Source organism: Aeromonas sp. R5-4, from assembly GCF_040908215.1.
GTDB classification, from domain to species: domain Bacteria; phylum Pseudomonadota; class Gammaproteobacteria; order Enterobacterales; family Aeromonadaceae; genus Aeromonas; species Aeromonas veronii.
This window is the reverse complement of sequence record NZ_JBFODG010000034.1, coordinates 229,456-287,126: the sequence shown is the minus strand read 5'-3', so window position 1 is coordinate 287,126 and position 57,671 is coordinate 229,456. Positions and strand designations below refer to the sequence as shown.

53 protein-coding genes and 1 pseudogene (2 of these 54 only partly in view) are annotated in these 57,671 nt (G+C 57.7%); 14 read left to right on the top strand and 40 right to left on the bottom strand.

Annotated features, from left to right (window positions below):
* From der to trmJ, 19 genes are all read right to left on the bottom strand, one after another.
* Positions 1–669, bottom strand: the beginning of a protein-coding gene (gene der, locus AB5Y83_RS19845; RefSeq protein ID WP_005333794.1) for a ribosome biogenesis GTPase Der. It extends 828 nt beyond the left edge of the window; 669 of the gene's 1,497 nt are visible here — the first part of the coding sequence; its start codon is at positions 667–669; its stop codon lies off the left edge, out of view.
* A gap of 74 nt (positions 670–743) precedes the next feature.
* The gene (gene bamB, locus AB5Y83_RS19840; protein ID WP_005333796.1) at positions 744–1,928 is read right to left on the bottom strand and encodes an outer membrane protein assembly factor BamB; all 1,185 of its coding nucleotides are present in this window, start codon (positions 1,926–1,928) and stop codon (positions 744–746) included.
* Positions 1,921–2,571 carry a YfgM family protein gene (locus AB5Y83_RS19835; protein ID WP_368175818.1) on the bottom strand — a complete coding sequence of 217 codons (651 nt, stop codon included), beginning with the start codon at positions 2,569–2,571 and terminating at the stop codon, positions 1,921–1,923. The genes bamB and AB5Y83_RS19835 overlap by 8 nt, the downstream gene beginning before the upstream one ends.
* Positions 2,572–2,574: 3 nt before the next feature.
* Entirely contained in the window at positions 2,575–3,852 is a 1,278-nt protein-coding gene (gene hisS / locus AB5Y83_RS19830; RefSeq protein ID WP_005344864.1) for a histidine--tRNA ligase, read from the bottom strand.
* 138 nt (positions 3,853–3,990) lie between these two features.
* Positions 3,991–5,106 carry a flavodoxin-dependent (E)-4-hydroxy-3-methylbut-2-enyl-diphosphate synthase gene (gene ispG, locus AB5Y83_RS19825; RefSeq protein ID WP_005333801.1) on the bottom strand — a complete coding sequence of 372 codons (1,116 nt, stop codon included), beginning with the start codon at positions 5,104–5,106 and terminating at the stop codon, positions 3,991–3,993.
* Positions 5,107–5,116: 10 nt separating this feature from the next.
* Positions 5,117–6,085 carry a cytoskeleton protein RodZ gene (rodZ, locus tag AB5Y83_RS19820; RefSeq protein WP_157160988.1) on the bottom strand — a complete coding sequence of 323 codons (969 nt, stop codon included), beginning with the start codon at positions 6,083–6,085 and terminating at the stop codon, positions 5,117–5,119.
* Complete coding sequence (gene tapF, locus AB5Y83_RS19815) at positions 6,075–6,866, bottom strand: PilW family type IVa pilus biogenesis/stability lipoprotein TapF (protein ID WP_085943024.1); 792 nt, start codon at positions 6,864–6,866, stop codon at positions 6,075–6,077. The genes rodZ and tapF overlap by 11 nt, the downstream gene beginning before the upstream one ends.
* A gap of 11 nt (positions 6,867–6,877) precedes the next feature.
* Positions 6,878–7,981: a bifunctional tRNA (adenosine(37)-C2)-methyltransferase TrmG/ribosomal RNA large subunit methyltransferase RlmN gene (locus AB5Y83_RS19810; protein WP_005344856.1), complete on the bottom strand. Its 1,104-nt coding sequence runs from the start codon at positions 7,979–7,981 to the stop codon at positions 6,878–6,880.
* 167 nt (positions 7,982–8,148) lie between these two features.
* Positions 8,149–8,577 carry a nucleoside-diphosphate kinase gene (gene ndk / locus AB5Y83_RS19805; RefSeq protein WP_005333805.1) on the bottom strand — a complete coding sequence of 143 codons (429 nt, stop codon included), beginning with the start codon at positions 8,575–8,577 and terminating at the stop codon, positions 8,149–8,151.
* Positions 8,578–8,844: 267 nt separating this feature from the next.
* The gene (gene pepB, locus AB5Y83_RS19800) at positions 8,845–10,128 is read right to left on the bottom strand and encodes an aminopeptidase PepB (RefSeq protein WP_005359802.1); all 1,284 of its coding nucleotides are present in this window, start codon (positions 10,126–10,128) and stop codon (positions 8,845–8,847) included.
* A complete protein-coding gene (pepB, locus tag AB5Y83_RS19795) occupies positions 10,125–11,429 on the bottom strand; it encodes an aminopeptidase PepB (RefSeq protein WP_368175817.1) in 1,305 nt (434 codons plus the stop codon). The genes pepB (AB5Y83_RS19800) and pepB (AB5Y83_RS19795) overlap by 4 nt, the downstream gene beginning before the upstream one ends.
* 173 nt (positions 11,430–11,602) lie before the next feature.
* Positions 11,603–11,941, bottom strand: a complete 339-nt coding sequence (gene fdx / locus AB5Y83_RS19790; RefSeq protein ID WP_005333808.1) for an ISC system 2Fe-2S type ferredoxin — start codon at positions 11,939–11,941, stop codon at positions 11,603–11,605.
* Position 11,942: 1 nt separating this feature from the next.
* Entirely contained in the window at positions 11,943–13,790 is a 1,848-nt protein-coding gene (hscA, locus tag AB5Y83_RS19785; RefSeq protein WP_368175816.1) for a Fe-S protein assembly chaperone HscA, read from the bottom strand.
* Between the two features lie 28 nt (positions 13,791–13,818).
* Positions 13,819–14,337, bottom strand: a complete 519-nt coding sequence (gene hscB / locus AB5Y83_RS19780; protein WP_368175815.1) for a co-chaperone HscB — start codon at positions 14,335–14,337, stop codon at positions 13,819–13,821.
* Positions 14,338–14,455: 118 nt separating this feature from the next.
* On the bottom strand, positions 14,456–14,779 hold the full coding sequence (iscA, locus tag AB5Y83_RS19775) for an iron-sulfur cluster assembly protein IscA (RefSeq protein ID WP_005333812.1): 324 nt from the start codon (positions 14,777–14,779) through the stop codon (positions 14,456–14,458).
* Between the two features lie 15 nt (positions 14,780–14,794).
* Positions 14,795–15,178, bottom strand: a complete 384-nt coding sequence (gene iscU, locus AB5Y83_RS19770; protein ID WP_005333813.1) for a Fe-S cluster assembly scaffold IscU — start codon at positions 15,176–15,178, stop codon at positions 14,795–14,797.
* A 41-nt stretch (positions 15,179–15,219) separates the two neighbouring features.
* A complete protein-coding gene (locus tag AB5Y83_RS19765; protein ID WP_013723838.1) occupies positions 15,220–16,434 on the bottom strand; it encodes an IscS subfamily cysteine desulfurase in 1,215 nt (404 codons plus the stop codon).
* A gap of 53 nt (positions 16,435–16,487) precedes the next feature.
* Positions 16,488–16,991 (bottom strand): Fe-S cluster assembly transcriptional regulator IscR, encoded by a 504-nt coding sequence (iscR, locus tag AB5Y83_RS19760; RefSeq protein WP_100653984.1) that lies wholly within the window; start codon positions 16,989–16,991, stop codon positions 16,488–16,490.
* A 92-nt stretch (positions 16,992–17,083) separates the two neighbouring features.
* Positions 17,084–17,806 carry a tRNA (cytosine(32)/uridine(32)-2'-O)-methyltransferase TrmJ gene (trmJ, locus tag AB5Y83_RS19755; RefSeq protein ID WP_204379645.1) on the bottom strand — a complete coding sequence of 241 codons (723 nt, stop codon included), beginning with the start codon at positions 17,804–17,806 and terminating at the stop codon, positions 17,084–17,086.
* 187 nt (positions 17,807–17,993) lie between these two features.
* On the opposite strand from trmJ, the gene AB5Y83_RS19750 reads away from it, so the two are divergent.
* Positions 17,994–18,410: a hypothetical protein gene (locus AB5Y83_RS19750; protein WP_108612261.1), complete on the top strand. Its 417-nt coding sequence runs from the start codon at positions 17,994–17,996 to the stop codon at positions 18,408–18,410.
* Here AB5Y83_RS19750 and AB5Y83_RS19745 read toward each other — a convergent pair.
* On the bottom strand, positions 18,363–18,896 hold the full coding sequence (locus tag AB5Y83_RS19745) for an SCP2 domain-containing protein (protein ID WP_368175814.1): 534 nt from the start codon (positions 18,894–18,896) through the stop codon (positions 18,363–18,365). The genes AB5Y83_RS19750 and AB5Y83_RS19745 overlap by 48 nt on opposite strands.
* Before the next feature lie 189 nt (positions 18,897–19,085).
* On the opposite strand from AB5Y83_RS19745, the gene AB5Y83_RS19740 reads away from it, so the two are divergent.
* Entirely contained in the window at positions 19,086–20,081 is a 996-nt protein-coding gene (locus AB5Y83_RS19740) for a peptidase U32 family protein (protein WP_368175813.1), read from the top strand.
* Positions 20,082–20,092: 11 nt separating this feature from the next.
* Complete coding sequence (locus AB5Y83_RS19735) at positions 20,093–20,965, top strand: U32 family peptidase (RefSeq protein WP_058059534.1); 873 nt, start codon at positions 20,093–20,095, stop codon at positions 20,963–20,965.
* A gap of 65 nt (positions 20,966–21,030) precedes the next feature.
* Here AB5Y83_RS19735 and nlpI read toward each other — a convergent pair whose 3' ends face one another.
* The 7 genes from nlpI to queA all read right to left on the bottom strand — a co-directional run bounded on the left by nlpI (position 21,031) and on the right by queA (position 27,997).
* Positions 21,031–21,975, bottom strand: coding sequence for a lipoprotein NlpI (gene nlpI / locus AB5Y83_RS19730; protein WP_005351017.1), 945 nt, complete (start codon positions 21,973–21,975; stop codon positions 21,031–21,033).
* A 90-nt stretch (positions 21,976–22,065) separates the two neighbouring features.
* A complete protein-coding gene (locus AB5Y83_RS19725) occupies positions 22,066–22,434 on the bottom strand; it encodes a rhodanese-like domain-containing protein (RefSeq protein ID WP_005351016.1) in 369 nt (122 codons plus the stop codon).
* A gap of 84 nt (positions 22,435–22,518) precedes the next feature.
* Positions 22,519–23,466: a protein translocase subunit SecF gene (gene secF, locus AB5Y83_RS19720; protein WP_005337322.1), complete on the bottom strand. Its 948-nt coding sequence runs from the start codon at positions 23,464–23,466 to the stop codon at positions 22,519–22,521.
* 10 nt (positions 23,467–23,476) lie between these two features.
* On the bottom strand, positions 23,477–25,330 hold the full coding sequence (gene secD / locus AB5Y83_RS19715) for a protein translocase subunit SecD (RefSeq protein ID WP_005337324.1): 1,854 nt from the start codon (positions 25,328–25,330) through the stop codon (positions 23,477–23,479).
* An 18-nt stretch (positions 25,331–25,348) separates the two neighbouring features.
* Positions 25,349–25,684, bottom strand: a complete 336-nt coding sequence (gene yajC, locus AB5Y83_RS19710; RefSeq protein WP_005337327.1) for a preprotein translocase subunit YajC — start codon at positions 25,682–25,684, stop codon at positions 25,349–25,351.
* A 49-nt stretch (positions 25,685–25,733) separates the two neighbouring features.
* Positions 25,734–26,870 (bottom strand): tRNA guanosine(34) transglycosylase Tgt, encoded by a 1,137-nt coding sequence (gene tgt / locus AB5Y83_RS19705; protein ID WP_159143915.1) that lies wholly within the window; start codon positions 26,868–26,870, stop codon positions 25,734–25,736.
* Positions 26,871–26,944: 74 nt separating this feature from the next.
* Positions 26,945–27,997 (bottom strand): tRNA preQ1(34) S-adenosylmethionine ribosyltransferase-isomerase QueA, encoded by a 1,053-nt coding sequence (gene queA, locus AB5Y83_RS19700; RefSeq protein ID WP_005344678.1) that lies wholly within the window; start codon positions 27,995–27,997, stop codon positions 26,945–26,947.
* 212 nt (positions 27,998–28,209) lie between these two features.
* Here queA and AB5Y83_RS19695 point away from each other — a divergent pair, with 212 nt between their 5' ends.
* The 3 genes from AB5Y83_RS19695 (at position 28,210) to ahpF (ending at position 31,618) form a co-directional block, all read left to right on the top strand.
* Positions 28,210–28,656: a CBS domain-containing protein gene (locus tag AB5Y83_RS19695; protein WP_013723842.1), complete on the top strand. Its 447-nt coding sequence runs from the start codon at positions 28,210–28,212 to the stop codon at positions 28,654–28,656.
* A gap of 690 nt (positions 28,657–29,346) precedes the next feature.
* The gene (ahpC, locus tag AB5Y83_RS19690) at positions 29,347–29,913 is read left to right on the top strand and encodes an alkyl hydroperoxide reductase subunit C (RefSeq protein WP_005337335.1); all 567 of its coding nucleotides are present in this window, start codon (positions 29,347–29,349) and stop codon (positions 29,911–29,913) included.
* A 124-nt stretch (positions 29,914–30,037) separates the two neighbouring features.
* Positions 30,038–31,618 (top strand): alkyl hydroperoxide reductase subunit F, encoded by a 1,581-nt coding sequence (gene ahpF, locus AB5Y83_RS19685; protein ID WP_076495810.1) that lies wholly within the window; start codon positions 30,038–30,040, stop codon positions 31,616–31,618.
* 136 nt (positions 31,619–31,754) lie between these two features.
* Here ahpF and AB5Y83_RS19680 read toward each other — a convergent pair whose 3' ends face one another.
* The 3 genes from AB5Y83_RS19680 to AB5Y83_RS19670 all read right to left on the bottom strand — a co-directional run bounded on the left by AB5Y83_RS19680 (position 31,755) and on the right by AB5Y83_RS19670 (position 33,533).
* Positions 31,755–32,471 carry an SIMPL domain-containing protein gene (locus AB5Y83_RS19680; protein ID WP_368175812.1) on the bottom strand — a complete coding sequence of 239 codons (717 nt, stop codon included), beginning with the start codon at positions 32,469–32,471 and terminating at the stop codon, positions 31,755–31,757.
* Positions 32,472–32,527: 56 nt separating this feature from the next.
* Complete coding sequence (locus AB5Y83_RS19675) at positions 32,528–33,088, bottom strand: hypothetical protein (protein WP_005337339.1); 561 nt, start codon at positions 33,086–33,088, stop codon at positions 32,528–32,530.
* A gap of 247 nt (positions 33,089–33,335) precedes the next feature.
* Positions 33,336–33,533, bottom strand: a complete 198-nt coding sequence (locus AB5Y83_RS19670; RefSeq protein WP_021229696.1) for a type I secretion C-terminal target domain-containing protein — start codon at positions 33,531–33,533, stop codon at positions 33,336–33,338.
* 198 nt (positions 33,534–33,731) lie between these two features.
* Between AB5Y83_RS19670 and AB5Y83_RS19665 the strand changes: the two genes are divergently transcribed.
* A protein-coding gene (locus AB5Y83_RS19665) for an IS3 family transposase (RefSeq protein ID WP_368175811.1) occupies positions 33,732–34,894 on the top strand; the annotation gives its coding sequence in 2 pieces (ribosomal slippage) (positions 33,732–33,987 and positions 33,987–34,894; 1,164 coding nt in all).
* Positions 34,895–34,901: 7 nt separating this feature from the next.
* Positions 34,902–35,297, top strand: a pseudogene (locus AB5Y83_RS19660) (IS4 family transposase); the annotation flags it as partial.
* Positions 35,298–35,329: 32 nt separating this feature from the next.
* Here the strand turns inward: AB5Y83_RS19660 and AB5Y83_RS19655 are convergent.
* The 6 genes from AB5Y83_RS19655 to AB5Y83_RS19630 form a co-directional block, all read right to left on the bottom strand.
* Positions 35,330–37,255, bottom strand: a complete 1,926-nt coding sequence (locus AB5Y83_RS19655; RefSeq protein WP_368175810.1) for an EAL domain-containing protein — start codon at positions 37,253–37,255, stop codon at positions 35,330–35,332.
* A gap of 3 nt (positions 37,256–37,258) precedes the next feature.
* Positions 37,259–38,011 carry a transglutaminase-like cysteine peptidase gene (locus AB5Y83_RS19650; protein ID WP_005350994.1) on the bottom strand — a complete coding sequence of 251 codons (753 nt, stop codon included), beginning with the start codon at positions 38,009–38,011 and terminating at the stop codon, positions 37,259–37,261.
* Positions 38,012–38,146: 135 nt separating this feature from the next.
* Positions 38,147–39,463 carry a TolC family outer membrane protein gene (locus AB5Y83_RS19645; protein ID WP_019445098.1) on the bottom strand — a complete coding sequence of 439 codons (1,317 nt, stop codon included), beginning with the start codon at positions 39,461–39,463 and terminating at the stop codon, positions 38,147–38,149.
* A 37-nt stretch (positions 39,464–39,500) separates the two neighbouring features.
* Positions 39,501–40,934, bottom strand: a complete 1,434-nt coding sequence (locus AB5Y83_RS19640) for an HlyD family type I secretion periplasmic adaptor subunit (protein ID WP_236380965.1) — start codon at positions 40,932–40,934, stop codon at positions 39,501–39,503.
* Positions 40,927–43,071 (bottom strand): type I secretion system permease/ATPase, encoded by a 2,145-nt coding sequence (locus tag AB5Y83_RS19635; protein ID WP_216948819.1) that lies wholly within the window; start codon positions 43,069–43,071, stop codon positions 40,927–40,929. The genes AB5Y83_RS19640 and AB5Y83_RS19635 overlap by 8 nt, the downstream gene beginning before the upstream one ends.
* 377 nt (positions 43,072–43,448) lie before the next feature.
* Positions 43,449–44,378, bottom strand: a complete 930-nt coding sequence (locus tag AB5Y83_RS19630; protein WP_042083735.1) for a TIGR01212 family radical SAM protein — start codon at positions 44,376–44,378, stop codon at positions 43,449–43,451.
* A 611-nt stretch (positions 44,379–44,989) separates the two neighbouring features.
* Here AB5Y83_RS19630 and gltB point away from each other — a divergent pair.
* Together gltB and AB5Y83_RS19620 are read left to right on the top strand one after the other, a co-directional pair.
* Positions 44,990–49,447, top strand: coding sequence for a glutamate synthase large subunit (gene gltB / locus AB5Y83_RS19625; RefSeq protein WP_144712619.1), 4,458 nt, complete (start codon positions 44,990–44,992; stop codon positions 49,445–49,447).
* A gap of 12 nt (positions 49,448–49,459) precedes the next feature.
* Positions 49,460–50,875 carry an FAD-dependent oxidoreductase gene (locus AB5Y83_RS19620; RefSeq protein ID WP_368175809.1) on the top strand — a complete coding sequence of 472 codons (1,416 nt, stop codon included), beginning with the start codon at positions 49,460–49,462 and terminating at the stop codon, positions 50,873–50,875.
* A 79-nt stretch (positions 50,876–50,954) separates the two neighbouring features.
* Here the strand turns inward: AB5Y83_RS19620 and AB5Y83_RS19615 are convergent, their stop codons facing one another.
* The gene (locus AB5Y83_RS19615; protein ID WP_368175808.1) at positions 50,955–51,533 is read right to left on the bottom strand and encodes an O-methyltransferase; all 579 of its coding nucleotides are present in this window, start codon (positions 51,531–51,533) and stop codon (positions 50,955–50,957) included.
* Between the two features lie 287 nt (positions 51,534–51,820).
* On the opposite strand from AB5Y83_RS19615, the gene AB5Y83_RS19610 reads away from it, so the two are divergent.
* Both AB5Y83_RS19610 and AB5Y83_RS19605 read left to right on the top strand, forming a co-directional pair.
* Positions 51,821–53,116, top strand: coding sequence for a DEAD/DEAH box helicase (locus AB5Y83_RS19610; RefSeq protein WP_005337380.1), 1,296 nt, complete (start codon positions 51,821–51,823; stop codon positions 53,114–53,116).
* Between the two features lie 98 nt (positions 53,117–53,214).
* Positions 53,215–53,865: a DUF2913 family protein gene (locus AB5Y83_RS19605; protein ID WP_368175807.1), complete on the top strand. Its 651-nt coding sequence runs from the start codon at positions 53,215–53,217 to the stop codon at positions 53,863–53,865.
* Positions 53,866–53,964: 99 nt separating this feature from the next.
* Here AB5Y83_RS19605 and AB5Y83_RS19600 read toward each other — a convergent pair whose 3' ends face one another.
* The 3 genes from AB5Y83_RS19600 to AB5Y83_RS19590 all read right to left on the bottom strand — a co-directional run bounded on the left by AB5Y83_RS19600 (position 53,965) and on the right by AB5Y83_RS19590 (position 56,825).
* A complete protein-coding gene (locus AB5Y83_RS19600) occupies positions 53,965–54,204 on the bottom strand; it encodes a FeoC-like transcriptional regulator (RefSeq protein ID WP_005350974.1) in 240 nt (79 codons plus the stop codon).
* Positions 54,201–56,471: a Fe(2+) transporter permease subunit FeoB gene (gene feoB / locus AB5Y83_RS19595; protein ID WP_368175806.1), complete on the bottom strand. Its 2,271-nt coding sequence runs from the start codon at positions 56,469–56,471 to the stop codon at positions 54,201–54,203. The genes AB5Y83_RS19600 and feoB overlap by 4 nt, the downstream gene beginning before the upstream one ends.
* A gap of 126 nt (positions 56,472–56,597) precedes the next feature.
* Entirely contained in the window at positions 56,598–56,825 is a 228-nt protein-coding gene (locus AB5Y83_RS19590) for a FeoA family protein (protein ID WP_005337384.1), read from the bottom strand.
* 119 nt (positions 56,826–56,944) lie between these two features.
* Here AB5Y83_RS19590 and AB5Y83_RS19585 point away from each other — a divergent pair, with 119 nt between their 5' ends.
* Together AB5Y83_RS19585 and AB5Y83_RS19580 are read left to right on the top strand one after the other, a co-directional pair.
* Positions 56,945–57,274: a translation initiation factor gene (locus tag AB5Y83_RS19585; RefSeq protein WP_139442615.1), complete on the top strand. Its 330-nt coding sequence runs from the start codon at positions 56,945–56,947 to the stop codon at positions 57,272–57,274.
* 259 nt (positions 57,275–57,533) lie between these two features.
* Positions 57,534–57,671: the start of a TMEM165/GDT1 family protein gene (locus AB5Y83_RS19580; RefSeq protein WP_005337386.1), read on the top strand. It continues 420 nt past the right edge of the window; 138 of the gene's 558 nt are visible here — the first part of the coding sequence; the start codon lies at positions 57,534–57,536; its stop codon lies beyond the right edge, outside the window.

Here is a 57,671-nt window from a genome sequence, read left to right as displayed (position 1 = left end):
GACGTTGGGACGACCAACGATGGCGAACTTGATGGGCAGGTCGGCAAACGGGGTCTCCTTGGTGTCCTCTTTGGTATCGAGTTCACCGGCAGCCACCATGCGCAGCAGGGCTTCTTCGTCGAAGTCCTCCTCTTCTTCATCCTGCGCATCTTCATCGGTAGCGGAGTCGACCAGGGTCTCCAGATGGGGAGCCAGGGCCAGTTCCAGCAGGCTCAGCACACCACGACCGTGGGCGGCCGCGATCTGGTAGACCTCACCCAGCGCCAGACCGTAGAACTCGGAGACCGCGGAATCACCGTCGATACCGTCGGTCTTGTTGGCCACCAGAAATACCTTCTTGTGGGCCTTGCGCAGGTGCTCGGCAATGGCTTGATCCGCCGCGGTCAGACCGGCACGGGCATCCACCATGAACAGCACGACGTCCGCTTCTTCGATGGCCAGCAGGGATTGCTCGGCCATCTTCAGCTCGATCCCCTCTTCGGTGCCATCGATACCGCCGGTATCGACCACGATAAATTCCAGCTCGCCCAACTTCGCCTGACCGTATTTACGGTCCCGGGTCAGACCGGGAAAATCGGCAACCAGGGCATCCCGAGTACGGGTCAAGCGGTTAAACAGGGTGGATTTCCCCACGTTGGGGCGGCCCACCAGGGCTACTACAGGAGTCATAAAAGCCTCATTCTCAAGACGACAAAGGCTCCGGGTCCGAAGACCAGGAGCCGGATATTCACATTATCGGACGATCAAGGACGCTTGAGGGCGTACAACTTGCCGTCACGGCTCTGCACATACAGGGTCTCGCCATCCACCAGCGGGGCGGCATAGAGACCACTGCTATCGAGCTGCTGCATCGCCTTGATGGTACCGTCGGTACGATCAAGCCAATACAGGTATCCTTCCACATCACCCACCACCACATAGTCACCGAAGATGACAGGTGCAGTGACGGTACGATTTTCCAGCTGGGTGTTGGACCACAGCTCCAGACCGTTGCGACGGTCGATGGCAAACAGGTGGCTGCGACTGTCGGTCAGCACGATGGCATTTCCGGTCATCGCCAGATCGCGATAGCCGGAATACTTGCGCTTCCACACTTCATCGCCGGTCATCAGTTTGCGCGCCATCAACTGACCGTTGTAGGCGATGGCATAGAGCTCATCACCGGCGATCAGCGGGCTGGCATCGACGTCAACCATGCGGTCCAGCTCGGTAGCACCGCGCGGATCAGCCACCTTGGACTGGCGCACAGGCTGGCCATTGCTCAGCAGGGCGATGCCCACCTTGCCATCGGCACGACCGTAAATCACGGCGCCGTTGGTGATCACCGGTGCACCGGCACTGCGCAGGGTCAGCGGCGGCTGCTCTTCGGAGAGCGACCACTGCATCTTGCCTTCATCAGTGTCGAGGGCGATCAGGCGACCGGAGGTGGTCAACACCACCACGCGGCCATCTTCCACCGCAGGGCTTGCCACCACTTCGCCGGGCACATTGGTCTGCCAGAGCACTTCACCGTTCTCTTCGTTCAGGGCGTAGACCACCCCGTTCTCGGAGCCGAGGAACAGCTTGCCGTAACGGGAGACCAGACCACCGGAGAGGCGGGCGCTGCGCTTGTCGGCGTTGACCGGCAGGTCGGCCAGATCGACAGTCCAGAGGCGATCGCCACTGGCACGGTCAAAGGCGCTGACATCGCCGTCACGGGCCGCCGCATAGATACGATCCTCTTCCACCACCGGCTTGAGCTGGGAGTAGAAGTCACCGATACCATCACCCACAGTAGATGACCATGCGGTGTCGGCAGTGAAGGCAGATTCAACCTTGGGCAGCGGCGCCATCGGGTTGAGATCCTCTTCGGAACTGAACAGGGAGCAACCCTGCAGAGCGAAGGAGACCGCAGCCCCCAGCGCCACCATCTTGAATAGATTACGCATCCGGTGCCTCACCAATCGCAACGGCCGGCAGGGCCAGATCGTCCATTTTCAGCTTGAGCTCGGCGCTACCCTGCAGGCCGCCGGCATCCGCCGCCGCCTGATAGGCATCACGAGCCTCTTCGGTCTTGCCCTGCTTTTGCAGCACATCACCACGGGCTTCGGCTACCTGCGCCTTGAAGGCCTCATTCTGGATGGTCGCCAGCTTGGCCAGCGCTTCATCTGCCTTGCCCTGATCATTCAGCACACGGGCCAGACGCAGCGCCGCGATGGGACGAATGCTCTCGTCCCCCGTGGTCGCCACCAGCTCCAGCTGCTCGGCAGCCAGATCCAGCTTGCCCGCCTTGACGGCAGCGGCAGCCAGTTGCAACGCGGCCAGTTCACCGTAGGAGTCACCCTTGTTGGCGGTGACAAACTGCTGTGCCTGCTCGAAACCGGCGGCATCGCCCTTGGCCAGCTGCTCAATCACCTGGTTGTAAGAGTGGGAGGAGGCCTCCATGGTCTCTTGCTGGTGCTGGTTGTAATAGCGCCAGCCGAACAGACCGACCAAACCGATCACGGTCCCGGCAATCACCGAGGTTCCGTTCTCTTTCCACCACTCCTTGATAACCTCAACCTGTTGTTCTTCGGTGGTATAGACTTCCACAGCTTACTCTCCTTTGGCTGCCAGCAGGGCAATGGCGGCGTCAACCTTGACGGTCTGTTGCTCGGCCTGACCACGCAGATATTTGATAGTGATCTCCCCGTTTTGCACCTCGGTCTCACCAAGGATCAGGGCGATTGCCGCGCCGCTCTTGTCGGCACGTTTGAGTTGTTTCTTGAAGTTGCCACCACCGCAGTGGCTCATCAGGCGCAGGTCCGGCAGGGCATCGCGCAGACGCTCGGCCAGCTGGAAGCCAGCCTGTTCGGTCCCCTCGCCCACCATCGCCAGATAGACATCCACCGCCGGGCGGATATCGGCGTTGAGCTCGAGAGTTTCCAGCATCAGCACCAGACGCTCCATGCCCATGGCAAAGCCCACGGCCGGGGTCGGTTGACCGCCCAGCTGCTCTACCAGACCATCGTAGCGGCCACCGGCACAGACGGTGCCCTGGGCACCCAGACTGCTGGTGACCCACTCGAACACGGTCAGGTTGTAGTAGTCAAGACCACGCACCAGACGCTCGTTCACTTCGTATTTGATACCGGCAGACTCGAGCAGGCGCTTGAGCCCCTCGAAGTGGGCCAGGCTCTCTTCGCCCAGATGGTCGAACAGACGCGGGGCACCCGCCAGAATGGCCTGCACCTTTTCATCCTTGGAGTCGAGCACCCGCAGCGGGTTGCTGTACATGCGGCGCTGGCTCTCTTCGTCCAGCTGATCCTTGTACTGCTCCAGATAGGCCACCAGCGCATCGCGGTAAGCGGCACGCTCGGCGCTCTGACCCAAGGTGTTGAGCTGCAGGGTGACATGCTCGCTGATGCCAAACAGACGCCACAGACGGTGGGTCAGCATGATCAGCTCAGCGTCAATGTCCGGCCCGTTGATGCCAAACAGCTCGACACCGAACTGGTGGAACTGGCGATAACGGCCCTTCTGGGGACGCTCGTGACGGAACATGGGGCCCATGTACCACATCCGGCGTTCCTGGTTGTAGAGCAGACCGTGTTCGATACCGGCACGGACGCAGCTGGCGGTCCCTTCCGGACGCAGGCTCAGGCTGTCGCCGTTGCGATCTTCAAAGGTGTACATCTCTTTTTCGACCACGTCGGTCACTTCACCGATGGCGCGCTTGAACAGATGAGTCTGCTCGACAATCGGCATGCGCACTTCGCTGTAGCCATAGCTGGCAACGACCTGGCGCAGGATCTGTTCAACCTTCTGCCATACCGGGCTCTGCTCCGGCAGGCAATCATTCATACCGCGAATAGCTTGGATCTGTTTTGCCACGTTGATACTCGAGAAAAAGAGGTAAAATTTGGCCGCATTATAGGGATTTTCCCCCCCAAGGTAAAATCAGGGAATCCGGATGCGGGATTTAAAATCAGTCACCTGGAAAAAGGGCCACCCAATGTGGCCCTGTTTCGCTCACTCCTTGTCCATCGGGATCCGGTTGGCGGGATCCAGCATGGCGGCGCGGGCGCGAATGCGGCGCTCCAGAGTTGGAATGAGATCCTTGTTGTCGAGCCGATCGACCCGCTGGCCCCCCTCATAGAAGGCACTCTTGTTAGCAGCCCCCGCCAGACCAAGGTCGGAGACCAGCGCTTCGCCCGGACCATTCACCACACAGCCAATGATGGAAACATCCATCGGTGTGATGATGTCTTCGAGCCGCTCTTCCAGTGCGTTGACGGTGGCGATCACATCGAACTCCTGCCGTGAGCAGGATGGGCAAGCGATAAAGTTGATGCCACGGGAGCGAATGCGCAGAGATTTGAGGATATCGAAACCGACCTTCACCTCCTCCACCGGATCCGCCGCCAGCGAGATACGCAGGGTATCGCCGATGCCGTCGGTAAGCAGCATGCCCAGACCAATGGCAGACTTCACCGCGCCGGCACGGAAACCGCCCGCTTCGGTGATGCCAAGGTGCAGCGGCTGCTCGATCTGCTTGGCCAGCAGGCGATAGGCACCTACAGCCAGGAACACATCGGAGGCCTTGACGCTCACCTTGAAATCCTGGAAATCGAGACGATCGAGATAGTCCACGTGACGCATGGCGGACTCTACCAGCGCCTCTGGGGTCGGCTCGCCGTACTTCTCCTGGATATCTTTCTCCAGCGACCCGCCATTGACCCCGATACGGATCGGGATATTGAGGTCGCGCGCGCAATCGACCACAGATCGCACCCGCTGCTCGTTGCCGATGTTGCCCGGGTTGATACGCAGGCAGTCGGCACCGTACTCGGCCACTTTCAGGGCGATGCGATAGTCGAAGTGGATATCGGCAACGATGGGGATGCGGGTTTGCTGTTTGATGAGCCGGAAAGCTTCCGCCGCTTCCATGGTGGGCACGGAGACACGGACGATATCGGCACCGACCCGCTCGATCCGCTGGATCTGCTCGATGGTGGCGGCGACATCTGTGGTCTTGGTATTGGTCATGGTCTGCACGGTAATGGGGGCATCGCCCCCAACCGGTACATTACCAACCATGATCTGTCTGGATTTACGACGAATGATGGGTGATTCGTGAGAAGACATGGGAAACAGATTACTCCTGCGGCAGTGAGAAGCGGGCTGTACGACCGTTGTTGTAACGGCTCATATCAAACGACTGACCCTTGTAGTCAAGCTTGACGGCCATGGGCGCGCCAATGATGAACTTCAGGGGCTCGGCGCCTTCCAGCACCAGCTCGTCGTTGGCCTTCTTCAGACCACTGAACAGGGTCTTGCCGTTGGCATCCTTCACATCCAGCCAGCAATCGGCGGTGAAGCTCATCTTCAGTTGCGGCGCAGTCGCCGGATCAACGACAGCCTCTTCGGATTCGGTGCCATTGGCGCCGGATACCGCTGCATCGGTCGCAGTGCCGACAGCCGCACTGACATCGGTCGGGGCAACAGCCGCAGAAGCTGGCGCCAGGGTAGCAGTCGCATCGGAGACCACTGCAGGGGCAGCCACGTCCGTGGCGGCCGGTGCGATGGCAGCGCCTTCCACCGGAGCGGTGTTGATCGTATCGGGCGGCGTGATAGCAGGTTCAGCCGGAGTCGAACCGGTTGCACTCATCTCGGTGGCTGCCAGCGCTTCATCACCGGCGGAGCGACGGGAAGTACTCTGCCACCACCAGGCGACCGAGAGCGCAATCAACACCAGGATCACCAGCCAGGTCACCACCTTGAGCCGACTGTCGTTGGCTTGCTGGCGGGAGCGACGGGAGAAGCTCTGCATGTCGATATTGTCGGGAGGAGTCAGACCCAGCTTGTCGTAAGCAGCCAGAATGGTCTCGTCGGGGATCCCGACCAGCTTGGCATAGGTACGCAGATAGCCCCGAATAAAGGTATGGGAGGTGTGCTTGTCGTAGGTATCCGATTCGATAGCGGCGATCAGGGTCAGACGAAGGTGAATGCGGGACGCAACCTGTTCTCGTGTCCAGCCAAGCTGTTCACGGGCGTTGCGCAGCAATTGGCCTGGGCCTACTGCCTGGGAGTCGTCTTGGAAATCGTGTTGCTGTTCAATAGTCATTGGCTAAATAACGCTTGGCTTGTTGCGAAGTGGGATATTGCCTTACCAGCTCAGTCCCGAATTGGTGAAGTAATGCCGGCTTGTCCATCGCCTGTGCCAGCCGAAGTCTCAACCAGAGACTCTCCTCGTTCTCGTCTGACACATCGGCAAAACGGGCGAGGTAGGACTGCACATCAGGCAGCTTGCCATCTTTCATGGAAAGCTCGGCCAAGTCCAGCAATAACCCTGGATTGCGGGGATTATACCCCAAGGCCAGGCGATAGTACTCGCCTGCTTTATCATTTCTGCGATTTTGCAGCGCACAAAGTGCCGCATTTTCATAGGTATCGGCAATTTTTACGTAGCCTGGCTGAATAACAGCCTGGTTGAACGCCTGATCTGCCTCGGCATACCTGCCGCGATCACAGAGGAAGGCACCATAGTTGTTCATTGCGTCAGCATTGGACGGATCCATGGCAAGGGCGTTCTTGTAATGGGTCTCGGCTGCCTTGAAATCTCCTACCTTCTGGTAAAAGTAGGCAAAACCGATCTGGATCTGGGGGTTGGAGGGGTCATACTGGAGGGCGCGGTCAAGATTGAACTTGGCCTGCTCGGCATTGCCCTGACGCAGGTACTGGATACCCAGGTCAAGGCGGGTTTGGGCAGCCGCCTTGAGGTCAGGACCCACTTCACGCTGGGTCGAGTTCTGGCCAGCGTAAGTGGTCTCGGTCACACAGCCTGGCAGCGCGCAGAGCGCTGCCACTACGATCAATGTACGTGTATCCATTCCCTGTCTATACAATGGCTTAGCATTTAAACCATTTTGACGGAAATCCCATCCTGTTGCATCCGATTTTTGATAGTTCGCTTGGTACGGTCAATCACGTCACCCACCAGCTGACCACAGGCAGCATCGATGTCATCACCACGAGTCTTGCGGACAATAACGGTGAAACCGTACTCCATCAGCACCTTGGAGAAGCGATCGATACGGCTGTTGCTCGGCTTGCCGTAAGGGTTGCCCGGGAAGGGGTTGAACGGGATCAGGTTGATCTTGCTCGGCGTGTCCTTGAGCACCTTGGCCAGCTCGTGCGCATGCTGCATATCGTCATTGATATGATCGAGCAGCACATATTCGACGGTTACCCGACCACCGTTGGCATTGGATTTGGCCAGATAACGACGGACACCGGCGAGGAACTCCTCGATGTTGTACTTGTCGTTGATCGGCATGATCTCTGAACGCAACTTGTCGTTCGGGGCGTGCAGGGAGATAGCCAGCGCCACGTCGATCTGGTCACCCAGCTTGTCCAGCGCAGGTACCACGCCAGAGGTGGAGATGGTCACCCGGCGCTTGGAGATGCCAAAGCCGTAGTCATCCATCATCAGACGCATGGCGGGCACCACATTGGCGAGGTTGAGCAGCGGCTCGCCCATCCCCATCATCACCACGTTGGTGATGGGACGCTTGCCGCCAACCACGCGGGCCGCACGCCACACCTGACCGATGATCTCGGAGACTTTCAGGTTGCGGTTGAAGCCTTGTTGGGCGGTAGAGCAGAACTTGCACTCCAGCGCACAGCCAACTTGAGAGGAGACGCAGAGGGTCGCGCGGTCATCTTCCGGGATGTAGACGGTCTCTACCTCCTGATCGCCCACCTGCAGGGCCCACTTGATGGTGCCATCGGCAGAGCGCTGCTCGCGGCTGATCTCGGGCGCCTTGATCTCGGCAATCGCCTTGAGGCGCTCTTTGAGCACCTTGTTGACGTTGGTCATCTGATCGAAATCATCACACCCAAAGTGATAGATCCACTTCATGACCTGATCTGCCCGGAATGGCTTCTCGCCCAGTTCGACGAAAAAGGCACGCATGGCATCCCGATCAAGATCCAGCAGGTTGATTTTTGTTTCGCTCATCAATGGCCTCAGTTCAAACACTTCATCAATTATTGGCTGACGACGTCAGGGGGCGGCATTGTACAAATAATGGGTCTGGCTTTCCACCTGGAGAATAGAGGGATATTGCGTAAACGGCGAAAACAACAAAGGGAGCCGAGGCTCCCTTGGGTCATCATCCACAAAAATCAGCCGCGCGGGCAGATCTCGTTGTCAGAGAAGAAGTAGGCAATTTCGCGGGCAGCGGATGCAGGTGCATCGGAGCCATGCACTGCGTTGCGATCGATGCTCTCGGCATAACAGGCACGCAAGGTACCAGCCAGCGCCTCTTTCGGGTTGGTAGCGCCCATGATCTCGCGATTGCGACGGATGGCGTCTTCCCCTTCCAGCACCTGCACCATGACAGGGCCAGAGGTCATGAAGCTGACCAGATTGTCATAAAAAGGCTTGCCCTGATGCTCGGCATAGAAACCGGCAGCCTGTTCACTGCTCATGTGAAGCATTTTGGATGCCACCACTTTCAAGCCTGCACTTTCGAAACGGCTATAGATGGCACCGATCAGGTTCTTGCTGACAGCATCCGGTTTGACGATAGAGAAGGTACGTTCGATGGCCATTGATATCTTTCCTTAACTACAGAGTTTTATTGTTAGAATCCATGTTCGCTGGCGATTATACGTAAACAAAAACCGGAAAAACACACAAACAAGCAACTTTTTATTAAACATCACTCCCTTGCAATCAACATCCACACTCATCTTGACCGAGCAGAGCCGGAAAATATGTGCGCTTGCGCACGATAGTTACCTTAAGCCGCCAAAACCCCATCTTTTGTTCACAATTCGAACAGCATGAAAAAGGCACCCGAAGGTGCCTTGTCTCGCCTATTTGGCTTCCGCCAGCAAGGCCCGCGCAATGGTGCGCATCCCCAGAGTATTGGCTCCCGGCGCCCAGAGAGCATCGCCGTTGTCACTGAAGCAGGCTGCCAGATCGATATGCAACCAGCCCATCCCTTCGTTGGCAACGAAACGGGAGAGGAAACCCGCCGCGTTGGAGGCGCCACCCGGCCCGCCCCCCTTCACCGGACGGCTGTTGGCCGTGTCGGCGTAATGGGAGGGGCACTGCTGGCGGTGCCAGGGCTCCAGCGGCAGCGGCCAGGCAGGCTCATGCTCGGCATCGGCATAGGTCATGGCCCGGCTTACCAGCCCTTTATCGAGGCCGAACAGAGCATTGTAGCGCCCACCCAGCGCCATCACAGCAGCACCGGTCAGGGTCGCGGCATCGATGATCAGCGGTGCGCCGGACTCGCTCGCCAGTTGCAGGCCGTCGGCCAGCACCAGCCGCCCCTCGGCATCGGTATTCACAATCTCGACCGTGGTGCCGTTCTTGTAGGTGAGGATGTCGCCCAGCTTGTAGGCGTGGCCGGAGACCAGGTTCTCGGCGCAGCAGAGGATCAGCTTCACCCGCTTGTCGAGCCCGCGCAGCATGGCCAGCGCCAGCGCACCGGTGACAATCGCCGCGCCCCCCATGTCGCACTTCATGGTGAGCATCCCCTCGGAGCTCTTCATGGAGTAGCCGCCGGAGTCAAAGGTGATCCCCTTGCCCACCAGCGCTGCCGCCACCGGCGCCTTGGGGTCACGCCCCGGGTTGAAGTCGAGCTCCAGCAATACCGGTTCGCGCGCACTGCCGCGGCCCACCTGATAGAGGCCGACCCAGCCCGCCTGTTGCAGCGCTTCGCCTTTCAAAATGCGATGACTCACCTTGTCCGGCGCCAGCTCGGTAATAAAGGAGGCCGCTTCCACCGCCAGCTCCAGCGGGCCCAACTGCTCCGGGGTGGCATTGGTCATCTCGCGCACCCAGCGGCCGCAGAGCCAACGCGCTTCCAGCTCCTCTCTGTCCTCTTCCGAGGACATGGCCCACTGCAGTTGCACCTCCGCCTTGGGGGTTTGCAGCCCTTGGGCAAAGGCCCACTGCTGTTCACGCTCCCAGTGACCAGCCAGGGTCACTTTCTGGATCCCCTGCTGGCAGAGGCGACGGGCCGCTTGCTGGATATCGAGCAGCGGATTGGCCGTTACCAGATGGATCACCATGCCGTCGGCGCGGTGAGAGAGCAGCGCCCCCTCCCCCCACTCGGCCGGTGCAAATTCACGACTTAACCAGACATTCATGCGGTCACCTCCTGCAGCCAGCGGGCGATGGTGCGCAGACCGTGCCCCTTGGCGCCGGTCGCCCAGAGATCGTTGCCCGATTTCTGATAAGAGGCCGCCAGATCCAGGTGCACCCAACCCTTACCCTCATCACGCACGAAGCGGGAAAGGAACGCAGCAGCCGTGGTGGCACCGGCCGTGCCTTCTGCCGAGGCGACGTTGCCCAGATCGGCAAAGGCCGAGGTGAGCTGGCTGGCATGCCAGGGTTCCAGCGGCAGCGCCCACGCCTGCTCGTTTTCCACCTTGGCGGCGGCCAGCGCACGCAGCTGTTCGGTCTCATCGAGGGCAAACACCGCATTGTAGTCGCGCCCCAGCGCCATCTTGGCGGCGCCGGTCAGGGTGGCTGCGTCAAGGATATAAGCCGCACCGCTGTCGGAGGCCGCCATCAGGCCATCGGCCAGCACCAGACGACCTTCCGCATCGGTGTTCTGGATCTCGACCGAAACCCCATTCTTGTAAGTGAGGATGTCGCCCAGCTTGAAGGCGTGGCCGGAGACCAGGTTCTCGGCGCAGCAGAGAATGAGCTTCACCCGCTGGTTCAGACCGCGGCTGATAGCCAGCGCCAGCGCACCGGTCACCATGGCCGCGCCGCCCATGTCGGACTTCATCGGCAGCATGTTGTCAGAGGACTTCATGGAGTAGCCACCGGAATCGAAAGTGATCCCCTTGCCCACCAGCGCCGCCACCACGGGTGCATTGCGATCACCGGTCGGGTTGTAGTCAAGCTCCAGCAGCACAGGCTCGCGCTCGCTGCCACGGCCAACCGACCAGATCCCGATATGGCCGGACTCGCGCAGCGCTTCACCGGCGGTGATGCGGGCAGTAACCTGATCCCCGGCGATACCACGAATGAGCAACAGGGCCGATTCCGCCAGACTCATGGGGTAGATCTCTTCCGGACAGCCATTGGTGATGTCACGTACCCAGCGAGCCGCCTTGAGCAGCGCATCCAGTTCACGGGTTTCCGCGTCGCTCTGCTGGCCGAAATCCAGTTCACGCGCTCCCTTGGCGGCGTAGAACCCCTGGGCGAACGCGTAGCGACGCTCCAGATCCCAGCCTTCACCGACCAGCGTCACCCGCTTGATCCCGCTCGATTCGAGGCGACGGGCGGCGCGCTGAACGGTGCGCAGAACATCCTTCTCCTGACCGGCGGCACCAAGATGGATCAGTGCCTCGTCGCCATTGAAACTGAGCTGGGCGCCCTCGCCCCAATAGGCGGCCGCAGCCTGGGTGGATAACGCTACCTTCATCATGTCAGCCATCGTGTTTGCTTCCTTTTTACTGGCACTATGTATAAGCACTCTTTATGGGAAAGAGCTTATTGGCAAAGAGAGAATAACGAATACAAAAAAGGCCGTACCCCCGAGGGTCACGGCCTTCCACCATATCACTGAAGCACCACAGGATGCTGCACGTGCAATTCACTCATGTGTAATTAATGGCGTTCAGAGGCAAGGTTCAGGGTGTACTTGGGCAATTCCACCACCAGATCCTCGTCCGCCAGTTTTGCCTGGCAGCTGAGGCGCGATTCCGGCTCCAGCCCCCACGCCTTGTCCAGCATGTCGTCTTCCAGCTCGTCACTTGGCTCGAGCGAGTCAAAGCCCTCGCGCACCACGCAGTGGCAGGTAGTGCAGGCACAGGATTTCTCGCAGGCATGCTCGATTTCGATACCGTTGCGCAGCGCCACATCCAGAATGGTCTCGCCGCTTTGCCCCTCGAGGGCGGCGCCATCCGGACAGAGTACGGGATGAGGAAGAATGATCAGTTTTGGCATATTACACCTTGTTGACGTTTTGTCCGGTCAGCACCTTGCGGATGGAGGCGTCCATCCGGCGGGCTGCAAACTCGCCACTGACAGCATCGGCTGCCTCAATGGCTTCTTTGATTTGATGGGTTGCGCCGCTGTTGCGCATGGTCAGCAGATGGGCGATGGCGGCATCAATCTCGGCACGCTCGGCAGCATTGAGCAGGGCATCGCCATCGGCGGCCAGCGCCGCATTGAGACTCTCGACCACCCGGTCAGCTTCAACCTGCTGCTCGGCCAGCATGCGGGCATCCATATCCTGCTGGGCGTTCTCGATGGAGGCACTCAGCATGTTGAGGATATCCTGCTCCGCAAGCCCGTAAGAGGGCTTGACCTGGATCTCGGCCTGCACGCCGGAGGATTTCTCCATGGCGCTGACCGAGAGCAGACCATCCGCATCCACCTGGAAGGTGACGCGAATATGGGCGGCGCCGGCTGCCATCGGCGGAATACCGGTCAGGGTAAAGCGGGCCAGGGAGCGGCAATCGGCCACCAACTCGCGTTCACCCTGTACCACGTGAATGGCCATGGCGGTCTGACCATCCTTGAAGGTGGTGAACTCCTGGGCGCGAGCCACCGGAATGGTGGTGTTGCGCGGGATCACCTTCTCGGCGAGGCCGCCCATGGTCTCCAGACCCAGCGACAAGGGGATAACGTCCAGCAGCAGCATCTCGGCATCGGGCTTGTTGCCCACCAGAATATCGGCTTGGATGGCGGCGCCAATGGCGACCACCTTGTCCGGATCGATGCTGGTCAGCGGCGTACGCTGGAAGAACTCGCCCACCAGTTCACGCACCAGCGGCACCCGGGTGGAGCCACCGACCATCACCACTTCCAGCACTTCCACCTGCTCGAGACCGGCATCGCGCAGGGCGCGGCGACAAGCCAGCAAGGTCCGTTTCACCAGCGGGGTGATGAGTTCATCAAACTGGCTACGGCTCACTGAACCCTGCCAGCCAGCAAAGGTGCACGCCACCTGCTCGGCATCGGTCAGGCCGTGTTTGACGGCAGCGGCCACATCCAGCAGCTCGCGCTGCAGATGGGCATCCAGCTCGCCGGAGAGGCCCGCTTGCTCCTTGATCCAGTCCGCCAGCAGGTGATCAAAATCATCACCGCCGAGGGCGGAATCACCGCCGGTCGCCATCACTTCAAACACACCGCGATTCAGACGCAGAATGGAGATATCGAAGGTACCGCCCCCCAGATCGTAAACCGCGATGACCCCTTCCTGACCGGAGTCGAGGCCATAGGCAATCGCGGCCGCGGTCGGCTCGTTGAGCAGGCGCAGCACGTGCAGACCGGCCAGACGGGCCGCATCCTTGGTGCCCTGACGCTGGGCATCATCGAAATAGGCAGGCACGGTAATGACCACGCCGTCCAGATCGCCCCCCAGCGAGGCGGCGCCACGCTCGGCCAGCTTTTTGAGTATTTCGGCCGAGACCTGCACCGGATTGACCAGCCCCTGACGGGTTTGCAGTTGCGGCATGCCATTGTCGGCGGCAACAAACTGGTAAGGCTGCTGGCGGGTATCGATATCGGCCAGCGCCTTGCCCATCATCCGTTTGACCGAGACGATGGTGTTGTGAGGATCGAGAGCCGCTTCACGCTTGGCATCAATCCCCACTCGAATGGCGTCGCTTTGATAGTGCACCACCGACGGGAGCAGGTCGCGCCCTTGCCCATCGCAAAGGGTATCGGCGTGACCGCTGCGAACCGCAGCGACGAGAGAGTTGGTGGTGCCGAGATCGATGCCGACGGCACGTTTGTGCTGATGAGGAACAGCGCTCTGGCCGGGTTCGGCGATTTGCAGTAATGCCATGGGTAATGAAACTTCCAGCGTTAAAGGATCAAGACTCGAGAAGCGAGTCTTCGAATCGTTCCAGCTCTTCGAGGAGCTTGTCGACAAACTTGAGTTTGCGAACGCAATCAGCGGCAACGAGATCTCTGCCGGCGGCAAGAGACTCGGTCAGCTGCTGCATCAACATCTGGTGATCATGCCTGATCTCGCTGCGAAAATCCTTGATGGCGCACTCAGGGTCGGCGTCATCTTTCAGATCGGCCAGACGCTCGCGCCACTCCAGCTGCTGCATCAGAAACGCGGTATCTTGCAGAGTCTGCTGTTCACCACGGATATCAGTGCCACGCAGGGAGAGCAGATATTCGGCACGGCGCAGCGGCGCCTTGAGGGTGGTGAATGCTTCGTTGATCTGGGCGGCACGTTGCACCGCAGCCAGCTGCTCCCGTTCGGGGGCGGTGGCAAAACGATCAGGATGGAATTGGGTTTGCAGCTGGCGGTAGGTATCAGCCAACTGACGGGTATCGAGCTCGAAGCCTTCAACCAGCCCAAACAGCTCGAAATGATTCATGCAAACCTCTTGGAAACGTTCGCCACAACCTCACTCGCCCCTGGCAAATGAGATGTGGTTGAACGGGTCATGGGCGACCCGTTCAACCACAGACGAAGGATCATTGACGTCAAACATCTCAGACACTGAAGCTTTCGCCGCAACCACACTCGCCTTTGGCGTTGGGATTGTTGAACTGGAAGCCCTCGTTGAGGCCCTCCTTGACGAAATCCAGCTCGGTGCCATCCAGATGGATCAGACTCTTGGCATCGACAATAATCTTGACGCCCTGCTGCTCGAACACCTGATCCTCATCGGTCAGTTCATCAACGAACTCAAGCACGTAGGCCAGACCGGAGCAGCCGGTGGTTTTGACGCCGAGGCGCAGGCCAATGCCCTTGCCCCGGTTAGCCAGAAAAGAGGAAACCCGTGCCGCGGCGGCATCTGTCATGGTAATAGCCATACTGCTCTCCGGCGCTTAGAGACCTTTCTTCTGCTTGTAATCGGCGATGGCGGCCTTGATGGCGTCCTCAGCCAGAATGGAGCAGTGGATCTTCACCGGTGGCAGAGCCAACTCTTCAGCGATATCGGTGTTCTTGATGCCAGCCGCTTCGTCCAGGGTCTTGCCCTTGACCCATTCGGTCACCAGGGAGCTGGAGGCGATGGCGGAACCGCAGCCGTAGGTCTTGAACTTGGCATCTTCGATGATGCCTTCGTCGCTGATCTTCAATTGCAGCTTCATCACGTCGCCACAAGCGGGCGCACCGACCATGCCGGTTGCAACGCTGGGATCATTCTTGTCGAAACCACCGACGTTGCGAGGATTCTCGTAGTGGTCGATTACTTTTTCACTGTAAGCCATATATCACTCCTGCTAATTCTGTTGCTCACTGACCAGATAGATCAGTGATGAGCCCATTCGACCGTGTTCAGATCGACGCCGTCTTTGTACATCTCCCACAGAGGGGACATCTCGCGCAGACGACCGATGGAGTCACGAATAAGCTTGACCGCGTAGTCAATCTCTTCCTCGGTGGTGAAGCGACCCATGCTGAAACGGATGGAGCTGTGTGCTAGCTCGTCGTTCAGACCCAGTGCGCGCAGCACATAGGAGGGCTCCAGGCTGGCGGAGGTACAGGCCGAACCGGAAGAGACCGCCAAATCTTTCAGCGCCATGATGAGGGATTCCCCTTCAACATAGGCAAAGCTGACGTTGAGGTTACCCGGAACACGTTGCTCCAGATCGCCATTGATGTAGACGGCTTCAATATCCTTGATGCCATTCCACAGACGCTGGCGCAGAGCCAAGATGCGCTCGCCTTCACTCACCATCTCTTCTTTGGCGATGCGGAAAGCTTCGCCCATCCCGACGATCTGGTGGGTAGGCAGAGTACCGGAACGCATGCCGCGCTCGTGGCCGCCACCGTGCATCTGGGCTTCCAGACGAACGCGGGGTTTGCGACGAACAAACAGTGCACCAATCCCTTTCGGACCATACACCTTGTGCGCAGAGACGGAGAGCAGATCCACTTTCAGTGCTTCCACATCTACCGGGATCTTGCCCACACTCTGAACGGCATCCACGTGCAGCAGGATCTTGCGGGAACGGCACAACTCGCCGATGGCGGCAATGTTCTGAACCACGCCGATTTCGTTGTTCACATGCATGATACTGACCAGGATGGTGTCATCACGCATGGCATTCTCGATCATCTCGATAGTGAACAGGCCGTTGGGCATCGGCTCAAGATAGGTCACCTCGAACCCTTCACGCTCCAGCTGGCGACAGGTATCGAGCACAGCCTTGTGTTCGGTCTTGGAGGTGATGATGTGCTTGCCCTTGCTGGCATAGAAGTGGGCAACACCCTTGATGGCCAGGTTATTGGATTCGGTCGCACCGGAAGTGAAGACGATCTCGCGGGGATCGGCACCGATCAGATCTGCCACTTGATTACGGGCCAGATCCACCGCCTCCTCGGCTTGCCAGCCAAAGCGGTGAGAACGGGAAGCCGGATTGCCGAACAGGCCATCCATGGTGAGACACTGCATCATTTTTTCTGCGACACGCGGGTCCACCGGACAGGTTGCCGAATAATCAAGGTAAATAGGCAGTTTCATGTTTTTCTCCGTCACAGTCCGGGTCATACAGAGTCCCGCTGTGGAAAGCACGTTTATAGTTGGACTTTCAAGCTCACATCGCCGTGTTCTGCCCGTTCAACCAGGGACAACACGGTCTTCATTTGTTCATCTTGCTTGCCGGCAATCCGGCGCACATCGGCCTGGCGTACCAGCTCGGCCAGGGTGATATCCCCGAGGAAGCTGGAGATCCGCTCACTCAGATCACGCCACAGGGAGTGAGTCAGGCACTGGGTACCGCCGTGGCAGCCGCCCTTGCCGAGGCACTTGGTAGCATCGACCGACTCATCGACCGCGGTGATCACCTGACCAACCGAAATCTCGCCTGGGGCCAAACCGAGGCGATAACCACCGCCCGGGCCACGCACACTGCTCACCAGACCATGTTTGCGCAGGCGGGCAAAGAGCTGCTCGAGATAGGACAACGAGATGCCCTGGCGCTCGGAAATATCGGCAAGGGGGACGGGCCCCTGCTCTGCATGCAGCGCCACGTCGAGCATGGCGGTTACAGCGTAACGTCCTTTTGAAGTCAGTCTCATGTGCCTTACCGTCTTGCGAAGCAATTTAATGGGGCACATGGTCACATACCCGACCAAATCAGTCAAGTATATGGTTGAGTAAATCAGTCGGATTAATCCGGTACGCGCGCTTTCTGCACCGAGGTCAGAATACCGCGCAGAATGTTGAGCTCAGCTGCCTCCGGCCGAGCCCGATTGAACAGGCGACGCAGCTTGCTCATCACATGACCCGGATGGTCATCGGCAATAAAACCGGTCTTCATCAGGGTTTGTTCCAGGTGCTGATAGAACCCTTCCAGCTGGGCGGCACTCGGATAGGCCATCTCATCTTCAGGCTCGGCGGCCTGCCCCAGCAGCCAGCGCATCCGCACTTCGTAACAGAGGGTCTGCACCGCCATGGCCAGATTGAGGGAGCTGTAATCAGGATTGGCCGGAATGGCCACGTGGTAGTGGCACTTTTGCAACTCGTCATTGGTGAGACCGGTGCGTTCACGGCCAAACACCAGCGCGACCGGGTGCTGCATCCCCTCAACCACCGACTTTTCGCCGGCTTCACGGGGATCGAGCATGGGCCAGCTCAGGGTTCGAGAGCGGGCGCTGGTGCCAATCACCAAACCACAATCGGCGATCGCGTCATCCAGAGTCGGGACGATACGGGCATTGGCAAGCACATCGCTGGCACCAGCCGCCAGGGCGAAGGCATTGTCATCCGGCAAGGCTTGCGGATCAACCAATACCAGCTGGGTCAACCCCATGGTCTTCATGGCGCGTGCCGCAGACCCCATGTTGCCGGTATGAGAGGTGTTTACCAAAACGATACGAATCTGATCCAACATGCCCAGTCAATCTTCAGTCAAAAATGGCGCGCAATTGTAACATAAGAGAACACGATGTTGGCACCGTAAAAGCCGAGCCATTTCAGAACAAAGCCACCCGTTTGTATAACAAACCAGCATGAGGGAAGTGAGAGGGGGGGACTAAACTTGATGGATATCCGATAAACGGCACAGGAGACACAACGCCATGCTTCCTCCCTTTATCTATGAGAGATTGCCCAGCCTCTACCTGCTGGCAGCCATTGCCATGATTACGTTGAGTGAACAGCCCCTGCTCTGGTTTGCAGGCGCCTTGCTGTTTATCGCCGGAGCGGTGACCTGGATGATGCGCTCCAGCTACCGGCGTACCGATCTGATTATCTTTCCGAGCAAACGCTGGCTGCAGCCGGAGTGGCTGTATGAAGCGCAGCCCTTCATCTGGCTGGCTGCGGGGCTGGCCATGTCACAGCTGCCAGCCCCTGCGGCACTCATCGCCTTGGTGCCCTGTCTGTGGGCCTGTCGTTGCCTCTGGGCACGGCACCATTATCGTCGCCATGCCCATGGGGTGATTGTCCACTTAAGACGGGATCCCGCCCGGCGCCGTCTGCACCGGAGCCTGCGCTGACTCGGTGCAGGCGCGTTCGATAAACGTCGCCAGATCCATCAGGGGATACTTCATCAGGCTCGGCAAGCCATCGAGATCCAGACTGTCCATCAGGTTTTTCACCTCAAGACCCAGTTCGGTATCCCCTTCTATCTTCAGCTTACGCTGGAAAAAGAGCGAATCCGGATCCTCTTTGCGACCAGCGATGAGGATCAGGTCGTTGGCGGTACCGCTGAAGCAGACATCGGCCTTGTCACACTCGCGAGCTACCACCAGCTGGCCATTCTGCTCACTGATAAACCAGCACAACTCCAGATCAGAGACTTCGACTTTCAGCCACTTGTCTGCCAAAAACTCGAAATCGCCATCTTCGATAGCCTCTTTGAATACCCGGGCCAGCAAACTCTCCATCAGCTGCTTTTGCAGATTGAAGGGAACCAGCTTGAGGGGATGGCGCAAGAAGCGCGGAGCCTGTTCGACCAGGCGGCGTTGCAGTTGTTGAAACACGATAGACTCCCTTTTTTGCGCATTCAAACACAGGGAGAGTGGCAAGATCCTGTTGGAAATCAAACTTGTGCAGGGTTACCTCAAGAAGGGTAAAGCCACACAAAGCTGCCTCAGGTCAAAAAGCGGGAGTGCATGGCTGCATACAATCAGGGCTCGTTTGCCCTTCATATGCACTCTCGGAGCGTACCAATGGAATTACTCTGTCCGGCAGGCAGTTTGCCGGCACTGAAAACCGCCGTGGATAACGGGGCCGATGCCGTTTATATCGGTTTCAAGGATGACACCAATGCCCGCCACTTTGCCGGTCTCAACTTTACCGACAGCAAACTGGAGAAGGCGGTGGATTATGTGCATCAACATGGTCGCAAGCTGCATATTGCCATCAATACCTTTGCCCATCCTGGGGCCGATGCGCGTTGGAAACAGGCGGTTGATCGCGGGGTGGCCCTCGGCGCCGATGCGTTAATCATCGCCGATCTCGCCGTGCTGGAATATGCCAGCCGCCACTACCCCGAGATGGAACTCCATGTCTCGGTGCAGGCCAGCGTCACCAATGCCGCCGCCATTCGCTTCTATCAGCAGCAATTCAATGTCACACGGGTGGTGCTGCCCCGGGTGCTCTCCATGCATCAGGTCAAGCAACTGGCCCGCGAGACCGATGTTGGCCTAGAGGTGTTCGCCTTTGGCAGCCTCTGCATTATGGCCGAGGGGCGCTGCTATCTCTCCTCCTACATGACTGGCGAGAGTCCCAACACCGTCGGCGCCTGCTCACCGGCCAAGTTCGTCCGTTGGGAAGAGACCCCGAATGGTCTCGAGTCGCGGCTCAACGAGGTGCTGATCGACCGCTATGGCCCGGGCGAAAATGCCGGTTATCCGACCCTCTGCAAGGGGCGTTTCGACGTGGATGGCCAGACCTACCACGCGCTGGAAGAGCCCACCAGTCTCAATACCCTGGGTCTGCTGCCCGAGCTCTTCAAGACCGGGATCCAGTCGGTCAAGATTGAAGGGCGCCAGCGCAGCCCCGCTTATGTGGAGCAAGTGACCCGGGTCTGGCGTGCAGCCATCGATGCCTATCAGGCCAATCCCGAGGCCTATCAGGTCAAAGCTGAGTGGGATGCCCAGCTCGCCCGCGTCTCCGAAGGTAGCCAGACTACCCTCGGCGCCTACCATCGTCAGTGGCAATAAGGAGTCCACCCATGCAATTTTCTCTCGGGCCTCTGCTCTTCTACTGGCCCAAAGCCGATACCGAAGCCTTTTACCATGCCGCCGCCGACAGTCAGGCCGACATCATCTATCTGGGAGAGACCGTTTGCAGCAAACGGCGCGAACTCAAAGTCGATGACTGGATTACGCTGGCCCGTCAGGTGGCCAGCTCCGGCAAGCAGGTGGTGCTCTCGACCCTCGCCCTTATCTCCGCCCCCTCCGAACTCAAGGAGGTGAAGCGGCTGGTCGACAATGGTGATCTGATGGTCGAAGCCAACGATCTCGGTACGGTGCAACTCGCCTGGGAGGCTGGGATCCCCTTCGTCTGTGGCCCCGCCATCAACGCCTATAACGCCGATGTGCTGCGCATGTTGCTCAAACAGGGGATGAAACGCTGGGTCATGCCGGTGGAGCTCTCCCGTGACTGGCTGATCCAGCTCAATCAGGATCTGGGCACCCTGCGCGACCAATTTGAGGTCGAGGTGTTTGCCTACGGCCATCTGCCGCTCGCATACTCGGCGCGCTGCTTCACCGCCCGATCCCTCGACAAGCCCAAGGACAACTGCGAGCTCGCCTGCATCAACTACCCCACCGGACGACTGGCCAACAGCCGCGAGGGGCAACGGGTGTTCAATCTCAACGGGATCCAGACCCAGTCCGGTTACTGCTACAACCTGGGTAACGAGCTGGCTGGTATGGAAGGTCTGGTAGATGTGGTCAGGCTTTCGCCGCAAGGGATGGAGACGCTGGAGATGCTGGCCCGCTTCAAAGCCAACCGGCAGGGCCAGGCTCCCCTCCCCTTGCAGCAAGGAAGCGACTGCAACGGCTACTGGCGCCAGATCCCCGGTATGAGCCTGGTGGAGTAAACCCGCCATTCGCCCAACAAAAAGGCCTCATCGCGAGGCCTTTTTTACCACTATCTGGCAGTGGATCAGGAGGGCTGATCCCCCTTGTTACGAGCGCTCTGGGCACCTGGCGGCAAGGGTTTGCGCGCCATCAACTCCAGCTCCAGCAGCGCATAGCGGTGCTCGATAAAGTCATAGACGTTGTTGGATAAGGCCAGCTTGAAGTAGCTGATGGCTTCCTTGCGGTTGCCTTTGCCCAACTCGAACTTGCCCAGATAGAAGTAGGTTTCACACAGGCGCTCGGCAAGCTCCCGGTTATCCTTCACCCCTTTCACCACGTTGCCCATCAGCTGGGAAGCGTTGATCTCGCCGGTATAAAGGCGAACCAGATCCCAGTTCCAGGCATCGTCATCGTACTTGTTGAGACGCTCGCGCATCCGGCTCATGGCGGCCGACGGGTCGAGTTTCTGCTCGGCCAGATAGAGCCAGATCACCCGATAGGGGTCTTCCGGCTGCGCCTCATAGAAACGCTTCATATCGGCCGCGGCCAGCTCGGGACGGTTACCGTAATAGAGGGCGATGCCACGGTTGAGATAGGCATAGTCATAGTCCGGCGCCAGTTCGAGGGCGGAATCGAACGCATCATAGGCTTCGTCGTAATTCTGCTGCTGTACCAGATAGACGCCGATGAAGTTGTAGGCTTCGGCGAAATCTGGTTTCTCCCGCAGGGCACGGTTGAAATCGAGCCGCGCGAGGGAACGCAGACCAACCCGATCAAACACCACGGCACGCTCATAGAACAACTCTGCCCGTTGCTCGGTGGTCAGTTCCATTTCACTGAGCATCTGCCCGAGTCGGGCAAGCGCCAGCTCACTCTGGTAGGAGACCTGCAGGGGGGTCGCCAACACCAGTGAAGCAGGCTGCGGCTTGGGAACCTTGGGGGTGTTAACCTGACTGCTACTGCTGCAACCCCACATGGGAAGCAACAACAGGATACCGAGGAGGTATCCAATCCCTTTCCTGACGTTCAATGAACACTCCGACGCTTACGCTTGACCCCGCATATGGTAAAGGTCAACTGCCGCTTTGTCATGTAGCTGTGCCCCTCTACCTCAAATAAATCAGGATTCGACAGGGTATCCGGCATCGCACCAACCGCGAAAGCCGCCGTCGACGCTGATCACCTTGCGATAACCCATCTGTTGCAGGTTGTCCGCAGCCAGAATGGAGCGAAAACCACCACCACAATAGAGGTAGAGCTCGGTCTCGAGATCCGGGAACTGGGTCTCGATATCCCGCTCAATCACGCCACGACCCAGATATCGGGCACCGGGCAGATGGCCCCTGGCCCACTCGCTCTCTTCCCGCACGTCAATCAGGTGAAACGTGCGCCCTTCGTCCTGCCAGCGCTTGATCTGGTGAACATCGGTTTCGGTGATGCGGGAGCGGATCCCGTCAACCAGCGCCAAAAAACGGGGATTGTGATGCATGACAAACTCCTGTTGTTTAAATCATGTGCGTCAGCAAACGACACGCAGAGATAAGAAAAGAGCGCCATGAGGCGCTCTTCACTGTTACGGCAGGATTTCCTGTTGGTCCGCACCCTCTTTCTCTACCTGGGTGGGCAGCATGTGCTCGCGCTTGACGCCGAGGAACATGGCAAACGCACTCGCCACATAGATGGAGGAGTAGGTACCGAACGCCACACCGATCACCATGGCCACGGCAAAACCGTGGATCAGCGCACCGCCCTTGAGCAGCAGCGCCAGCACCACGATAAAGGTAAGGCCGGAGGTGATGATGGTACGACTCAGGGTCTCGGTCATGGAGAGATCCAGAATGTACTCGGTATCCCCTTTACGCACCTTGCGGAAGTTCTCCCGCAAGCGGTCGAACACCACGATGGTATCGTTCAGGGAGTAACCCACCAGGGTCATCAGTGCCGCCAGTACGGTCAGGTCGAACTCGTACTGGAAGTAGGCAAAGACACCCAGCGTGATCACCACGTCGTGCACCAGGGAGAGAATGCCCCCCAGCGCCAGACGCCATTCGAAACGCACTGCCACGTAGGCCAAAATACAGAGGATGGAGGCCAGCATGGCCAGCGCACCGTCTGTCGCCAGTTCATCACCCACGGAAGGGCCGACGAACTCGACGCGTTTGAGCACTGCGCCCTCGTCGAGCTGCTTGGCCGCCGCCAGCACTTCGTTACCCTGTTGTTCTACCTTGACCCCCTCTTTCGGGGTCAGGCGGAACAGCACGTCACGGCTGGAGCCAAAGTGTTGCAGGGTTGCCCCTTCAATCTTCTGCTCTTCCAGAGCGTCGTGGATCTTGTCCAGGCTCACCGACTGCTGGAACCCCACCTCGATGGTGGTACCACCGGTAAAGTCCAGACCCCAGTTCAGCCCCCGATCAAACAGGAAGAACAGGGCTACCACCATCAGCACGGAAGAGAAAACCACACCCGGCTTGGCATAGCGCATAAACGGGATCGGTTTTTCAAAATGTAGAATCTGAAACATCTCTCTATCCTCAGATGGGCAGCTTGTCGATACGCCGTCCACCCCAAGCCAGGTTGATAATGGCACGGGAAACTGTGATGGCAGTAAACATGGAGGCGGTCAGACCAATGCCCAGCGTCAGGGCAAAGCCCTTGATGGCGCCAGTACCGATACCGAACAGGATCACGCAGGTGATCAGCGAGGTCACGTTGGAGTCGGCGATGGTGGAGAATGCCCGATCAAAGCCCAGATGGATGGCTTGCTGAACACCACGACCGTTGCGGATCTCTTCACGAATACGCTCGTAGATCAGCACGTTGGCATCCACCGCCATACCCAGCGTCAAGACGATACCGGCGATACCCGGCAATGTCATGGTGGCACCAGGGATCATCGACATGATGCCGACAATCAACACCAGGTTCATACAGAGCGCCAGGTTGGCAACCCAGCCGAACGCGCGGTAGTAGATCCCCATGAACAGCACGATCACCAGCATGGCCCAGCCGATGGCTTCCATACCGCTGTCGATGTTCTGTTGACCCAGGCTCGGGCCAATGGTGCGCTCTTCCACGATCTGGATCGGGGCGATCAGGGCACCGGCACGCAGCAGCAGCGCCAGGTTGTGGGCTTCGTTGGCATTGTCGATACCTGTGATACGGAACTGGCTGCCAAGACGCGACTGGATGGTGGCGACGTTGATCACCTCCTCCTGCTTGCGGAACTTGCGCTTGCCATCCGGGCCCGGTTGACCGACCGGCTTGTACTCGATGAAGACGGTCGCCATCCCTTTACCGACGTTGTCCTTGGTAAAGTTGGCCATCTTGTTGCCACCCTGGCCATCCAGCTTGATGTTGACCTGGGGACGGCTGTACTCGTCGAAACCGGACTGGGCACCCACAATGTGGTCACCGGTCAGGATCACCCGCTTTTGCAGCACCACGGGACGACCGTTGCGATCGTTGTAGACCTTGGAGCTGGGCGGGACACGACCATCGGCCGCAGCCTGGATGTCGGCAGTCTCATCGACCATGTGGAATTCCAGGGTCGCGGTTGCCCCCAGGATCTCCTTGGCGCGGGCGGTATCCTGAATACCGGGCAGTTCAACGACAATGCGCTCGGCGCCTTGCTGTTGTACCAGCGGCTCGGCCACGCCCAGTTCGTTGACCCGGTTACGGATGATGGTGATGTTCTGCTCGAGGGCGTACTTCTTCACTTCCTTGATCTTGGCTTCGCTCAGACCAGCCAGCAGGATGAACTCATCCCCTTTCTGCTCGGTAGTGAAGGTCAAATCAGGGTTCTGACGACGCAGATGAGAAACGGCGCGTTCCTGATCGGCTTCGTCACGGAAGATCACCTGCACCTGATCACCGACCCGGCGCACGCCGGAGTAACGGATCTTCTGGGTGCGCAGCTCAGAGCGGAAATCCTGCACCATCTGCTCTTGCTGCTTGGTCAGTGCTTCGGCCATGTCCACTTCCATCAGGAAGTGCACACCACCGCGCAGATCAAGACCCAGCTTCAGAGGCGCCGCACCGATGGCTTCGAGCCAGGCGGGAGTGGAAGGTGCCAGGTTGAGTGCGGTAATGAAGTTGTCGCCCAGCTTGTTGGCAACGATATCGCGCGCCTTCAGCTGGTCTTCGGTGTTCTTGAAACGGATCAGGATAAAACCGTGCTCGAATGCAGCATGTTTGACCGGGATCTTGGCCGCTTCAAGGGTCTCTTTCACCAGATCAAGAGTATCTAGCTTGACTTCGGCACCACGGCTGGCAGAAACCTGCAAAGCCGGATCTTCGCCGTAAAGATTGGGGGCTGCATATAGAAAACCGATGGCGATCACCAGGATCACCATCAGGTATTTCCACAGCGGATAGCGATTCAACACGCTGTGCTCCTTGGGAGATTAAAGGGACTGGATAGAACCCTTGGGCAGAACGGCAGAGACGAAGTCCTTTTTGATGGTGACTTGAGTCTGGTCGTTCAGGGCGATCACCAGGTAATCGCTGTCTGCAGCCACTTTGGCAATTTTGCCAACCAGGCCACCGGAAGTGAGCACTTCATCACCCTTGGACAAGGAGCTCATCAGATTGCGGTGATCCTTGGCACGCTTGGCCTGGGGACGATAGATCATGAAGTAGAAGATCAGGCCGAATACGGCCAGCATGATGATCATTTCCATACCACCACCCTGTGCACCCGGTGCTGCGCCTTCTGCATACGCCTTGGAGATAATGCTCATTTAACAACCTCTTATTGATGTAGATTTAAAAAAACAAAATTATATGTTGTTATTTAACGTTATTTTCAGCTAACGGAGGCACAGGCTTCCCTTGCCGACGGTAAAACTCTGTTACAAAGTCGTCTAATTTACCCTGCTCGATCGCGTCCCGCAAACCCTGCATCACACGCTGGTAGTAACGCAGGTTATGAATCGTATTCAGACGGGCACCGAGGATCTCGTTGCACTTGTCCAGATGGTGCAGGTAGCTGCGGCTGTAGTTCTTGCAGGTGTAGCAATCGCACTCGGCATCCAGGGTGCTGGTGTCGTTGCGGTGCTGGGCATTGCGGATCTTCACTACGCCATCGGTGGTGAACAGGTGGCCGTTGCGGGCGTTGCGGGTCGGCATGACGCAGTCGAACATGTCGATACCACGGCGCACCCCTTCCACCAGATCTTCCGGCTTGCCGACACCCATCAGGTAGCGCGGCTTGTCAGCCGGAATTTTCGGGCATACGTGCTCGAGGATGCGGTGCATGTCCTCTTTGGGTTCGCCCACGGCCAGACCACCGACCGCATAACCGTCGAAACCGATCTCCAGCAGCCCCTTGAGGGAGACATCACGCAGATCTTCGTAGACCGAGCCCTGGATGATGCCGAACAGGGCGTTCTTGTTGCCCAGCGCATCAAACTTGTCGCGGGAGCGCTTGCCCCAGCGCAGGGACATCTCCATCGACTTGCGCGCTTCTTCATAAGTAGCCGGGTACGGGGTGCACTCGTCGAAGATCATCACGATGTCGGAGCCCAGATCGAACTGGATCTCCATGGACTTCTCGGGGTCGAGGAAGATCTTCTCGCCATTGATGGGGTGACGGAAGTGGACGCCCGCTTCGGTGATCTTGCGAATATGGCCCAGGCTGAACACCTGGAAACCACCGGAGTCGGTCAGGATCGGGCCCTGCCAGTTCATGAAGTCATGCAGATCGCCGTGAGCACGCATCACTTCCTGACCCGGGCGCAGCCAGAGGTGGAAGGTGTTACCCAGCAGGATCTGGGCGCCGGTTTCACGCACTTCTTCCGGGGTCATCCCCTTGACGGTGCCGTAAGTCCCGACCGGCATAAAGGCCGGCGTTTGTACCACACCACGTTCGAAGACCAGTTGACCGCGACGGGCACGGCCGTCGGTGGTTTTCAGTTCAAATTTCATTGCTACCTCGGCTGCGTCAGATAAACAGTCTGACAATAGGAGGGCCACTCACGGCCCGGTAAATAAGCTGAAGCTTATGCTTCAACCTGGCGACGGGTGACGAACATGGCGTCCCCGTAGCTGAAGAAACGGTACTGCCCGGCCACGGCTGCCTGATAGGCCGCCATCACGTTGTCATAACCGGCAAAGGCGCTGACCAGCATGATCAGGGTCGACTCCGGCAGATGGAAGTTGGTGACCATGGCATCGACAATCTGGAACTGGTAGCCAGGGAAGATGAAAATATCGGTGTCACTAAAGAAGGGCGCCAGCGGTTTGCCCTGCGCCAGGGTGACCTTGGCCGCGCTCTCCAGCGAACGCACCGATGTGGTCCCCACCGCAATCACCCGACCACCACGGGCCCGGGTGGCCGCGATGGCATCTACCACCTCTTGCGGCACTTCCGCATACTCGGAGTGCATATGGTGATCTTCAATCTTCTCAACCCGCACCGGCTGGAAGGTCCCCGCCCCTACATGCAGGGTGACGAAGGCCGTTTCAACCCCTTTGGCCCGAATTTTCTCAAGCAGCGGCTCATCAAAGTGCAGACCAGCGGTCGGCGCCGCGACGGCGCCCGGCTTTTGATTGTAAACGGTCTGGTAGCGCTCCTTGTCGGCATCCTCGTCGGGACGGTCGATATAGGGGGGCAGCGGCATGTGGCCGATGGCCTCCAAAATCTCCAGCACCGGACGCGGGTCGAGGAAGTGGATCTCGAACAGGGCGTCGTGGCGGGCGCGCATCTCGGCTTCAACACCACCATCCATGATCATCCGGGTGCCGGGCTTGGGCGCCTTGGAGGCACGGACATGGGCCAGCACGCTGTGCTCGTCCAGAATGCGCTCGACCAGTACCTCCAGCTTGCCGCCGCTGGCCTTCTGGCCAAACATGCGCGCCGGAATGACACGGGTGTTATTGAATACCAGCAGGTCACCCGGATTGAGCTGATCCAGCACATCCACAAATTGACCGTGGCGCAGGGCGCCAGTCTGACCATCGAGCTGCAACAGGCGGCTGGCGGTACGCTCTGCCATCGGATAGCGGGCAATCAGCTCGTCTGGCAGATCAAAATGAAAATCGGATACTTGCATCTTTCACCTCGGGGGGAATCGGCGGCTAGTCTAGTTATCCCCATCTTCCAAGGCAACCCAAAAGACCAAAAACCCAAGAGAGACAAGGGGTAGCGAGCAATATTGAGACACACATCCGGTTAATGATTCTTTAATGTTCTGTATTGACCCTGATCATGTTTTGCCAGTTGGGGCTGGGCTAGGGTGAAAGCAGATACACAAGGAGGCCCACCATGATGACCCTATCCGAAATCATGACCGAACACCCCTTCACTCTGGGTCCGTCAAACAGTGTCAAACAGGCGATGGACCTGATGCAGCAGGAGCGGATCCGCCACATTCCCATCGTCGATGAGCAGCATCACCTGCTGGGGTTGGTAACCCTCACCGATATCCTGGCCACCCGGGAATCCAAGCTGCTGCTCATCAGCCCGGAGCGGGAAGCAGAATTTACCGACAGCGTGCAACTCGACGAGATCATGACACGGCAAGTGGCGAGCGTAGATCCTCACGCCGGCATCAAGGAGGCGGCACTTTACCTACAGCGGCACAGATATGGCTGCCTGCCGGTACTCAAAGGACGCAAGCTGATCGGCATTGTCACCGAGTCGGACTTTATTGCCGTGGCCATCAACCTGCTGGAATTGATGGAAGAGCAGGAACCACCTACCGACTTTTGATAGATCAACTTGTAATTAAATTACAATAAAAGCGTTTTCAGCCGTCAAAATAAGCTGAAATGATGAAACACTTTCATTTTGATTGAAAAATTACACCAAATGCTTGCCTTGTGATCTGCGTCACACTATCATCCCTCTCATGCAATAGTTGCCGAGGGGGAGACGAGGGATTGTGCACCCATTATCTTCCTCTCATATGTCTGCAAGTTTGCACACCCCGTAGTTAGTCTTTGCTGTAAAGCATTTGTTTATATAGCCATTCCTTGTTTGATGACCCGGCCCTGTCGTTGCGATAGCGCCGGGATTTTTTTATCTGCGCCTTTCTGCCTCCCCTTGCCAGCACATCCCCATCGCTGCAAGCAGCTGCCTCAACCTCCTGCGCCACCTGTTTGCACCACCGTTTATCTCATCGCGTCATCGTGGCTCTGCACACCCCTTCTTATGCCTTGAAAAGGCGATGTAGCGCACAGATATTGAACCACGACAAGGAGTTATCTCAGTAGGCCAGAGATATTCATGTTAGGTACAGCCATAGTGAGCTATCTAATAAGTAGATTTAAGCGATTCAAAATTGCGGCTTTTATCGATTAACGGAAGCCCCTATGATGAATCCATCGAAAGTTAAGCGCCTCGTCTGGCAAGACTCTTCAACACCAGACCGGCATATGTACATCACCAAGGAGCAATTACATGTCTACCTACATCAACACTGAAATCAAGCCGTTCAATGCTACCGCCTACCACAATGGCAAATTCGTTCAGGTGTCTGACGCTGACCTGAAAGGCAAGTGGTCCGTGGTCTTCTTCTACCCGGCTGACTTCACCTTCGTTTGCCCGACCGAGCTGGGCGACCTGGCTGACAACTACGCTGAATTCCAGAAGCTGGGCGTTGAGATCTACTCTGTCTCTACCGATACCCACTTCACTCACAAAGCATGGCACGACACTTCTGACACCATTCAGAAGATCCAGTACCCGATGATTGGTGACCCGACTGGTACCATCACCCGCAACTTCGGCGTGATGATCGAAGAAGCTGGTCTGGCTGACCGCGGTACCTTCGTAATTGACCCGCAGGGCATCATCCAGATCGTCGAGATCAACGCTGGCGGCATCGGCCGTGACGCACTGGAACTGCTGCGCAAAGTCAAAGCAGCCCAGTACGTTGCTTCCCACCCGGGTGAAGTGTGCCCGGCTAAATGGAAAGAAGGCGAAGCCACTCTGGCCCCGTCCCTGGACCTGGTAGGCAAGATCTAAGCCTCCCGCTTCCAAGACCGGCCCGCATAAGGGCCGGTTTTGTTTCCGGCCCCAAGCAAAGGCGCCGGTCTGCTTTCCGGCTTACATCTCACGCCGACCCGCAATCACAAGAAGGAATTCGAAGATGTTGGATACCAACCTCAAACAACAGCTGAACACCTATCTGCAGTACATCGTCAATCCCATCGAGATCAGCGTGTCCGGCAACGACAGCGACAAATCTGCAGAGCTGCTGGCACTGGCCAGCGAGATCGCCGAGATGTCCCCCAAGATCACCCAGACCTCTGGCACTGCCGCTCGCAAGCCTTCCATGAGTGTCGCGCCGCAGGGGCAAGCCCCGCGCGTTCACTTTGCCGGCATCCCCATGGGTCATGAATTTACCTCTCTGGTGCTCGCCCTGCTGCAAAGCGGCGGCCACCCCTCCAAGGCCGATGCGGCCGTGCAGGAGCAGATCCGCAATCTCAAGGGTGAGTTCCACTTCGAGACCTATATCTCCCTCTCCTGCCACAACTGCCCGGACGTAGTACAGGCCCTCAACCTGATGGCGACCCTGAACCCCGGCATCACTCACACCATGATCGACGGCGCCCTGTTCCAGGAAGAGGTTGCCGAGCGTCAAATCATGGCGGTGCCGAATGTCTACCTGAACGGCCAACCGTTCAGCCAGGGCCGTATTTCGCTCGAAGAGATCGTCGCCAAACTCGACACCGGTGCCGCCGAGCGCAAGGCTGCCGAGCTGAATGAGAAAGATCCCTACGATGTGCTGGTCGTGGGCGGTGGCCCGGCTGGCGCCGCAGCGGCCATCTATGCCGCTCGTAAAGGCATTCGCACCGCCATCGTTGCCGAACGTTTCGGTGGTCAGGTGATGGACACCGTCGGCATCGAGAACTTTATCTCCGTGCCCTACACCGAAGGCCCCAAGCTGGCCGCCAGCCTGGAGCAGCACGTCAAAGAGTACGGCGTGGAAGTGATCACCGAGCAGCGTGCCGCCGCCATCAGTAAAGATGGATATGTGAACGTGGATCTCGCCTCTGGCGCCACCTTGAAGAGCCGCGCCGTGATCCTGGCGACCGGTGCCCGCTGGCGCGACCTGAACGTGCCGGGCGAGCTCGAGTACCGCACCAAGGGCGTGGCCTACTGCCCGCACTGCGATGGTCCCTTCTTCAAGGGCAAGCGAGTAGCTGTGATCGGTGGCGGTAACTCCGGCATCGAGGCAGCGATCGACTTGGCTGGCATCGTCGAGCATGTGACTGTGGTGGAGTTCGCCGACACCCTGCGTGCCGATGAAGTGCTGCAGAAGAAGGCTCGCTCCATGGGCAATATCGACATCATCATGAGCGCTCGCACCACCGAAGTGATCGGTGATGGCAGCAAGGTGGTCGGTATGGACTACGAAGATCGCACCACCGGTGAGATAAAACATCTGGCGGTGGCGGGGATCTTCGTCCAGATCGGCCTGGTACCGAACACCGAGTTTCTGAAAGGGAGCGAGATTGCCCTGACCCGCTTTGGCGAGATCGAAATCGATACCAAAGGGGCGACCTCCCTGCCCGGCGTCTACGCCGCTGGCGATGCCACCACGGTACCGTTCAAGCAGATCATCATCTCCATGGGTGCTGGCGCCACCGCCGCACTGGGTGCGTTTGATTACCTCATCCGCAACCCGGCTCCTGAAGCGACCAAGGCTGATGCTGTGACTGCCTGATAAACCCAGCGCAACAAAAAGCCGACGCTCGATTAAGTAAACACGAGCGTCGGCTTTTTTATATCTGCATCGATGCGCAATAAAAACCCCGCAGCAAATAGCGGGGTTGTTCATGACTGGACTTAAACGACGGGCATCACTCCAGCAAGAAAACAGCCTCGATATTATCACTTACCGTGATCTGCTGTTGTTGATAGCTGTTGTCCGCCATATCCGCCGCAGGTGCAGCCATCGCCATGGCCTGCACCACTTTCAGGTTGCGGCTGTAGGCGGTAATGGGCGAAGCATTGCGGTACTCCACACTGTAGACCTTGCCAAGCTTCATCCCGAACGCCTTGGCCAGAAATTCAGCCTTGGTTTTGGCATCCTCAACGGCATTCAGACGGGCCTGCTCCTTGATGACCTGCGGCGATTTCAACCCGTACTCAATCTGGGATACGGACTCCAGCCCGGCTTTGAGTGCGGTATCCATCAGGGGGCTCAACTTGTCGAGCTGATAGAGCTTCACCGCCAATTGCCGCTGAGCACGATACCCCAACAATACCGGCTTCTTGTTTTCGCCATACTGATATTCCGGCGAGACCATCAGGTTGCCAGCCTCAACATCGCTGCGCTTGATCCCCAACCCTTCCAGTTGGCTGAAAAAGGCTGCGACCTTGGTATCGACCTGCTGCTTGGCCTTGAGGCCCTGCTTATCCAGTGCACTCACCTCCACATTGAGGGTGAGCATATCGGGTTCGGTCTTCTGCTCGGCATAACCGCTCACCACCAGATGGGGCGCTTGCGGCACTTCAATCGCCAGCAGCGGAGCACTGACAACCAGAGCAGAAAGAGTAAGAAGGGGACGCCACATAGAAAAAAACCTCAATCGGAAAGATTGAGGCCATTATGCCCGTGCAGCTAAGGGATTCATATATCGTGCAAGGGGGGGAGCTGATCCAGTATCTGATTGGTCAGATCGAGACTAATGGTGACCATGCTGCCGGGATCCTGGCTCTGGTTTGCCATATCCAGCGCAGGAGCCGCGCCACAGACCAACACCTCATCATCGAAATGGAACGAGTCCCACGACAGAACATGTCCTTGCACCGCCTGTCCGATATTGGTGCCACCACTATCCTCCTCCATCGCAGACCAAGGGATGGTATCAGATGGTCCTAGCAAATCTTGCAACAACGGAGAGTGAAAACTGGCCAGCGGATACTCCTGCTGCCCCTGATGATGGCCAACCAGAATCATGTTATGGGCAGACTCGGTATCCATGACCGGCACATAAGTGATAGAGGCCGTAGCGAAATCAACATAGAGCGAGCCCGCTACATCACCGGCCTCATTCTCAATCTCCATCCCATCCAGCCGATCCCCCGCGATCGAGGCCTGATAGCCAAACTGGCCTGCGCAGGTAATGTTCCCCTGCCCATCCCAGCTATAACGGATGCCATCAATGTCGACCCAGTTGAATGACTGCATGATTACCCCTCTCCTCTACTACCGCTATCTTATCCATCCCCTTAGGGAAAAAACAGGGGCCAGGCAAGCCCGGCCCCGAGACAAGGTTATAGACCCACCTTGAGGTTGCCAACATCCTGCAGTTGCTTAACGATGTTGTTGCAATCGGTGGTAGGACCATTAACCTCCAAATCGAGACTACCTTAGAAAGTTCTGTCTCTCCACCTGCCTCAGCGGAATCGATAGTCAACATCTTGGTAGTCATAAGCTACAAGTAATTCTCCAACACCACCGCCAAATCTTCGTTTTCATCCCATGCTGGTACGCCAACCAGCAAATCAGACAGATCAAGTACATCTCCACCGCTTGCAGGTGTCCCCAAGGTGAAATCCGTGACAGTGTAGGTACTGCCATCCGTATTGCCAGCTATCCACTTCCAGGCATTGCAGCCAGCGCCACCGGTCATAGTGTCGCTCCCCAGAATAAGGATGCTCTCACCAAGACGACCAATCAGGGTATCACTCCCTTTTTGCCCAAAGATGATGTCATTACCACTATCTCCCTCAAGGGTATCATTGCCACCGCTACGTTGCCATTATAGTGGTCTAATCATCCCGGACATCATTTTAGGTGGTACAGTCGCCACCATGACCTGAGGTGTTCAATGACAAGATTACGTCGCTCATTTACTGCCGAATTCAAACTCGAAGCCGCATCCCTGGTGCTCGACCAGGGATATTCAGTCCCCGAAGCCAGCCGTTCACTGGACGTTGGTGAAACCGTACTTCGTCGCTGGGTTCAGCAGCTTCAATCCGAACACAGTGGCACAACCCCAATCAGCAAAGCGCTAACTCCTGAGCAGCAGAAAATCCAGGAGCTGGAAGCCCGTATCAATCGACTCGAACGTGAAAAGGACATTCTAAAAAAGGCTACTGCTCTCTTGATGGCGGACGACTTCACACGTACGCGCTGATAGACCGATTAAGGGAGCAAGCCCCCATCACTCTGGTCTGCTGCGCCTTCGATGTGCCCACTTCCTGTTTTTACGATTATCTGGCCCGCAGGCGGGCGATTAACCGTGAGCGCATGCAGCAGCGCTCTGAGTTGCGCCGGTTGTTCAAAGCGAGCCGGAACTCAGCGGGCAGCCGCGCCTTGATGTCGATGATGCGAGAGTTGGGGTATCAGATTGGCCGATTCAAAGTACGTAACCTGATGAAGGAAGCCGGGCTGGTATCCAAACAGCCGGGCGCACACCGCTATAAGGTGGCACGGTCTGAACGACCGGACATTCCCAATCTGCTGGCCCGCGAATTTGATGTCCAGCAACCCAATCAGGTGTGGTGTGGCGATATCACCTACGTCTGGGCCGGTGGTCGTTGGCATTACCTGGCCGTGGTGCTCGACCTGCATACCCGACGGGTCGTGGGCTGGGTGATGTCAGATAAACCAGATGCCGAGCTGGCCATCAAAGCACTGGAGATGGCCTATCAGCCGCGGGGTTGCCCATTCGGTGCGCTATTTCACTCCGACCAGGGCAGCCAATATGGCAGTCGGGCATTTCGGCAACGACTGTGGCGCTATCGCATGACCCAGAGAATGAGTCGGCGTGGCAACTGCTGGGATAACGCCCCGATGGAACGGTTGTTCAGAAGCCTGAAGTCAGAGTGGCTCCCGGCAACGGGATATATGAGCTTGCGAGAGGCGAAGCGGGATATCAGTTACTACCTGATGGATTACTACAACTGGCGGCGTCCACATCAATACAATCACGGGATGCCGCCAGCAAAAGCCGAAGATCGGCCTAACCAAGTGTCCGGATTTAGTTGACCACTACAAGTTGGGCTATCGGGAGATGAAGCACAGCCTGCAACAACACCGGCGGACCCTGCGCAGCAAGAAGGCGGCGGGGATACGGCAAGAGCTGTGGGGCGTGCTGCTGGCGTATAACCTGCTGCGCAGCCAGATGGTAAAGATGGCGGCGAGTCTGAAGGGATACACGGCGAGCCAGCTGAGTTTTCACATGGCATAGGTGTACCTCATCCATGAACTGAACTGAATGCCGTACCTGTCACCGGGGAGTATCCCGAAGTGGGTGGCGGAGCTGGATAAGCAGGCGGGGCAGTTTGTATTACCGGAGCGAAGGGAGCGGAGTTACCCCCGCAGTGTGAAGGCAAGACCACAAAAGTATGCGGTGCAAAAAGCCAATAAAAACAATGCCAGTCAGACTTAACTGACTGGCATTACCTATCGGGGCCATTTAATTCAAGACAATGGGAAGGCAGGATGAACAAATCCCTGGTAACCATCGATATGCAACTTGGAAAGCAGTTCCACTTGATGTTGATCCTCGACACGGGTCGCAATGGTGGTCACACCGGCATTGTGTGCGGCGCGACACACTGCAGCCAGGAATGAGGTGTCAGCCCCCGGCTCCATGACCTGACTGGTATAACCGTGATCAACCTTGACATAAGCCGGCGACAACTCCTCCAGATAGCCCAGAGACTGGAAGTGACGACCATAGTGGTCAACCCCCCACTGGAAACCATGAGCTTGCAAGGTGCCAACCAACGCAGCCACGTTGTCTTTATGTTTCATGATGGCAGCTTCAGGTATTTCAAATAACAACCGCTCTTTGAGCTCTGCATGCTCGGTCAGATAGCGCGTCAGCCAGGTTAAAAATTCATCCGAGCAGAGCGAGCCAGCAGTGATGTTGATCGCCAGTACCAGATCAGACTGTTTTTGCAGTAATGGAACGCAAGCATCAAGCACCGCTTGGTCAAACTCGCCACCCAATTTGAACTGTTCAATCGCGGGCAAGAACTGACCGGCAAAATAATCAGTGCCATCCCGAGAGATAGAAGCAAATAGCTCGGCATGCAACCTTGCTCCATTATCAAACCGGCAAGCTGGTTGTGCTTTGAAGCGCCAAAGTTGTCGTGAAATGGCATCTTGTACCAGATCTCGCCAGGCCAAACGCCCCATCAAACCTTGCTCGGTCCCCCCTTCCATCACCACAGCACCACGGCGTTCATTGCGCGCCTTGCCAAGCGCGTTATCGGCTTTGGTCAACAAGGCAGAGAGATCATCATTGCCATCACGACCAGCAATACCGATGACGGAGAGCGCATCCCCTTCGCCCATTGGATTCACCACCAGATCGGCAATGCGGCTATTAATCACTTCAGCCAGCTCTTTTAACTGAGTGAGATCGTCAGTTGGACAGAGCAGCGCATATTCCGTCGCGGAGATCCGTGCCAAGGCTGCGCCATCCCACCCTTTTAATTGCTCTTTCAAAGCCTGAGCTATCGATTTGACCATGTTGTCACGGGCAGCAAAGCCTTCATCGCGATAGATATCATCCAGCATGTCGACCGCAACCAGCATGACGCCACCTTGGCCAGCCTCCGCTATCCATGCGTTTACCTGGCCCACAAAATAGGCTCGGTTGCCAAGCCCCGACACGGCATCGACATAAACCCGCTCACGCAATTTCTCGGCCTCATCGGCTTGCTCTTTGAACTGCAACGCCAACTTGCTTGAGAGGGTGTTGATCGCCTGAACGACCTGCTTCAATTCATGGGTTTTAGGCTCCGGGATCGTATGACCGAAATGGTGCAGCTCAATCTCGACGGCTTGATCACAGATCTGTTTGAGTGGCTTGAGCAAGTAGTTGAGTGCTCTCATCAACAAAATTGTGGTGATCAAAAAGCCGACCAGAAACCAGCTCGCCAGCTCACTCATCCCACGCCACAACTCGTAATAAGCCTGGCCGGGGTGACCCACTACTTTTAATTTTCCAAGCTGCAACCAGCCAGACGTCAGAATTGACTCGTTAGATACCTCAGGAAACAGTCCCAATTTCACAAACCACTGTGGCACCCCCTGAATATTGTTGGTATTTTCCTGCTCGATGGCATCCTTTGATGCCAGCAGATCAAGGCGAACTAGTCGATAATAGCCACCATCAAAAATGGCCTGGATCACCGACTCGGCACCAACCTTGTCACCGTTTTCCAGATAGGGGGTGAGCGCAAGCCCCAGTGAGGTTGCCGTATTGATGACCGTTGTTTCCTGTTGCTGCGCCAGATAAGTGCGGGTTGAATTGAATTGCACCCAGTATGTGGCCGCAAATAACAATCCAAACAGCAGCAGCATGGTGGCTAATAACTGTCGATAGAGCGTCATAGGTTAATCATCCAAATTCACCACTGGCCGAGCCAATCGCCCCGAGGTCATGCGATTGCGTAAATCATTCCATAATCCCAAGCGGGATGATTGACCAGCCAGTTCCCCTTGGCCTCGTGCCTTCATCAACCACAAGTGACTACCGTTAAAACTGTAAATAGGCACCAGATCACGCCGCTGTGTGGCAGGGCGAATCGAGCCTATCAAATTATCCAAAATAACCGGAACGGAAGAGGGTGTCTCATAATATGCCACCACCATGTGAAACTGGTTGTAATCAAGAGCCTTGACGTACACCATCCGCATTTTATCATCAGGGATCCCAAGCTCGAGCAGCGTAGAGTATTTGGCGATACTGAAATCTTCACAGTCTCCCCCAGCGGCTCCCAAAAATTCTAGCGGGGTTGCCCAATAATCCTTTTTGCGCCACAACTTGATATCGTCAATAAAACGCATCCGATTGAAAAAATTATTTACTCGCTCAAGCTTTTTTTCTTCGCTCAGGGCCCTGCCCTTCGTCTCCATGACCAGCATACGCCAACTAGTTACACGCTTGCCGGCTCTGGCGCCATAGGTCTGCTCCGCCCGTTTGATCAAGTTGAGATCTTCCTGTGGCAGAGGCTGACTGGCACAGAGCAGAAGTGAGAAGGGTAACAGCAGGATCCATAAGGAGTGGCGCAGAGCGCGTAAGGATCGGTATCTCCATTCATTGAGAAGATAACACCATCGGCTACCGGTACCACGCTGGAGTGTCACATCATATTCCTGCTGCATTATTACTGCTGCACTCCTCAAAGCTCGTACAACAACCTGCGTTAGCCAAACATGGTGACTGCCAGCTGCAATCACCATGTTGGCGTTCATGATCCCAGCGGGATCATGAACAAACGGTTATTGCCTGGCCTGCCATTCAGCGGGTTGTTTAACGCTAAATGCATTGAGCAGGCTGCCTGTCGCGTTGAGAATGCGATAGTCCGCCAGCAGTGCATCATACTCGGCAGTGATATAGCTGCGACGCGCCTCAAACAGTTCGTTCTCGGTGTTCAATACGTCCAGCAATGTCCGTTGACCCAACCCAAACTGCTTCTTGTACGCCTGTACGGTGTCATAGCTGGCGTCAACATGCTCTTTCAGGAAGGTCTTTTGCTTGGCCAACGACTCTTTCGCGTTCCAGGCCAGACGAGTTCCTTCCTCCACTTGGCGGAACGCATTCAAATGAATGTCTTTCGCCTGAGAGTAGAGCGCCGATGTTGCATTGCTCTCTGCCACATCAGAACCGCCACGGAACAGGTTGTAACGCATCCGCACCATGGCGGTCAGATCATCGTTGCGCCCTTTGACCGCATCGATATCCTCATTCCAGTTCTGATCGACCTCGAATGTCACATTCGGGTAGAAACCGGATTTGGCACCTTCATGTTGATACTTGGCCGCTTCGATATCCTGCAGGGAAGAGAGCAAGGTCGGGTGGACTTCGGTCGCTGTTTTCAGCGCACTATCGAGGCTGGTCGGGATAAGCTCGGTATTGGGAACCGGCTGTACCAGATCTTTGGGAACCTCGTTCACGACACGAATAAATTCACTCTCTGCGTCGCGATAGTTGTTTTCTGCAGCGGCCTGATTTGAATAGGCCCGGGCAACACGACCTTCAATCTGGGTCTGATCCGCAGTAGAACCAAGCCCTGAATCAGTCCGCTTGCTGATGTCGCTGCGGATTTGTTCGTGGGTTTCCAGGTTCTGTTTGGAGAGTTCCAAAATCTCCTGCTGACGCAGCATATTGAGGTAGACCTCAGCTACTCGCAGCGCGGTATTTTCAGCTTCGGAGATCATCGCCAGACGCTGGGCATTGGCTTCAGCTTCGGTTCTGGAGACGTTGTTGCTGACATCAAAGCCATCAAACAACATTTGCCGCAGGCTGAGTCCAGCCTCTTTACGAGTCAACGAGTCATCACTGTTTGGGTTAATTCTTGTCGAAGGACTGTCCGTCTTCTCATAACCTACACCACCACGCAGATCGATCGTAGGATAATAGCCACCCTTGGCTCCATCATGCTGATAGAGTCGTGCCTGATACAGATCAAACGCTTCCTTTATCTTGGGATGCGTAGCAAGTGTCTGTGCCACCGACTCTTCCAGAGTCTGGGCCTGACCTAAACTCGGGATCAGGATGCAGCCACTGACCAGCATGGCAACAATCGTTTTTTTCATGTTATCTCCAGTCATGTTTTGTTTTTAGATTGTTGGCTTATCGTTCTCTCAGTGCCGACTGCTTTGCCCGTAAAATCGGCTTAAGCAAATAGTCTAGGACACTTTTTTTACCAGTAATGATATCAGCACTGGCTAACATACCGGGGATGATGGGAAGTGCGTTAAGCTCATCGCCCAAGTAACTCTTCTCTGTTCGAACACGAACCAGATAAAAGGAGTTCCCCTCCTCATCCTGGATCGAATCCGCACTTATCTGTTCAACCTTGCCATGCAATCCTCCATAGATTGTAAAGTCGTAGGCAGTAATTTTGACGATGGCATCCAGCCCCGGTCGCAGGAAGGCGATATCTTTCGGTGACACCTTGGCTTCTACCAGCAAGGTATCCTCCAACGGCACAATCTCCATCAAATCCATGCCGGGCTGAACCACGCCGCCCAGGGTGTTGATCTTGAGTTTCTTGATGGTGCCCTTGAGCGGAGCAATCACGCTGGTCCGGTCGACCCTGTCTCGCAAGCCAACCTGCCCTTCTGACAACTGGCCAAGCCGCCCCTGTTTCTCATTCAGTTCAGTCTGGGAATCTGCTCTGAACTTCAGCGCAATATCATTACGCTTGGAGATGGTCTCACGCAGTACCGAATTGAGTTTTGGGATCAGCAGACGGTTGCTCTCCAGTTCCCCCTGCATCTCGTTGACCTGCCTCTCCAGCTTAATTAGCTCCACTTGAGGCACTATACCCTCTTTCGCCAGCGGACGGCTAATATTCAGTTCCTGTCTGGCCAGATCCACACTGCGATTCACGGTGCGGATCTTGGCATTCAGTTCAATCAGCTCCTGCTCTTTCTGTTCGATTTGCTGACCAAGAATATAGAGCTGGTTCTTCAGGTTATTGAGGCGATCCCGCTGTACAGAGCGCTCACGGTGTGCGTATTCGGCAAAGACAGTTTCATAACCATCGGGGAACTGAATAGGCGCTTCGCCTACCACGACCTGCTCACGCCACCCCAGTGCCGGGTCGTTTTTCACCTCGACGCTGGCCATCTCGGCGCGCAGACGGGCCACATCCCCCTTGAGGGTGACCACCTCTTGCTCCCGTTCTCTAAAGTCGGAGCGGAAACGGGTGTCATCAATACGCAGCAGCGGCTGCCCCTTTTCGACGATATCCCCCTCTTTGACGAAGATCTCTTTGACGATCCCCCCTTCCAGGTTCTGGATCACCTGCAGCTGACGGGACGGAATAACCTTGCCCTGACCCACGGTGACTTCATCCAGTTCGGCCCAGGCCGCCCAGACGATGGCGCTCATGAAAAAGAGGAAACAGCACCATAGCAGGATACGAGCTCCGGTCGGCGTGGTCAGCAGTACAGCTGCCGCGCCGTCATCGACAAACTCCAGATGCTCGGGTGCTGGCAATACATCGCCGGAAGGCGTCTTTTTGCTGCGCTTGAACCAGTCCATTAGCCCCTTAACCATGGGACACCTCCTGCACGCGCACCTTGCCTTCCTTCAACTGCTGTAACACCACCTCTTTGGGGCCATCAGCCACTATCTGCCCCTGCTCGATGACGATCACTCGCGATGCCACATCCAGCATCGAGGTTTTGTGAGTGATGAGGATCAATGTGGTTTCCGGGCCCAGTCTGGCGAGCTCCTGTTTGACCTGCATCTCGGACTGGTTGTCCATGTTGGAGGTCGGCTCATCCATCACCAGAATGGGGGGATCATTGAGCAGGGCGCGTGCCAGCAGGATCGACTGACGCTGGCCACCGGAAAGCTGACGGCCACCCTCACCTATCTGCCGATCCAGCCCGTTGGGATCCCGGTTGGTAAAGTTGGTGACACCCGCCCGCTTGGCGGCGCGCAATACTCTCACGTCATCCACCAGCGGATTACCCAGCATGATGTTGTCCCGCACCGATCCGAAAAAGAGAATGACATCTTGCGGAACACAGCCGATATTGCGACGGATCACCGCAGGCGGCAGTTGATCAAGTTCAAAGCCGTCGATACGTACCGAGCCATCGGTCGGTCGATACAACCCCATCAACAGCTTCTCCAGGGTCGTTTTACCCGCCCCAATCCGGCCGATAATCGCCACCTTTTCGCCCGGCTGAATGCGCAAATTGATATTGTGCAGGGTGCTGGTTTCCATTCCCGGATATTTGAAGGAGACATTTTCGAATTCAATTCGACCGGCAATCACCGGATGATGGATATATTGCTTGCCCTCCTCCTGCTCTCCCGGGGTTTGCATGATTTTTTCCAGAATATCCAGTGCAGATTTGGCCTGGTTATAACGGGTCGACAACACGGAGAGTTGCACCATAGGCGCAATGGCGCGGCTGGATAGCATCACAGCAGCAATCATCCCCCCCATGGTGACCAAACCTTCGGAGATCTGGTAAACACCGACGATTACCAGACCGACCGTCACCACCTGCTGGATATAACTGGCCAGCGAGGACATGGAGTTGGTAATGCGGCGGGTCTGTACGCCCCAGGTGGAAATATGGGAAACGGCCTGTTCCCAGCGATGCTGGAACATGCTCTCGGCGCCGAAAATCTTGACGGTTTCCAGCCCGGAAATACTTTCAATCAGGTTGGCGTTCTTCTGGGACGCAAGGCGCGAACCCTCTTCGATGGACTGCTTGAGGGGCTCCTGAATATATAAGCTGTAGGCGATGAGGATCAGCATGGCGACGATGGGGACCACCACCATCACACCTGCAAACATCCAGATAATAAAAAGGAAGAAGACGGCAAAAGGGAGATCGATAAGAGTAGAAACCGTTGCGGAGGTGAAAAACTCCCGCACCGATTCAAATTCCTGCAGATGTTTGGCGAACGCGCCAGTGGAAGCGGGACGAGATTCCATCCGCATGCCCATCACCTTGGCGAAAATCTTGGCGGATAGCAGCACATCAGACTTTTTGCCAGCGATATCGATAAAGTAACTGCGCAACTGCCGCATCACAAAATCAAATGTGAAGACCACCATGGCCCCGACCGCCAGCACCCAGAGTGAATCAAACGCCAGATTGGGCACAATCTTGTCATAGACGTTCATGGTGAAAAGAGGGCTGGCAATGGCAAACAGGTTGATAAGAATGGAGGCGATCAGCACATCGCGATAGATACCGCGGGATTCGAACAAGGTGCTCCAGAACCAGTGTCCATCACGGGTTTCCAGCACCTTGGGAGAGCGCTCGTCAAACTTGAACTGCTTCTTTACATAGAAGAGGCGCCCCAGATACTCATCACCCAATTGGGCTGCGGTCAGCCATTGCGCGGCATCACCAGCCTGCGGGAAAATCACTTTCCCCTGGCTGCGATCTTCGTTCCACTCCAGCAAAATGCAGGCGCCACCACTGCGCATCTGCAATACGCAAGGCAGCAGCAAGGGAGAAATATCGGCCAGTGGCTGGATCACTTCACGGGCGGATAACCCGCCCCGCTCGGCAGCACGGCAAAAGAGTGCGGTAGTCAGGCGTCCGGAGACCAGTGGCAACCCGGTCGTCAGGGCATCCTGACTGTTGGGCACACCATAAAAACGGGTCAAGAAGACCAGACACTCCAATAACTCATCAATACGACTTGTTTCTGCTTGCATAGCATCCTGTCACTGCATAAATGAGGTAGATAAGAGCGTTCATCGCTCATATTTCCCTGCTATAGCCACGCTAAAACCGAGTGGCCTTCCCGCTGATGAGACTGATCAGGGGATAAACCTGTCCAGATAGATCGCGACACTCATCGCCAATTTCCCGGCACAGCAGCAATGGCGGCATGATTCGTTATTGGTAAAAATAATCGGCTCATCAACACCATGCTAACACTGCAATCAGGGTGAATGTCGGAGTTAATTGATAATGACATTTATTATGGCGCACCACTATATCAACCGGCACGTACCAAAACTATAGTTTAGGGTATGAAGTTTTTTATATAACCCTATGTTTTACGTGAAAATAATAATCTGGCGCTCAATTATAGGTCAGGAAGTATGAAGGGTCTGCCCAACGCGTGACCTTGCGGGCCGTTCAATGAGAGTGCTTTGGCAATGTCCGCCATGGCCGTCCAGCGGTTTTCACACCAGGCTGGCGCCAACAGAGTCGGACGGCGCGCGGAGGCCGAAATCCGGTGATACACCACCTCGGGCGGCGTGTGCTGGATCATGGCAACGGCCGCCTCCACATACTGCTCCAGCGTCAATACCTCAAGGCGCCCCGCCTGCCATGCCTTGCCAAGAGTACTACCCTCAACCACATGAAGCGGATGCAACTTGATCCCCTCAACACCGGTCTCAACGATGCGATGCAGGGTATCGAGGCTGTCCATCGGCACTTCGCCCGGCAGGCCGACGATCAGATGAGCACATACCTTGATGCCGCGCTGATGGGCACGTCTTACCGCATCCTCATAGGCGGCATAACCGTGGCCGCGGTTGATCCGTTGCAGGGTCTTGTCGTTGGCACTTTGCAGCCCGAGCTCCAGCCACACCTCGTAGCCCCGGGCCTGATAGCCCGCCAACAGATCCAGCACCGCATCAGGTACGCAATCGGGGCGAGTGCCCACGCAGAGCCCCACCATATCGCTCACTGACAGCGCCTCTTCATACATCCGCTGCAGATACTCGACCTCGGCATAGGTGCTGGTATAGGCCTGAAAGTAGGCAAGATAACGCTTGGCACGGGTGACTTCGTCCCGGCGAGCCAGCAGTTGTTGCACCACGGAGAGTTGCTGAGCCGACTCGTCAGCAAAAGAGGATACGTTGCAGAAGGTGCAGCCACCACGGCCCAGGGTGCCGTCACGGTTCGGGCAGGTGAAGGCCCCGTGGATGGAGAGTTTGTGGATCTTCTGACCATGACGCTGCTTGAGATCCTGACCGAATGTATTGACAAGTTCGTGTAACTGCATGACACCTCCGCTAAAGGAGCGCCATTGTACGAGCTTGCGCAAAACAGGGGCTGAGCTGGATCAAGCTAGCGGAGAGGGTAAAACATATAAATACCCGATCAATTTTGAATAAATATAGAGAAAAAGCGCAAAAAAAGGATTTTTACAGTTCTTTGACGATTCAAACAGTAAACATCCATATGAAAATGAGACCTGATAACCCACTGTTGAACAATGAAAAATTCAAAGAGACCCGACAGCACACAATTGCAAGCATGGGATATTGAAAATGTGATCCCTTCCGCTGTCGGCCACATCGGGTTGGTAAAATTACTACATTCGCCCATCGTCGCCGAGCGCACCATTGAGCCCGCCAATGGCGATATATTTAACCAACAAAATCAAACTACACAGAATAAACACTCCATAACTGCGAGCTAATCCCCCTAACCCGACATTTTGTTATGCGAATGTAACCATGAAGACAAACCTGACCTGCGATTGACCTCGCCAGAAAATCCCATTAGTTTGGAGATTCGCCACGTCAGGCAGACGGAACCACAAGAGCCAATCGCAATTTATGCAGTCAGGTGATGACTGTGCGATACAAGGCCGAGCAAGGGAGAAATGCAATGTCACTATATGATCCAAAGCTGGAGAGGGATAACTGTGGCTTCGGCCTGTTGGCCCACATGGAAGGGGAAGCCAGCCACAAGCTTGTCCGTCTCGCGATGTCAGCATTGGCTCGCATGCAGCACCGCGGCGGGATCTCCGCCGATGGCAAGACCGGCGATGGTTGCGGTCTGCTGCTGCAAAAACCGGACAGCTTCTTCAGAGCTGTCGCCGAGGAGAAGGGATGGCACCTTGGCCGCAACTATGCGGTCGGCATGCTGTTTCTCAACCCTGACCCCGTATTGGCCCAGCAGACTCGCGACATCATCGACGAAGAGCTGGAAAAAGAGACCCTGAGTCTGGTCGGCTGGCGCAAGGTGCCCGTCGATACCAACGTACTCGGTACCATCGCCAAAGCCTCCCTGCCCAGCATTGAACAGGTCTTTGTCAACGCCCCGCCCGGCTGGGTCGACAAGGATCTCGAGCGCCGTCTCTATATCGTGCGCCGCCGCATCGAAAAGCGCGTCAACGACGACTACTTCTATGTGGTCAGCCTCTCCAACCTGGTCACCGTCTATAAAGGGCTGTGCATGCCGGTGGACTTGCCGCGCTTCTATCTGGATCTCGCCGACATCCGTATGCAGGCGGCCATCTGCGTCTTCCACCAGCGCTTCTCCACCAACACCAGCCCGCGCTGGCCGCTGGCGCAGCCGTTTCGCTATCTGGCCCACAACGGCGAGATCAACACCATCGCCGGCAACCGCCAGTGGGCCAAGGCGCGCAGCTACAAATTTGCGACGCCGCTGATCCCCGATTTGCAGGAAGCGGCTCCCTTCGTCAACACCACCGGCTCTGACTCCTCCAGCCTCGACAACATGCTGGATCTCTTCCTCGCCGGTGGTATGGACCTGTTCCGCGCCATGCGCCTGTTGATCCCGCCAGCATGGCAAAAGCACCCGAACATGGATGACGACCTACGCGCCTTCTACGACTTCAACTCCATGCACATGGAGCCGTGGGATGGCCCCGCCGGTATCGTCATGACCGATGGTCGCTACGCCACCTGCGCACTTGATCGCAACGGTCTGCGTCCGGCCCGCTACGTCATCACCAAGGACAAGTTCATCACCCTCGCCTCAGAAGTTGGTACCTGGGACTACACCCCGGACGAAGTGCTGGAGAAGGGCCGAGTCGGCCCGGGCGAGCTGTTCGTGGTGGATACCAGCAACGGCAAGGTGTGGACCAGCTTCGAGATCGATGACGATCTCAAGACCCGCCACACCTACAAACAGTGGATGGACAAACATTGCCGCCGACTGGTCCCCTTCGAGCAGATGGACGACAGCCAGACCGGTAGCCGCGAGTTCTCCGACGACCAGCTGAAAACCTATCAGAAGCTATTTGGCTACTCCTTCGAGGAGCTGGATCAGATCATCCGGGTGCTCGGTGAAAATGGTCAGGAGGCGGTGGGCTCCATGGGGGATGATACCCCGATGGCGGTGCTCTCCTCCGGCCCGCGCACCCTCTATGACTACTTCCGCCAGATGTTTGCCCAGGTGACCAACCCGCCCATCGACCCGCTGCGGGAAAACCACGTGATGTCGCTGGCCACCTGTATCGGTCGCGAGCAGAACGTCTTCAACGAGACCTTCGGCCACGCCCACCGGGTGCTGTTCCAGTCGCCGATCCTGCTCTACTCCGACTTCCACCAGCTGCTGGCACTGGAAGGTGAGTACTACCGTCATCAGGTGATCAGCCTCAACTTCAAGCCCGAAGAGGGGCTGGAAGCGGCCATCGTGCGCATCTGCAACGAGGCCAAAACTGCTGCCAAGAGTGGCACCGTGCTGCTGGTGCTGTCGGATCGCGATATCAGCGCCGACACCCTGCCGATCCCGGCCGCCATGGCGGTGGGCGCGGTACAGCGCACCCTGGTGGACAACAACCTGCGCTGCGACGCCAACATTCTGGTGGAAACTGCAAGCTGCCGTGACCCGCACCACTTCTCGGTGCTGCTCGGCTTTGGCGCGACCGCCATCTACCCCTATCTCGCTTACGAAACCCTGGCCAAACAGGTTGAAGAGGGCGTGCTCACCATGTCCCTGCGCCAGGCGATGGTCAACTACCGCAACGGCATCAACAAGGGGCTCTACAAGGTGATGTCCAAGATGGGCATCAGCACGGTCGCCAGCTACCGCTGCTCCCAGCTGTTCGAAGCGGTGGGCCTGGCCAAGTCGGTGGTCGATACCTGCTTCCGCGGCGTATCGAGCCGTATTCAGGGTGCCGATTTTGCCGACATCCAGCAGGATCAGCACAATCTGGCCCGTCAGGCATGGCTGGTGCGCAAGCCCCTCCCCCACGGCGGCCTGCTCAAGTTCGTGCACGGCGGCGAGTACCACACCTATAACCCGGATGTGGTGCAGACCCTGCAAACCGCGGTGCGCTCCGGCAACTATGCCGATTACAAGGAGTATGCCCGTCTGGTGAACGAGCGCCCGGTTGCCACCTTGCGCGATCTGCTGGCACTGAAGAAGGTCGACAATCCGGTCGCGCTGGATCAGGTTGAGCCAGCCGACAAGCTGTTCCCCCGCTTCGACTCCGCCGCCATGTCCATCGGCGCCCTCGGCCCTGAGGCCCACGAGGCACTGGCTGTTGCCATGAACCGTCTCGGTGGTCAGAGCAACTCCGGCGAAGGGGGCGAGGATCCCAAGCGTTTCGGTACCGAGAAGAACTCCCGCATCAAGCAGGTGGCCTCCGGCCGCTTTGGTGTCACCCCCCACTACCTGATGAACGCCGATGTAGTGCAGATCAAGGTGGCGCAGGGGGCCAAGCCCGGCGAGGGTGGCCAACTGCCCGGTGACAAGGTGACTGCCCAGATCGCCCAGCTACGCTATTCCGTGCCCGGCGTGACCCTGATTTCACCGCCGCCGCACCACGACATCTACTCCATCGAGGATCTGGCCCAGCTCATCTTCGACATCAAGCAGATCAACCCGAGCTGTCTGGTGTCGGTGAAACTGGTCTCCGAGCCCGGCGTCGGCACCATCGCCTGCGGCGTGGCCAAGGCCTATGCCGACTTCATCACCATCTCCGGTTATGACGGCGGCACTGGCGCGAGCCCCCTCACCTCGGTCAAATATGCCGGCTCCCCGTGGGAACTGGGTCTGGCTGAAACCCAGCAGGCGCTGGTCGCCAACGGTCTGCGCCACAAGGTGCGGCTGCAGGTGGATGGCGGTCTCAAAACCGGCCTCGACATCATCAAGGCGGCCATCCTCGGCGCCGAGAGCTTCGGCTTTGGCACCGGCCCCATGGTGGCGCTCGGTTGCAAATACCTGCGTATTTGCCACCTGAACAACTGCGCCACCGGCGTTGCCACTCAGGATGAGAAGCTGCGTCGCGAGCACTTCACCGGCCTGCCGGAGATGGTGATGAACTACTTCAAGTTCATCGCCGAAGAGACCCGCGAACTGATGGCCCAGCTCGGCGTCACCCAGCTGACTGACCTGATTGGCCGCACCGATCTGCTGGAAGCCCTGCCCGGCCTCACCGCCCGTCAGGCCAAGCTGGATCTCTCTGGCATTCTGGCCCGTCCAGTTGCTCCGGCAGGCTCCAGCCTGTTCAGCCAGCAGCACAACCCCACCTTCGACAAGGGGCCGCTCAACCTGAAAATGGTGGAAGACCTGCTGGAGGCGGTCGAGACCTCAAGCGGCGGCGAGTTCCGCTACGACATTCGCAACACCGACCGCTCGGTGGGGGCGCGCCTCTCGGGCGAGATCGTCAAACGTCACGGCAACCAGGGGATGGCAGCAGACCCGGTCAAGGTGCACTTCAACGGCACCGCAGGCCAGAGCTTCGGCGTCTGGAACGCGGGTGGCCTTGAGATGATCCTCACTGGCGATGCCAACGACTACGTGGGCAAGGGGATGACCGGCGGCAAGCTGGTGATCAAGCCCCATGTCGGTGTGGCGTTCAAATCCCATGAAGCGGCCATCATCGGCAACACCTGCCTCTACGGCGCCACCGGCGGCAAACTCTACGCCGCAGGGACTGCCGGCGAGCGTTTCGCGGTGCGCAACTCCGGCGCCCTGGCGGTAGTCGAGGGGATTGGCGACAACGGTTGTGAATACATGACCGGCGGCATCGTCACCGTGCTCGGTCAGACCGGCGTCAACTTCGCGGCGGGCATGACCGGCGGCTTTGCCTACGTGCTCGACGAGTGCGGCAACTTCGCCAAGCGCACCAACCCCGAGCTGGTGGAACTGCTGGACGTGGCGGATCTCGCCATCCATCAGGAGCACCTGCGCGGCATCATCACGGCGCACCTCAATGAGACCGGCAGCTCGCGCGCCGAGGAGATCCTGGCCAACTTCGACTCCTATGTGCCCAAGTTCAGGCTGATCAAACCCAAGTCCAGCGACGTGAAATCGCTGCTGGGTCACACCAGCCGTTCCAGTGCAGAACTCAGAATCCAGGCGCAATAAGGAGGGAACCCTATGAGCCAGAACGTATTTCAGTTTATCGATGTGCAGCGGGTCGACCCGCCCAAGAAGCCACTCAAGATCCGCAAAATCCAGTTTGTGGAGATCTACGAGTCCTTCAATCAGCCGCAGGTACAGATGCAGGCGGATCGCTGCCTCGAGTGCGGCAACCCCTACTGCGAGTGGAAGTGCCCGGTCCACAACTACATCCCCAACTGGCTGAAACTGGCCAAAGAGGGGCGCATTCTGGAGGCGGTGGAGCTCTCCCACCAGACCAACAGCCTGCCGGAAGTGTGCGGTCGGGTCTGCCCGCAGGATCGCCTCTGTGAGGGCTCCTGCACCCTCAACGATCGCTTCGGCGCGGTGACCATCGGCAACATCGAAAAATACATCACCGACAAGGCGTTCGAGATGGGCTGGAAGCCCGATCTCTCGAACGTGGTCAAGACCGGCAAGCGGGTCGCCGTCATCGGCGCCGGCCCGGCGGGTCTCGCCTGTGCCGACGTGCTGGCACGCAATGGCGTCACCCCAGTGGTGTTTGACAAATATCCGGAGATCGGTGGCCTGCTTACCTTCGGCATCCCCTCCTTCAAGCTGGAAAAAGAGGTGATGCAGCGTCGCCGCGAGATATTCCAGGGGATGGGCGTGGAGTTTCGTCTCGAAACCGAGGTGGGCAAGGACATCACTTTCGCCGATCTGCTCGGCGAGTTCGATGCGGTCTTCCTCGGGGTCGGCACCTACAAATACATGAAGGGCGGCTTTGCCAACGAAGAGGCGCCGGGAGTCTATGACGCCCTGCCCTACCTCATCGCCAACGCCAACCGGTTGCTGGGGTTCGAGAAGGCACAAGCTGACTACATCGACTTCGCCGGCAAGCAGGTGGTTGTGCTGGGCGGTGGCGATACCGCCATGGACTGCGTGCGTACCGCCATCCGTCAGGGAGCCGCCAAGGTGATCTGCGCCTATCGCCGCGACGAGGAGAACATGCCGGGCTCCAAGCGGGAGGTGAAAAACGCCCGCGAGGAGGGGGTTGAGTTCATGTTCAACCTGCAACCGGTAGCGGTCGAGCTGGATGCCAGTTGTCGCACCGTCGGCATCAAAGTAGTGAGCACCGAGCTGGGTGAACCCGATGCCAATGGCCGCCGCAATCCGGTGGTCATCGAGGGCTCAGAGCAGGTGTTGGCCGCCGATGCGGTGGTGATGGCGTTTGGCTTCCAGCCCAACCCCCAGCCCTGGATGGCGGAGTTCGGCATCGAGCTCGACAACCGGGATCGCATCAAGGCCCGCGAGCAGGCGGAATATGCCTTCCAGACCAGCAATCCCAAGGTGTTCGCCGGTGGCGACGCGGTACGCGGCTCCGATCTGGTGGTGACCGCCATCTACGAAGGGCGCAAAGCGGCCGAAGGGATCATGGACTATCTGGCGGTCTGATCTGACCGGCCACAGCCGTGATGTTCCCTAACAATCAGCCTCGCCAATGCGGGGCTGATTTTTTGTAGCTACCCACCCCCTACAAACGCACCACCAGCCACTCCCCCTTGCCGACCGGCACCAGCGAGGTGGCAAAGGCCGGATCCTGCCCGACCTCGTTCATCCACTCCACCATCTCGCTGCGATGGGAGATGGCGTTGTCGACCACCAGCAGGCCACGGGGTGCCAGCAGGCGGCGGATCTGCGGCCACCATGCCCGGTAGTGCTGACGATCCGAATCGAGGAAGATGAGCTGATAGCCAGCTTGCGGCAAGGTCGGTAACAGCACACTCGCATCCCCTGCCAGCAAGGTTACCCAGGGGGCCAACCCTGCCTGCTGAAAGTTGTCATGGGCCTGTACGCGCTTATCCTCATCCAGCTCAATGGTGGTCACGTGCCCCTCCAGCCGACGCACCGCTTCTGCCAGCCAAAGCGTGGAGTAACCATTAGAGGTGCCAATCTCCAGCACCGCCTGCGCCCCACGGGTCTGCACCAGCACTGACAGCAACTCCCCCGTGTCGCGGGTGATATTGAGCAGCTTGCGGTGGCGAGCCTGCTGCATGCTGTCATTGCGCTCGCCAAGCTGCTCCAGCTGGCGTTTTAACTGTTCCAGTTCCATCGATATCCCTTTCGTCCTTGCCCAAAACCGTTAGCCCACACCTCCAAGCTTGGCATTTGGGAGTCAAATGATTGCTTTCAACCGCCATTCACACCACAAAGGATGAGAAAAGGACAACCATTTGAGGCAGAATTTGTGACGTCTATCTGTTACACTTCGCGCCCGCCATTTTCCGGCTCACTCTCTGACTTGATGTCAGGCGCAGCCGTCGGTGGTTACAACCTCCGTCTCGCTCATGCCGAGCTAACCAAGCCAAACACAGCCCAGCTGGAACACAGGAACCCATTATGAGATTTGAATCGTTCGATTTTGCCCCCGAGATTTTGCGTGCTGTCTCAGATTGCGGTTATCAGGAGATGACCCCTGTGCAGCAACAGGCGATCCCGGCCATTCGCCGTGGCCGCGATGTGCTGGCCAGCGCCCAGACCGGTACCGGCAAGACCGCCGCCTTCGCCCTGCCCATCTTGCAGCGTCTGGTAGACAATCCGGCTCCGGTCCAGCCTTCCAACGCCCGTGTGCTGATCCTGACCCCGACCCGCGAGCTGGCGGCTCAGGTGGCGAGCAACATCAATGACTTCGCCAAGTATCTCGATATCACCACCATCACCATCGTCGGCGGTGGCAAGCAGGACGTGCAGGCCAAGAAGCTCAAAGCGGGCGCTCACATCATTGTGGCCACCCCGGGCCGTCTGCTGGAGCACCTCACCGCCTGCAACCTCAGCCTCTCCGGCGTCGAGTGTCTGGTGATGGATGAAGCGGATCGCATCCTCGACATGGGCTTCAGTGCCGATGTGCAGAAGATCCTGCAAGCGGTCAACAAGACCCGTCAGAACCTGCTCTTCTCCGCCACCTTCTCCGATGCGGTGAAGAAGCTGGCCAACCTGATGCTGGACAGACCGCAGATCGTCAGCGTCAACAAGCAGAACTCCACCGCCGACACCGTCAGCCACACCGTCTATCCGGTCGAGCAGAAGCGCAAGCGCGAGCTGCTCTCAGAGCTGATTGGCAAGCAGAACTGGCAGCAGGTGCTGGTGTTCGCCAGTACCCGCGAGAGCTGTGATGTGCTGGTCGAGGAGCTGAACCTCGACGGCATCAAGTCCGCCGTGGTCCATGGCGAGAAGGCCCAGGGCAACCGTCGCCGCGCCCTGCGCGAATTCATGGAAGGCAAGGTACGGGTACTGGTAGCCACCGAAGTGGCCGCCCGTGGTCTGGATATCCCGGATCTGGAATACGTGGTCAACTATGATCTGCCGTTCCTGGCGGAAGATTACGTGCACCGCATCGGCCGTACCGGTCGTGCCGGCAAGCGCGGCATGGCCATCTCCTTCGTCAGCCGTGAAGAGGAGCGTACCCTGCTGGAGATCGAGGCCCTGATCGGCCAGAAGATCCGTCGCATCATGGTGCCTGGCTATGAGGTGAGCAGCCGTGACGAGCTGATCAAACAGTTGCAAGAGCGTCGTCGCTTCGGCAAGCGCCCGCAGCGTGAAGATAACGCCGTGGCCCAGGTAATGGCCGAAGCCAAGCTGCAGGGTCAGCGCCTCAAGCGTCTGGCCGCCGCCAAGAAGCCCCGTCAGCCGAAATAAGGCGGGCAGTTGCTCTATTGAACCGCAAAGGCGCCACTGGCGCCTTTGCCATCTCTGTCATCGGTGTTGACCCCTGGTGGTCAACTCAAGGATTGCTTATGACCTCTCCGACCTACAATCAGGCCCTGCTCGAGATGGCCACTCAAAGCCTGGCCGAACTGGCCCGCACCGCCGAGCAAAAGGCGGGCAAGCGCACTCCAGCGCAAGAGAGCCACTTTCTCTGCACCTGGATGGCCGACTCCCTCAAGGAGAAGCGCTTCTCCCGTCTGGTGATGGAAGATTTGAAAGCTTGGGTGCAGCTTGGCCGCACGCTGGGTGCGGGCGCCGATCTCAAGGGATTGCTGGAGCGCATCGCCTTCCAATACCAGTGCGCCATGACCAATCCGCAGCAATTGGGAGCCAAGCTGGCGGCCCTGCTGGAGGAGCTCTCAGCGGCAGGCTGGCTGGTACTGACCGAGAGCGAAGTGAACGCCAAGCTGCGCCTGCAATCTGGCGGTCAGGCGAGCTTGGTGGTAAGCCATAGCGAATATGAAGGCCATATCAAGGACGGTGAGCTTGTCAAACCCCTCACCCTCTATGTGCGCGGTGACGAGAAGGTGCTGGCCGAGGCGGCCTTCAAGCACGGCCTGCTGCTGAGCCAGGGCAACAAGAAAACCACCCTGGTCAAACACCACAAGGCCTACCGGCTGATGCCAGACAACGCCCAACCGGCGCTGGCACTGCTGAGCGAGGCTCGCCAGAGCGCCTGATCTCGCCTGTTTTCAGCAATAAAAACGGCAGGCCCTCATTTAAAGCAGGGTCTGCCGTTTCTTATTGTTCGATCTTTGGTGATGAGGTTGGGTAGTCGTTTAGCGGATCTTGATGCCAATCTGGCCCGCGTCACACCACTCGAACATCACCTCCTCGCTCTTGCCGCAGCAACTGCCACCACAGACCCGACTCTCGCGCTTGATGACCCGCCCCTTGCGCATCCAGACGCCGAGCATGGCCTCCACCGCATCTTCCGAGGTGTGGAAGTGGCGAGCCAGATCACGCCGGCTCACCTTCTGCTGCGCGGCGAGGTAATCCCCCAGCTCGCGCAGGATCATAAGGTCACCACCTTGCGGGCAACGATGTCACCGTGACGGCGACCGGCCCACCAGAGCAGTCCCAGAGAGAGGCCGTAGCTGACGATCCAGAACAGGCTCTGCTCCGGATGAGCGGCAAAGGTCGCAACCTGATAGAAGAGGGTGGCGCACATAAAGGCCATATAGTTGCACCATACCGCCGTCATCAGTGCCCACTGACGACCGGTTTCCCGCACCAGCGCGCCCATGGCGGCGGCGCAAGGCATGTAGAGCAGCACGAACAAGAGGTAGGCAAAGGCACCGGCCGCCCCGTCGAAGTGAGTCTGCATGTTGCCGTAGGTGGAGACATCCACCTCCTGCGCCTCGGCGGCAGCTTTCTGGTCGTCGAGGTTGCCAACATCAAGCCCCATGGGGTCGCTCGGGTTGATCTCCGCCAGATTGGCCGCCACGGCATCGATCGCCTCGTGGAAACTGGCCACCAGCGAGAACTCGCTCTCCTCCTCTGCATCGCCACCACCGGCGTAGAGGCTGTTGAGGGTACCGACCACCGCCTCTTTGGCGAAGATACCGGTGACGATACCGACCGTGGCCTGCCAGTTGTCATCGCGTACACCTATGGGGTGCAGCACCGGGGTCACCGCCTGGCTTATCTTGCTCAGGACCGAGCTCTCCTGCTCCTGATGGCCGAAGCTGCCATCGGTACCCAAGGAGTTAAGCACGCTCAGCACGGCAACCACCAGCACGATGGTTTTACCTGCGCCAAAGACGAAGGATTTGAGCTTCTGCCAGGTCTTGATGGCAACGTTGACCGGACGCGGCCACTCGTAATCCGGCATCTCCATCAGCATGGAGTCGCTCTTGCCCGGCAGCAGGGTGCTGCGCAGCAACAGGCCGGTGAGCACCGCCACCACAATGCCGATGAGGTAGAGACCGAACACCAGGTTCTGACCTGACTCGGGGAAGAAAGCCACCGCAAACAGGGCGTAAACCGGCAGACGGGCACCGCACGACATGAAGGGAGCCATGGCGGAGGTCATCAGCCGCTCCCGCTCGGAGTTGAGGGTACGGGTCGCCATCACCGAGGGGACGGTACAACCAAAGCCCATCAGCATCGGTACGAACGCCTTGCCTGGCAGGCCGAGGCGGCGCATCAGGGCATCCACCACGAAGGCGGCGCGGGCCAGATAGCCGGAGCTCTCCAGCACCGCGAGGAACAGATAGAGGCAGCCAATCACCGGAATAAAGGTGGCCACGGTCTGCAAGCCGACCCCGAAGCCATCAGCCAGAATGGCGCCCAGCCACTCGGGGGCATTGACCAGCCCCAGCAGGTGGTGCACCCCATCGACAAACAGGGCGCCGCCCATGATGTCGAAGAAGTCGATAAAGGCGCTGCCGACGTTGATGGCAAACAGGAACATCAGGTACATGACAAACAGGAAGAAGGGGATGCCAATCCAGCGATTGAGCAGCACCCGATCCAGCCACTCGCTCTGGGCCTCGGTGAGCTTGCCCTTCTGCTGACGTGCCTGTTGTACCCACTTGTGGATATGGCCGTAGCGAATATCCGCCAGTTGCAGGTCGATATCCTGTCCCTGATGGGCGCGAGCCACTACATTGGCGGCGGCCGCCTGCTGACCGGGCAGCAGGGTCTCCTGCATCACCGCATCCTCTTCCAGCAGGCGCAGGGCGCGGCCACGGGTAGTGAGATGATGCGGGGCGAGCAGGGTCTCCAGCTCCGCCAGATCGGTTTCAAGCGCGTGGCCGTAATCGAGCTGCAAGGCGGCTTGCGGCTGACCGATAAACTGGCGGATCTGCTGCTTGAAGGCGGCAACCTGCTTGCTGTTGTGGGCAGAGAGGGCCACCACCGGGCAACCGAGGGATTTGCCGAGCTTGCTCTCGTCGATGACGATGCGGCGCTTTTGCAGGATATCCAGCTTGTTGAGCACCACCACCATGGGCAGGCCCAGTTCGCGCAGTTGCAGCGTGAGGTAGAGGGAGCGCTCCAGATTGGCGGCATCGATGACGTTGAGCAGCAGGTCGGGTTGTTGGCCCTGGGCAAAGCGGCTGGCGATCTGCTCGTCCAGACTGCCATCCTGACTGGCCAGGCTATAGATGCCGGGCAGATCCATCAGCTTGAAGTGATGCTCACCCGCGCTGAACTCACCCATCTTCTTGTCGACGGTGACGCCACTCCAGTTACCTACCTGCTGGCGGGCGCCGGTCAGGGCGTTGAACAGGGAGGTCTTGCCGCTATTGGGGTTACCTACCGTTACCAGGGAATAATTCATACCAGCTCTACCTCTATTTTCTTCTGAACCCGCCGCGTGTGTGGCAAGCCGCTTTGCAGGTTCGACTTCTTGTCTCTGAACCGCTCCCGGTGACTTTCTTGACCGAAGCGGTAGCCTAGCAGGGGGTTATACCGGCTCGACTTCTATTTGCTGGGCCAGACTCTTTTGCATGGAGAGACAGATCCCCTGGCACTGGATCTGGAGCGGGTCCCCCAGGGGGGCGGAGCGCAGATAGATGACTTCAGTCTGGGGCAACAGGCCCATCACCATCAGTTTGCGGCGCAGCGGCCGGGCGAGCTGATTCATATTCTTGATGCGAGCACTCTGTCCCGGTGACAACTGCGTGAGTACCATGACTGACTCCTGAAGTTAAACAATAATAATTCGCTTTTACTTGGGGCATTATAAGCTGTGTCTTCAACTTTTATTTGAGTAAAATCAAACTCCGCTTAGCTAACCCATAAAGTATTGCCATGAGTCACGACAACAACAGCCGCCTCGTTTACAGCACAGATGGTGGCGTGATCAAGGAGCAGAGCGCTCCCCAATCCGCCTCCCCCTTCCCCACCGACGGCACCGTGCGCATTCGCCGCGAGACCAAGGGGCGCAAGGGCGCAGGGGTGATCACCATTCATGGCGTACCCGCCGATCAGCAAAAATCCCTGGCCACCCTGCTCAAGAAAAAGTGCGGCACCGGTGGCGGTATCAAGGAAGGGGTAATCGAGATCCAGGGGGATAAACGGGACCTGATCAAAACCGAGCTGGAGAAAGCCGGTTTCAGCGTCAAGCTGGTGGGTGGCTGATCCCCTTGTCACTCATGCGGTTTTTCCCTAGAATGCCCGCTCCCATCGAGGGGGAGTAGTCTCGCACGCCGGTGCCATCCATTGCATGAATACCGGTTTGCGACCCTGATCAACATACTTGGTGCCAAATCACCATGGTCAGGGTGATCCATGCCAGCCATGGATTTGACAAGACCTTTGACGGGCCAGTGCCAATACCGGGGACGGATGGCGCAGGCTTGTCTTTGGTTTATAACAATTCCGTCCCCCGGTCATTTTTATGGAAGCCTTGTTAACCTCAACCCTCAGCGTCGCTATTGCCGAAATCGGCGATAAAACCCAGCTGTTGGCGTTGCTGCTCATCTGCCGTTTTCGCAAGCCCTGGCCCATCATCGCCGGCATGCTGGCGGCTACCTTG

Excerpts from the sequence above, each read along its gene's own strand:
- hscB (WP_368175815.1), bottom strand. The coding sequence starts at position 14,337 with ATGAATCATTTCGAGCTGTTTGGGCTGGTTGAAGGCTTCGAGCTCGAT.
- hscA (WP_368175816.1), bottom strand. The coding sequence starts at position 13,790 with ATGGCATTACTGCAAATCGCCGAACCCGGCCAGAGCGCTGTTCCTCAT.
- ahpC (WP_005337335.1), top strand. The coding sequence starts at position 29,347 with ATGTCTACCTACATCAACACTGAAATCAAGCCGTTCAATGCTACCGCC.
- pepB (WP_368175817.1), bottom strand. The coding sequence starts at position 11,429 with ATGGCTGACATGATGAAGGTAGCGTTATCCACCCAGGCTGCGGCCGCC.
- AB5Y83_RS19725 (WP_005351016.1), bottom strand. The coding sequence starts at position 22,434 with ATGCATCACAATCCCCGTTTTTTGGCGCTGGTTGACGGGATCCGCTCC.
- AB5Y83_RS19655 (WP_368175810.1), bottom strand. The coding sequence starts at position 37,255 with ATGACGCTCTATCGACAGTTATTAGCCACCATGCTGCTGCTGTTTGGA.
- AB5Y83_RS19640 (WP_236380965.1), bottom strand. The coding sequence starts at position 40,934 with ATGGTTAAGGGGCTAATGGACTGGTTCAAGCGCAGCAAAAAGACGCCT.
- AB5Y83_RS19585 (WP_139442615.1), top strand. The coding sequence starts at position 56,945 with ATGAGTCACGACAACAACAGCCGCCTCGTTTACAGCACAGATGGTGGC.
- AB5Y83_RS19615 (WP_368175808.1), bottom strand. The coding sequence starts at position 51,533 with ATGGAACTGGAACAGTTAAAACGCCAGCTGGAGCAGCTTGGCGAGCGC.
- AB5Y83_RS19635 (WP_216948819.1), bottom strand. The coding sequence starts at position 43,071 with ATGCAAGCAGAAACAAGTCGTATTGATGAGTTATTGGAGTGTCTGGTC.
- bamB (WP_005333796.1), bottom strand. The coding sequence starts at position 1,928 with ATGCGTAATCTATTCAAGATGGTGGCGCTGGGGGCTGCGGTCTCCTTC.
- ahpF (WP_076495810.1), top strand. The coding sequence starts at position 30,038 with ATGTTGGATACCAACCTCAAACAACAGCTGAACACCTATCTGCAGTAC.
- queA (WP_005344678.1), bottom strand. The coding sequence starts at position 27,997 with ATGCAAGTATCCGATTTTCATTTTGATCTGCCAGACGAGCTGATTGCC.
- ispG (WP_005333801.1), bottom strand. The coding sequence starts at position 5,106 with ATGTCTTCTCACGAATCACCCATCATTCGTCGTAAATCCAGACAGATC.
- iscR (WP_100653984.1), bottom strand. The coding sequence starts at position 16,991 with ATGAGACTGACTTCAAAAGGACGTTACGCTGTAACCGCCATGCTCGAC.
- AB5Y83_RS19630 (WP_042083735.1), bottom strand. The coding sequence starts at position 44,378 with ATGCAGTTACACGAACTTGTCAATACATTCGGTCAGGATCTCAAGCAG.
- tgt (WP_159143915.1), bottom strand. The coding sequence starts at position 26,870 with ATGAAATTTGAACTGAAAACCACCGACGGCCGTGCCCGTCGCGGTCAA.
- AB5Y83_RS19750 (WP_108612261.1), top strand. The coding sequence starts at position 17,994 with ATGCTTCCTCCCTTTATCTATGAGAGATTGCCCAGCCTCTACCTGCTG.
- AB5Y83_RS19735 (WP_058059534.1), top strand. The coding sequence starts at position 20,093 with ATGCAATTTTCTCTCGGGCCTCTGCTCTTCTACTGGCCCAAAGCCGAT.
- trmJ (WP_204379645.1), bottom strand. The coding sequence starts at position 17,806 with ATGTTGGATCAGATTCGTATCGTTTTGGTAAACACCTCTCATACCGGC.
- AB5Y83_RS19675 (WP_005337339.1), bottom strand. The coding sequence starts at position 33,088 with ATGCAGTCATTCAACTGGGTCGACATTGATGGCATCCGTTATAGCTGG.
- rodZ (WP_157160988.1), bottom strand. The coding sequence starts at position 6,085 with ATGACTATTGAACAGCAACACGATTTCCAAGACGACTCCCAGGCAGTA.
- AB5Y83_RS19680 (WP_368175812.1), bottom strand. The coding sequence starts at position 32,471 with ATGTGGCGTCCCCTTCTTACTCTTTCTGCTCTGGTTGTCAGTGCTCCG.
- AB5Y83_RS19765 (WP_013723838.1), bottom strand. The coding sequence starts at position 16,434 with ATGAAACTGCCTATTTACCTTGATTATTCGGCAACCTGTCCGGTGGAC.
- AB5Y83_RS19810 (WP_005344856.1), bottom strand. The coding sequence starts at position 7,981 with ATGAGCGAAACAAAAATCAACCTGCTGGATCTTGATCGGGATGCCATG.
- ndk (WP_005333805.1), bottom strand. The coding sequence starts at position 8,577 with ATGGCCATCGAACGTACCTTCTCTATCGTCAAACCGGATGCTGTCAGC.
- secF (WP_005337322.1), bottom strand. The coding sequence starts at position 23,466 with ATGTTTCAGATTCTACATTTTGAAAAACCGATCCCGTTTATGCGCTAT.
- iscU (WP_005333813.1), bottom strand. The coding sequence starts at position 15,178 with ATGGCTTACAGTGAAAAAGTAATCGACCACTACGAGAATCCTCGCAAC.
- AB5Y83_RS19740 (WP_368175813.1), top strand. The coding sequence starts at position 19,086 with ATGGAATTACTCTGTCCGGCAGGCAGTTTGCCGGCACTGAAAACCGCC.
- fdx (WP_005333808.1), bottom strand. The coding sequence starts at position 11,941 with ATGCCAAAACTGATCATTCTTCCTCATCCCGTACTCTGTCCGGATGGC.
- gltB (WP_144712619.1), top strand. The coding sequence starts at position 44,990 with ATGTCACTATATGATCCAAAGCTGGAGAGGGATAACTGTGGCTTCGGC.
- AB5Y83_RS19600 (WP_005350974.1), bottom strand. The coding sequence starts at position 54,204 with ATGATCCTGCGCGAGCTGGGGGATTACCTCGCCGCGCAGCAGAAGGTG.
- yajC (WP_005337327.1), bottom strand. The coding sequence starts at position 25,684 with ATGAGCATTATCTCCAAGGCGTATGCAGAAGGCGCAGCACCGGGTGCA.
- feoB (WP_368175806.1), bottom strand. The coding sequence starts at position 56,471 with ATGAATTATTCCCTGGTAACGGTAGGTAACCCCAATAGCGGCAAGACC.
- AB5Y83_RS19645 (WP_019445098.1), bottom strand. The coding sequence starts at position 39,463 with ATGAAAAAAACGATTGTTGCCATGCTGGTCAGTGGCTGCATCCTGATC.
- AB5Y83_RS19620 (WP_368175809.1), top strand. The coding sequence starts at position 49,460 with ATGAGCCAGAACGTATTTCAGTTTATCGATGTGCAGCGGGTCGACCCG.
- pepB (WP_005359802.1), bottom strand. The coding sequence starts at position 10,128 with ATGAATGTCTGGTTAAGTCGTGAATTTGCACCGGCCGAGTGGGGGGAG.
- AB5Y83_RS19605 (WP_368175807.1), top strand. The coding sequence starts at position 53,215 with ATGACCTCTCCGACCTACAATCAGGCCCTGCTCGAGATGGCCACTCAA.
- AB5Y83_RS19590 (WP_005337384.1), bottom strand. The coding sequence starts at position 56,825 with ATGGTACTCACGCAGTTGTCACCGGGACAGAGTGCTCGCATCAAGAAT.
- iscA (WP_005333812.1), bottom strand. The coding sequence starts at position 14,779 with ATGGCTATTACCATGACAGATGCCGCCGCGGCACGGGTTTCCTCTTTT.
- AB5Y83_RS19670 (WP_021229696.1), bottom strand. The coding sequence starts at position 33,533 with ATGACCGGTGGCGCTGGCTGCAATGCCTGGAAGTGGATAGCTGGCAAT.
- AB5Y83_RS19695 (WP_013723842.1), top strand. The coding sequence starts at position 28,210 with ATGATGACCCTATCCGAAATCATGACCGAACACCCCTTCACTCTGGGT.
- AB5Y83_RS19610 (WP_005337380.1), top strand. The coding sequence starts at position 51,821 with ATGAGATTTGAATCGTTCGATTTTGCCCCCGAGATTTTGCGTGCTGTC.